The sequence below is a fragment of the Metabacillus sp. GQ13 genome, from assembly GCF_059758525.1.
Window position 1 is genome coordinate 1 of record NZ_JCAXET010000002.1, and the last position, 57,671, is coordinate 57,671.

A 57,671-nucleotide genomic window follows, 5' to 3' on the forward strand; every position below is an offset into this window, starting at 1 on the left:
TTCTTCAAATGCTTTTTTATTTTAATGCTCTTTTCTAAAAGTTTGTTGTTCTAGTACTAATAAAAAACAGCTTTGGGATTTTTATGATGGAAAATGAGGCTATCTCCATAAGGATATCAGAGTAATTTAGCGTAAAGAGCACGAAGAAATCCTTAAAAAGTGAACATTAGTACTTTGTACGGAAAACAACAATCTTTGCGAAAACAGCCTAATAAAAATCTAGAAATGCTGTCTTCATCTAAACTTTAAAACGAGATATCATCGATTGCAATTCTTCAGCTAATTTAGATAATGAATTTGATGCATAAGAAATTTCTTCAATAGAAGCTAATTGTTCTTCTGTAGAAGCAGCAACATTTTCTGTGCTATCTAGTGTTTCCTTTGATCCCTCTGCAATACCATCGATTGAGTGTTTAACCAAATCAAAATCTGTTGTAAGCTGTCCTGTGGTTGTTGCTACTTCTTGAATTTGTGATGTTACCTGCTCGATCGAATCCAATATTTCATTAAACTTAAGCACAGTTTCTTGGGATATAGTGATTCCTGATGACACATTTTCTCTTACACTTTGAATATTGTTTACTGTTTCATTTGACTCGTTTTGTATTGTAGAAACCAGGCGTTGAATATGGTTGGCAGATTTATTTGTTTCATCAGCTAATTTTCTAACTTCTTCTGCTACCACGGCAAAACCCTTTCCATGCTCCCCTGCTCTTGCAGCTTCAATAGCAGCATTTAAGGCTAGTAGATTCGTTTGGTCAGAAATTTCTGTAATAATTGATGAAACTTCTCTTATTTCTGTTGCACTTGAAACTAAAGAAAGAATTCCTTTATCAGCTAAATCAACGGATTTATTAATAAACTGCATTTGTTCTAACATCTCTTCTACTGAGCTCGCACCTTTCTCTGCTTGACCTTTCATTGTACTGGAAAATTTCACTACATTGTTTGTATTTGTAGAAACGACTATCAAACTACGAAGTGATTCATTTACAGAGTTTAAGCTGTTAACAGTCAAGTTGTTTTGGAGACTATTAGCAGAAGATATAGATTGGATCGATTCTGAAACTTGTTTAGATGTTACTTTGGATTGTTCGGTACTAGCGGAAAGTTCTTCAGATGACGCAGCTACTTGTTCAGATGAACTTCCGATTTGAATCATGATTTCTCTTAGGGATTCTACAAATGAATTAAAAGAATGTGCAAGTTGTCCAAACTCATTCTTACCTTTTATTTCAACTCTTTTTGTTAAATCGGCTTCTCCAGTTGCAATTTTCTCAAGTTGCCCATTTATTACGCGCAATGGATTAAGAATTGATTTTAAAAGTAGGATACCTAAAATCACACCAACGATTGATGAGATAACTGAAGTCAATAACAGAAAGAATTGACTCCGACTAGCTTGACTTTCATTGCTCGTATTCAATTCATTTACTTCTTTATTTAAATCAGCAACTAATTTATCAATAGAAGGGTCTAGCACTTCTTTTCTTAACGTTCTCTCTTCTCCAAAATGTATATTCTTTGCTCCTTGTGGATCAGATTCATAGGTTTCGATAACTAGTTGATTCATTGCCCAGAAATCATTGAAATTCTTATCCAAGGAATCTATTGATAAATTGTAACTCTCATCGTTTACGAATCCTTTTATATCTTTTATCGTTTTAGTAATTTCTGTTGCCTTCTCTCTCATTCCATTGGCGAATTCAGTATCTCCAGTAATAATATAAGCACGCTCATCATTGGATAGTCCTGCTAAACGAAATTGTATATTCAGAACTTGTTTTTGAATTTCCATTTTCCCCATCAATTTATTGTTTTGGTTTGTTGTTGAATTTATAATATATACAGACGAACTCCCTATACCAACAATTGATATGACTAAGATTGATATGATTAATAATAATTTTGTTTTTATTTTCATTCTTTTCTACTCCTTTTGTTTGTATTGCTCGGTTGTAATGGATTTCAACAGATTATTTATTGTTATATGTATATATCGGTTTAAAATAGGCTCTTTTCAATAGGCTCTTTTCTAAAAGTTTGTTGCTCTAGTATCTATAAAAATCAGCTTTTTTGATTTTTATAATGTAAATTGATGTTATCTCCAGAGGAATGACAGTGTAATTAAACGAAAGGAGCACGAAGATATACTAGAAATGTGTATATTTGTCCTTTGTACGGAAGGAAATTATAACAGTATTTAAATAGGGAATTAGAATTCTGTAGGATAAAAAATATACGGTAAATATCATTATGAAACAATTTTATTTGTATTACTTAAAACAATATAAACTATAATGAAGTAAGGAGATTAATTTTATATTAAGGGGGTTAGGGAATGCGCGAAGTTGTCATAACGTCAGCTGTTAGGTCTCCCATCGGAGTTTTTGGTGGCGCTTTCAAAGAGCTGTTACCAACTCAATTGATGGTTCCGGTCTTAGAAGAGGTTGTGAAGAGAAGTAAATTGGAAAAACATGAAGTAGAAGAAATCATTCTCGGCCACTGTATTCAGCGTACAGATGAACCGAATACTGCTCGTGTGTCAGCATTAAAAGCTAAGTTCCCAGATAAAACAATAGGGTATACGATTCAGAGACAATGTGCATCAGGGTTACAAGCGATTATTTCTGCTGCTATGCAAATTCAATTGGGTCACTCTACTGTCATGGTTGCAGGCGGGGTAGAAGCGATGAGCTCAAGTCCATATTTCCTTAAACAACATCGTTGGGGTTCACGTCTTCAGCATGGACAGATTACAGACAGTGTATGGGAAATCTTAGAGGATCCGATTCATCACATCATGATGGGTGAGACGGCTGAGAATGTTGCGAAGAAGTGGGGGATTTCCCGTGGAGAACAGGATGAATTGGCATTATCAAGTCAAAATCGAGCATTGGATGCGATAGAAACGGGATGCTTTACCGAGGAAATTGTCCCGATTACCTTGAAAGCTAGAAAAGGGGAAGTAACTGTTTCAGATGATGAAGGTCCAAGGAAGGTCACAAAGGAAAAGCTTGAATCATTACCTGCGATTTTTCAAGAAAATGGTACGGTTACAGCTGGTAATTCATCTTCACTTAATGACGGGGCAGCTGCGCTAGTGTTAATGTCTAAAGATGAAGCTGAAAAAAGGGGACTCCCCATTTTGGCGAAGATTTCACACTATACAGTCGTTGGTGTTGATCCGTTGGTGATGGGGATTGGTCCGGTTCCTGCGATTCAAAAAGGCTTGGATTTGTTAAATTGGACTGTTGATGATTTGGATGTTATCGAAATAAATGAAGCTTTTGCTGCACAGTATTTAGCAGTAGAAAAGCAGTTGCATTTAAACAGAAATAAAGTAAACGTGAATGGAAGTGGAATCAGTCTTGGCCATCCAATTGGCTGTACAGGTTCTAGAATAGTTGTTAGTCTACTGCATGAGATGAAACGAAGAGACGCGAAAAAAGGTCTTGCCTCACTATGTGTTGGTGGAGGTATGGGAGTAGCGTTATTTGTTGAACGGGTGTAATTAGTTTATGGCTGGCAGACTATGTCAGCTTTTATCTGTTTTTTGAACCTTCGTAAAAAATAGGAGGATCATAGATGAAGAGAATAGAAAGCTAAATAAATAGAGAATGCCTTGGAAAGATAAATAAGTTGCTATAATCGGTCCAAGACTCGCACCAGATAGGAGGATGAACGTATATAACGAAATCGCAATCGATCTTTTAGTAGTAGCTTCATTTCCGATAAATGTAATAAGTGTGGGGATAAATACAGCAATCGCTGAAACAAACAGTGTAGATAGCATTGTGACGAAAATTATCTGTTTCGTAAATAGCATAAGCAGAAGGGAAAGGACTATAATGAACAGACATGTAAGTAGTATTTGTTTGGTGGAATATTTTTTTAACCAAATGCTATTAAAAAGGGACAAAGGTGTCCCAATCAGTGCTATACATCTACTATAGAATAGTGCTTCTTCTTGACCTGTATAATACTTTGCTAATCCGTCATAAAAGGAAACAAATGACATTAAGGTAATAAAAGCTATCGATAACCCTAGTAAAACAGGGAGGGGTAATAGCTTTCCAGGAGAGGTGGTGGCGTTTGTCATTTTATTGGTAGCTTTAAGGCGCTCTTTAGGGAGAATAAATAATGTACAAAAAGCTATTCCCATGTAAAGGCAAGCAAATAAATAAAATACTTCTCTCCAACCAAAAACAACAACAATGGTGGAACTAATAAGTTGCCCGATAATCCCAGACATCAAAAATCCAGTGTTAATGATTGAAATAACCAGCATTCTCCTTTTGGGTTCAAATACATCAAAACAATAGGCATAGGCAACTGGTGCGAAACTGCCTAAAACAAAACCTTGGCAGCATCTTAGTAGATAAAAGCTAGATAAAGAGAAGGAGAAGGAAAGGAAAATCGTTAAGAGACTAGAAGCAATCATACCATAGAACAAGACCATTCTCTTCGGAGAAAATGTCGCAATGAAACCAAAGGATAACAGTCCAATCGCATAACAACTTGTAAATAGCGTACTTGAAAAAACAACCTCCTCATATGTAATCATTAACCCTTCTGCAACAACTGAATAAATTGGAATGAATAAGTAAATATTGCTCACGACACTTACTGCTGCAATCCACATAAATACTTCAATTGCACGATTTTTCATGTGCTAGCTCCTCTCAGATAGTCTGCAACCTCAAAATGAGTATGTTGGTCATTTTGGAGAGTAAATCTGAGATTCGCGAGATTTATAGCCAATTTTAGCGTTAAACTTCGTTTTTCCATCCCTATCCATCTCCTTCATACAAAAGTTGGCATGCCTGATAAATGGAATTTACCTAGAAAGTAAAGTAAAATATAGAGAGATACGTAGAAGGAAAACAGACCAATTACTACCACACTATTTTAGTTGTGGTTTTTCTTTTTCTTATGATTGTCGGGGCTAAACAAGGCGGCTTGCGCTTTTCGATCGGCTCGAGGCATAATCCAATCCATCCAGAAGGTTAAAGGGCAACCTTCTAGCCGGCTCGTCTTATGCTTGTCGCCGATAAGCGGGCGCCTTCCGCTTTTCGAATATAATACGTTAGTGGGGTATTAAACGTGAGTATACAATTTATTTTAGGTCGCTCAGGGAGCGGTAAAACAGAGACGATATTAAATGAAATAAGGGAAAACCTTTTTGAAGATCCGATTGGTCGACCCATCATCTATCTCGTACCAGATCAAATGACATTTGGGGCTGAGTATGAATTAATTAAAACGCCAAATTTAGGTGGGATGATTCGCGCTCAAACCTTTAGCTTTAGTCGTTTAGCCTGGAGAATTCTACAAGAAACAGGTGGTATGACACGCCATCATCTTTCAAGCACAGGCATCCAGATGATGTTAAGGAAAATTGTTGAACAGTATAAGCAAGAATTCAAAGTATTTACGAAGGCAAGTGACAAGAATGGCTTTATTCAACAGCTGGAGGCAATGCTCACTGAATTTAAACGGTACTGTTTATCACCACAGGAGCTTGAGGAATATTTAGTTAATACACATACTGAACTTGATAAAAAAACATTAACAGATAAGCTACATGACATGGCATTGCTGTATAAACAATTAGAAATTCAGCTTAGTCATAAATATATAGATTCAGAGGATTATTTACATTTACTTGCAGAAAAGACGTTTGAATCAGAGTATTTACGATCAGCAGATATTTACATTGATGGTTTCCATAGCTTTACACCACAAGAATATGAGGTTGTTGCTGCATTGATGAATCAGGCTGCAAATGTGAAAATAGCTCTTACCACTGATAAGCAATATGAAGACTACTTACCCCATGAACTAAATTTGTTTCAAATGACAGGCAAAACGTACAATAAACTACTGAAAATTGCGACCGAGGAAGGGATGGAAGTAGATCAACCGCTTTTATTAAATGAGCAGCATCGATTTTCTGGAAATCCCTCTTTACAACATTTAGAAACATTTTATGATACACGACCAACTAGTGTTTATGCAGATCATACGAGCTTAACGATCTTTCAAGCGGCGAATCGACGATCGGAAATCGAAGGGATTGCTAGACAAATCCATTCGCTTATTAGAAATGAAAACTATCGGTATCGTGATTTAGCTTTACTGTTAAGGAATTCAAATGATTATAAAGATGTAATTGAACAAGTATTTCGTGACTATGACATTCCTTTTTTCATTGATCAGAAACGATCTATGCTTAATCATCCATTAGTTGAACTCATTCGTTCTACTCTAGAAATTATCAATGGTCATTGGCGCTATGAGGCGGTTTTTCGTGCGGTGAAAACAGAACTGCTATATCCAGATGAACTGGAAAGAGTGGATATGCGTGAGGAAATGGATCTACTTGAAAATTATGTGCTTTCTTATGGTATACAAGGTACAAGGTGGACAAAAGATCAAAGATGGCGCTATCGTCGTTTTTATTCTCTTGATGATGAGTTCGTAGTAACGGACGAAGAAAAAGCAATGGAGGAAAAACTTAATCAGCTTCGTGATCATATTGTAAAACCAATTTTAGCATTACAAAAAAGGCTTAAGCGTAGTAAAACAGGACGAGCATTAGCCGAAGCTTTATATCTTTATTTAGAAGAATTACAGATTCCTGAAAAAATGGAAAGCATGCGGAAAGATGCTGAATCAAAAGGTCTTCTCTTAGAAGCGAGAGAACATGATCAAGTTTGGCAGGCTGTCATTAGTCTATTAGATGAATTTGTCGAAATGCTCTCAGAAGAAAAAGTGTCGGTCAATCTCTTTACTGAGATGCTTGAAACAGGGCTTGAGTCAATGAAGTTTTCATTGGTTCCACCAGCAATTGATCAAGTGTTAATTGCTGACATAGAAAAATCGAGATTTTTCAACGTGAAGTGTTCGTTTATTGTCGGGGTGAATGATGGCGTCATTCCAGCAAGACCGAAAGAAGAGGGGATTTTAACAGAGGATGAACGGGAGGCCTTGCATTTTCAAGGAATAAATCTTGCGCCAAGTGCAAGACAGCAGCTCCTAGATGAAAACTTCATTATTTATATGGGATTATCTAGTGCTTCTGAAAAGCTATATTTATCCTATCCAATGGCTGATGAAGAAGGAAAGGCTCTTCTGCCCTCTGTGATAGTGAAACGGTTGGAGGAGATGTTTCCAGCTATAAATAAGCAACGACTAATAAACGAACCTGAACAGCTATCATTAGAAGAGCAGCTCTCTTTTATTGTTAATAAGAATGTGACGCTGTCATATCTCACTGCCCAGCTTCAATCATGGAAGCGTGGTTACCCAATTCACCCGATTTGGTGGGATACCTATAACCACTTTATATCGTCGGAAAATAAGCTATTAACAAAACGAGTGATAAGTAGCTTATTGTATCAAAACAAGCCAAAACAGCTTGAAACATCAGTTAGTCGTGAGTTATATGGCGAGCATATCCAAGGCAGTGTATCTAGAATGGAGCAATTTAACAGTTGTGCATTCTCACACTTTGCCACACATGGCTTAAAGCTTAGAGAAAGACAATTTTTTAAGCTAGAAGCACCAGATATTGGACAAATGTTTCACTCTGCGCTTAAGATGATTTCCGATCAATTACAGCATTTGCACCTTGATTGGAGGGAGCTGACAAAGGATCAATGTGAACGGTTTTCAAATGATGCTGTTGAAAAGCTCGCACCAAGATTGCAAAAGGAAATTTTACTAAGCTCGAATCGTTTTCATTATATAAAACGAAAACTGCAAAAAATTCTTGCAAGAGCCTCAGTCATTTTAAGTGAGCATGCAAAGGCAAGCGGCTTCGCACCTATTGGCTTAGAGCTAGCATTTGGTAAGGGGGGAGAACTTCCTCCTATACGCTTCACACTGCCAAATGGCTGTACGATGGAGGTAGCTGGAAGAATTGACAGAGTAGATAAAGCTACAGGCTCAAATGGAGTCCTACTTCGTATTATTGACTATAAATCTAGTGATAAAAACGTGCAATTAACTGAAGTATATTATGGTTTAGCTCTACAAATGCTTACGTATTTAGATGTGATCATTTCTAATTCGAGTAAGTGGCTTGGGGTCAAAGCAACACCAGCTGGGGTCCTTTATTTTCATGTTCATGACCCAATGATTCAAGCCAATACTTTGTTACCAGAGGAAAAGCTTGATGATGAAATATTTAAGAAATTTAAAATGAAGGGTCTATTACTTGGAGACGAAGAAGCCGTCCGTTTAATGGATGATAGTCTTGATGTGGGAAGTACATCAAATATTGTAGCAGCAGGTTTGAAAAAGGGAGGTGGTTTCCGTTCAAACTCAAGTATAGCAAGTGAAAGTGAGTTTGAATTATTAAGAAATCATGTCCGCACAACGTTTGAAAAAATCGGAACGAATATTACTGACGGAATGATTGATATTAGTCCCTATAAACTAAAAGACAAGAAACCGTGTACGTTCTGTGCATATAAATCAGTTTGTCAATTTGATGAGTCTTTAGAAGACAACACATTTCGTGTATTAAAAGGTGAAAAAAATGAGGACGTGTTAAAAAGAATGAGAGAGGAGGTAGATTCGAATGAATGATAGCTTAAAAAAACCTGAAAATAGCCAATGGACGGATGATCAATGGAAGGCGATTGTATCAAGTGGACAGGATATTCTAGTCGCTGCGGCAGCTGGTTCTGGGAAAACGGCTGTATTAGTTGAACGAATCATTCGTAAAATCCTGTCCAAAGAAAATCCGGTTGATGTCGATGCTCTTCTTATTGTGACCTTTACAAATGCCTCCGCTGCTGAAATGAGAAGTCGGGTCGGTGAAGCACTAGAAAAGGCATTAAAAGAAAATCCATCGTCACTTCATTTGCGTAGGCAATTAACATTGCTAAATAAAGCATCAATCTCAACGTTGCACTCATTTTGTTTACAGGTTGTAAGGAAATATTATTATTTGATTAATATCGATCCAAGCTTTCGTATTGCTGATCAAACAGAGGGTCAATTACTAATAGATGAAGTACTTGATGATTTATTTGAAGAGGAATATAGTCTTGAAAATAACGAGGCCTTTTTCGATCTTGTTGATCGATATACATCTGATCGAAATGATATTGAGCTTCAAACGTTAATTCGGGAACTTTATTTCTTTTCTAGATCTCACCCGACACCAAACATTTGGCTTGATCAACTTACTAACATGTATGATATCGGAGAGGCAGAAATTGACTCTTTGCCCTTTGTTCAATACTTAATGCAAGATATTGAAATGCAGTTATTGGGCGCTAAAGATCAGCTAGACCAAGCGATGGAACTAACAAAACATCCAGCAGGTCCAGCACCTCGTGCCGAAAATTTAATAGATGATAGTAGCCAGGTTACCGAGCTTTTAAAATTAAAACATTCATGGGAACAGCTTAGTGAACAAATTAAAACATTTAAACTATCAAGAGCGAAAATTGTCAAAGGTGACCAATATGACAAATCGTTGACAGATCAAGTTACATCGTTAAGGAACGCCGCGAAAAAACAAATAGAGAAGCTTCGTGATGAATTATTTACACGAACTCTTCAGCATTATGTTGAGGACTTTGCCCACTTGAAGCCTGTTGTCACAAAATTAGTTAGGCTAGTAAAACAATTTGCTGATCGATTTGATGGGTTAAAAAAAGAAAAAGGTATTGTGGATTTTGCTGATTTAGAGCATTATTGCCTACAAATTTTACAAACAACTGAAAATAAGCCAAGTGAGGCCTCACTGTTTTATAAACAACAGTTTGAGGAAGTCCTTGTCGACGAATACCAAGATACAAACCTTGTTCAGGAATCCATACTCAAGTTAGTAACAAAGGATGAGGAAGCAACCGGAAATTTATTTATGGTCGGGGATGTAAAACAATCAATTTATCGTTTCCGTTTAGCCGAACCGTTTTTATTTCTAAGCAAGTACAAGCGGTTTACTCAAGAGGCAAATCAGACTGGAATGCGAATTGACTTATCGAAGAACTTTCGAAGCCGTTCAGAAATAGTAGATGGAACAAACTATCTATTCAAACAAATCATGGGGGAACAGGTTGGGGAAATCATTTATGACCATGAGGCGGAGTTAAAGCTAGGGGCGACTTACCCTGAAAGTAAAGTGATGAATACAGAACTTTTACTAATCGATCGTGATGGCAGTGATCCTGAGTCGGAAGTGGATGAAGAAATTGGAGTGTTTGATGAGCAAGAGCTAGAAACAGTACAACTTGAGGCAAGGTTAATGGCTAAGAAAATTAAATCACTTATTGATGAGCAATTCCCAATATATGATCGAAATCTTGGCGATACACGTCCTATCACTTTCCGCGATATCGTCATTCTTTTGCGTTCAATGCCTTGGGCACCACAAATAATCGAAGAATTTAAACAAGCGGGATTACCGGTTTATGCGAATTTATCAAATGGTTATTTTGAAGCAACAGAAGTGGCTATTATGTTATCGGCTTTGAAAGTAATCGATAATCCCTACCAAGATATTCCATTAGCATCCGTCCTCCGTTCACCTATCGTTGGTTTGGATGCGAATGAATTAGCACTTATTCGTACGTATGATAAAAAAGGGACCTATTACGATGCAGTAAAGGCATTTCTCGCGAATGGGTCACTAGCAAATCAGCAGGACCTATATACAAAATTGCATTCATTCATTGAACTCATGCAAGGATGGCGCGATCAAGCGAGACAAGGATCAGTTTCGGAATTGATCTGGCAATTATACCGTGATACAAAGTTTTTTGACTTTGTAGGTGGAATGCCAGGCGGTAAGCAGCGCCAAGCAAATTTACGAGCGTTATATGATCGCGCTCGTCAATACGAAGCAACCTCATTTAGAGGGTTATTCCGTTTTCTACGCTTTATCGAAAGAATGCAAGATCGCGGGGATGATCTTGGAGCAGCTCGTGCACTTGGTGAACAAGAAGATGTTGTTCGATTAATGACGATTCATAGTAGTAAGGGTCTAGAGTTCCCGATTGTTTTTGTAGCAGGGCTTTCAAAGAAGTTTAATATGATGGATCTGAATAAAAAGTACTTACTTGATAAGGAATTAGGATTTGGTACGAAGCTAATTAATCCTAAAATACGTGTTAGCTACCCAACATTACCCTATATCGCATTAAAAAAGAAAATGAGAATGGAACTTCTTGCCGAAGAAATGCGTGTACTCTATGTTGCTCTAACTAGAGCAAAAGAGAAGCTTTATTTAGTTGGTACCTTAAAGGATCCTAATAAAAAACTTGCTGACTGGAGAAATTTTTTGTCACATTCAGACTGGCTATTACCAGATTTTGAGCGAGCAAAGGCGAGTAGCTATATAGATTGGATCGGCCCTGCATTAATTCGTCATCAAGACGTTGAGGTACTTAATGAAGGGCAACATTGTTTAACTGATGATATCGCGATACATCCTTCAAAATGGACTGTGGAAATAATCAAAGGTGAAGAATTAGTTGAACCATTTAAAGTAGAAAAAGAATTGAATTTAGACTTGTTATCGTCGATTACAAATGGAGAAACAGTTGCGGTTGAAAGTGAACAGCGTCAAGTTGTAGATGATCAACTATCATGGGAATATCGGTACGTGGCAGCTACTAAAAATCGCTCAAAGCAGTCGGTATCTGAACTGAAAAGACAGCGAGAGGTTCAGGATGAATACAGTGATATTCAGTATATTAAGCAACAGGAACAACAAACCTTTTTATACAATCGACCAAATTTCATGCAAAACAAATCAGTTACGGCTGCTGAAAGAGGAACAGCGATGCATACAGTGATGCAGCATATGGAGCTTCGATCTCCAATAATGAAAACTGATGTCACTGGGAAGGTAGCCGAATTAGTTAGCAAAGAAATTTTAACAGCAGAGTTAGCTAATGTGATTAACGTTGAACAAGTGATCGAATTTTTCTCGTCACCAATAGGTGAGAGACTTCTTAAAGCGAAAAAAGTATATCGAGAGGTACCGTTTAGTTATGCACTTCAAGAAGGGGAACTCTATAACGACAACGGACGTGAACCTGTTTTAGTACAGGGGGTAATTGATTGCTTATTTGAAGATGATGAAGGGATTGTCTTGTTGGATTATAAAACAGATGCTATCAAAGGTATGTTCTCTAAAGGGATTGAAGAGGGAGAACAGGTATTAAAGGATCGCTATCGTGTTCAAATTGAATTATATACAAAAGCAATTGAAGACATTATTCATCGACCACTAAACGAAAAGTATCTATTTTTCTTTGATGGAGGATATCTTATTGAGATGTAAGCTTGACCAAGAGGTCTCAGGTGGGCTGAAAATTAGTGGGAACACTCAGATAAGATAAAAAGCTTAGCTGAAAGGAAGTAAAATACATGCGAATATTGCATACCGCAGATTGGCACCTTGGTAGGTCATTAGAAGGACGAAGCCGCTTAGCAGAGCAAGCAGATTTTATCGATGAACTTGTTCAGATTGTGGAAGATGAACAAGTTGACATTATTTTAATGGCAGGTGATGCGTTTGATACGGTTAATCCACCCGCAGCAGCAGAGAAGTTGTTTTATGATGGAATTTCGAGATTATCTGATTTTGGGAAACGTCCGATTATCGTCATCGCCGGGAATCATGATAATCCAGACCGGCTATCAGCAGCATCACCATTAGCTGGTAACCATTCGATTCATTTGATTGGTTACCCAATGTCAGAGGTACTAAAAGTGGATGTTCCAAGAGCACAGCAACAAATGGTTGTTGCGGCTCTTGCTTACCCATCAGAAGCTAGGCTCGAACAAGTCCTTTCAGAAACGCATGATGAAGTTCTTTTACGAAATAAGTATGATGAAAAGATCAGAGATATTTTTTCAATTATGAGCAAGCAGTTTCAATCAGATACAGTAAACATGGCGATGAGCCATATCCATGTTGCCGGTGGAAGCTCAACAGACTCTGAACGGCCAATTGAAGTAGGTGGCGCCTATACGGTTGCGGCAACAAGCATGCCAGAAACTGCTCAGTACGTAGCATTGGGGCATTTACATCGCCCGCAAACGATAAAACGAGCTAGTACATTAACGAGATATTCAGGTTCACCATTAGCATACAGTTTTTCAGAAATTGGCTATTCGAAGTCAGTAACAATCTTAGATGCTAAGCCAAATCAGCCAGTTATCATGAAAGAGATTCCTTTATCATCAGGAAAGCCACTTGTAAGGTGGAAAGCAACAGAGGGGATTAGTCAGGTACACACTTGGTTAGAGGAAGGCCGAGATGCAACAGCTTGGATTGACTTAGAAATTCATTTAACCTCAACTCTATCAATTGAAGAAATTCATCGACTACGAAAATGGCATCCAGGTTTTATTCATATTCGACCGGTATTTCAACAAGAACTTGAGGTTGCCGCATCAAGACAAACCAATATGCCAATAGATCAATTATTCACCCAATTTTATGAAAAGCAAACTGGTGGAGCTAAGCCTGAACAAGAACTAGTGAAGCTTTTCCTAGAGCTAGTCCAACAGGATGATGATCTTGAGGGGAGTGATGAGGAATGAAACCAATCCAATTAACAGTAGCTGGTTTGCATAGTTTTAGAGAAAAACAGACGATTGATTTTGATTCATTATGTGATGGTGGGATATTTGGGATTTTCGGGCCAACTGGTAGTGGGAAATCATCAATCTTAGATGCAATGACACTAGCTTTATATGGAAAAGTGGAACGTGCGATGAATAACACGCATGGGATATTAAACCATGCTGAAGATCAACTTACCGTGTCTTTCACATTTGAGCTAGAGAATGCTTCTGTTAAGAAAAGATACACCGTTGAACGTGTCTTTAAACGAACAGATGAGGTTAGAGTGAAAACCTCTATCTGTCGTTTAATAGAAGTCGGTGAAGAAACGATTGTACTTGCTGATAAAGCAGTCGATGTGAACGATAAAGTATATGGTCTATTAGGATTAACGATCGATGATTTTACTCGTGCGGTCGTTCTTCCACAAGGTAAATTTGCTGAGTTTCTTTCATTAAAGGGAGCTGAACGGAGACAAATGCTCCAACGCCTATTTCATCTTGAACAATATGGCGATCAGTTAATGAAAAAGTTAAAAAGAAAGCTAACGACAACAAAGATAAACCGGAATGAACTAGAAGCGGAAAAAACAGGCTTGGGTAACGCATCATCTGAAGCCGTAACTGATGCGAAAGAGCGTCTTAAGGAAGCTGAAGTGCTTTTAAAGAAGCGAAATAAAGAATTAGAGGATGTTACGAAAGAGCACGAGGCAAAGCAGGAGATTTGGCAATTACAACAGCAGAAAGCCGAATTTGAAAAGCAAAAAACCCTCATCGAAGCTGAGAAAAATACGATTGGAGCTATTCAAGGTCAGTTGAAAAGGGCAGAGGAAGCAGAATTCTTACGTCCATATGCAGAGTCGTTTCAATCTCTCAAACAGGAAGTCAAAGAAGCAGAAATCAACCTTGTCTCCTCAAAAAAACTGTATCTCGAAATGAAGGAACAGTATGAAAAAACTAGTCATGCGTATGAAGAAATTCGGAAAACAAAAGCAGAACAAGAGCCGATTTTAGTAACGAAACGGGAGAGGCTTTTTCAGCTGCAAAAAGTAGAAAATGATGTAAAGAATGAACAAAAGCAAGTAAACGAGCTTAAACAAAAAAATCAGCAGCTTCAGGAACAACGTAAAACGGGCACTGAATTATTGTCGAAGGCACAAGCATTGGTTGAAAAGGCGCTAACAAAACAACAACAATTAAAGGATGAGCAAAAAACAAAAACAGTTTCAGCAAAGGATCGAGAGCATATACGTTCTGCTTTAGAAGCTAAGCATAAAGTTACTCAGTGTCACAATCTTTTAGCAGAAACGATCGAGTTAGTTAGCAAAAAGGAAAAAAAGATTAATCAAGAAAAACAGCAGCTTACGATGTTAACTGAAGAGTTAACAACTCGAGAAAAACAAATTCAAGAGCAATTTATTCACGTAAATCAACTCTACGCGATTACTTCAGAGCGTGAAAGAGAACATGCAAATTACATCCAATATATAAAGCATGAGCTGGATGAATTACTTGCAAAGGAAGAAAAGGCGAAGAGTGATAAACTAGCTCAAGAGCTTGTTTTGCAATTGAGTGATGGAAAGCCATGTCCAGTATGTGGGTCATGTAGCCACCCAAGTCCAATTCATCCTGATGATGAGAGGGAAACTGAAAGTAGCAAACAATCGGATCAAGTGAAAATAGAACTCGAACGATTGCAAAGCTTAAATCAGGAAAGTCATTCGATAAAAATCAAGTTAGAAGCGACTTCACAACAAGTAGTATCAGATTTTCCTTTTCTAAGAGACATGAAACAAATAGAAGAAATACAAATAGATGAAATCATTACAAACAAAAAAGAGATACCCACGCAACTTGGGTACAAGAAGTTTCACACTGAATTTAAGGGAATTGCTCAAGAGTATCTACAAGTAAAAGAGCGTCTTGAAAAACAGAGTAAACAAATGCGCGAGCTTCAGCAGGAAATGACTCGACGGAAGGACTTTATCACTTCAGCGACTATAGATACAGATGAATGGGTAAACAAGCAAATTACGTATAAACAAAAATACGAACAAGAGCATGAGGACTATTCTAGACGTTTCGAAACAATTCCACTAGAAGAGGTTGAGCGAATACAAAAAGATTTAGTCGAAAAAGACGAAGCTTTTGAAGCATTAAGTGAACGGATTCATAAAAGCGTAGCATTTATAGAGGAACAAGAAGGAATGGTCAAAGAGCAGGAAAATAAAAATCAACAACTAAACGAAAGAGAAATAGAATTACATGTTGCTATTAAGAATAGTGAAAAACAGATTGTTGAAAAACAAGAAAGGCTAAAAGAAGTTGATGCAGATATTCAAATTAGTCAGTTAATTAATGTGACTGAAACACAATTAAAGCAGCTAACTGAAACTGAAAACGAATTGTATCAATTATGGCAGCAAAGGTCTAACAAACTTCATCAATTGCAAAGCCAGCTAGCAGCAGATGAAAAAACATTCAATCAAACAAGTCGAAAGCTTGAAGATACAGCAAAAGATTGGTATTCAGCCTGTGAACATACTGCTTTCAAGACAATAGAAGAAACACTTGCTTCTCTTTTAGCAGGGGCAAGAAAACAACAAATGAAGGAAGAAATAGAACGTTATACGGATAAATTAAAGCAAGTTCATATAGACCTACAACGTATTGATGAAAAGCTCTCCGGTAAAAAGCTAGGAGTTGAAGAATGGAATCAAATCCAACAAATAAAAGCCGAGATAAAAGACCAAGTTGAAGAAGCTGTAGGGAGTAAAGGTGCTGCCGATAATGCCTTACAAATACTTCTAGAAAAACATGGTCGTTTTATGGAAATTGAAAATCAATCAAAAGTACTCGATGACATGCTGTCAAAACTTGAAAAGCTACAATCTGTATTCAAGGGGAATAGTTTTGTTGAATATGTAGCTGAAGAGCAACTTGAACAAGTAAGTCGAGATGCGTCGGAACGACTTAGCTTTTTAACTCGTGGCAGGTATGCGATTGAAGTAGATTCTCAAGGTGGATTTATTATGAGAGATGATGCAAATGGTGGGGTCAGAAGACCAGTATCATCACTATCCGGAGGAGAAACATTTCTTACTTCTCTTGCATTGGCTTTATCTTTATCAACCCAAATCCAACTGCGAGGAGAATTTCCATTGCAATTCTTCTTCCTTGATGAAGGATTTGGAACTCTGGATGTTGAACTGCTTGATACGGTGATAACTGCACTAGAAAAGCTTCAAGCACAGGACCTATCAGTGGGTGTGATCAGCCATGTTCAAGAACTTCGCGCAAGATTGCCACGAAAACTAATCGTCGTATCCGCAGAGCCCTCGGGTAAAGGGACGACGGTTTACTTGGAATCAATATAGGCAATGTTTCGACTTCACTGAGAATAAGTGTTTAGCAAATAAGGGGACCTAGCAGTTATTGCATTGTCAACTAGGTAGGGATAAGAATAATCGCACGTGACATAGGTAGTTGCGAAATATGTGGAAGACATGAGGTTAAGGGACTACCATCGGAAACTCTCTCCGTTGAACAATGATGAATGGATATCAAACTAAGCAGCATTCGAGTAAAATGGTTAAAACAAGTATGTCAAAGGAGAGAAGGCGTAAACGCTATTTGGTGTTATTATAACAAACTGAACTTAAAACGATGCATATGAGATGACTTGCATAAACATAAAAAAGAGACTATCAATTTGATAGTCCTTTTTAAACCCTAGTTACATGGGGTTATTTTTTCATGAACTTTAATTTTAGGTGAGGCTACAAGGACATAGATCAAGTGAACCAGAAAGAAAGTTGTAGAAAAAATTAGGAAATCCACAAAAAAATTTAATTCATCATTATTTTCAACTATTTTTCATGTTGAAAACTCAATTTAACATTGCTAACTATCCTCAGGACGTTCTTAATTAGGATCTTTTCTAAAAGTTTGTTGCTCTAGTACGTATAAAAATCGGCTTTTGGATTTTTATGATCTAAATTGAAGTGATCTCTAGAGGTATATCAGAGTCATTTAACGAAAAGAGCACGAAGATATGCAGAATTCGTAAAGATTTACTTATTACGAAAAACAACAATCTTTGCGAAATCAGCCCTTAATTATTTGCAACCATATTTTGATCTGTTACATCGGGATCAATCATATTTGTAGCATTAATACCATTATTTACAATATGGAAATCACCTGTATTGCCGCCTCCAGAACCAGAGGCGGTTTTTGACTGACTTTTTGGAGATAGATAAAAAGAATCTCCGAAATTGACAACTCCGCCACCTACGCTATTAATCTTTATTGGGCCTACAATTGCTGGCATATGAAAACATCCTTTTCGATTTCGTGGGTACTTTACCATATGCATATGTTTGAAGGATTGTTCTTTTTCATAGGCTCTTTTCTAAAAGATTGTTGCTCTAGTACCAATAAAAATTGGCATTTGGATTTTTATGATGTAAATTGAATCTATCTCCAAAGGGATAGTAGAGTAATTTAGCGAAAAGAGCACGAAGATATCGTAAAACGTGTACATCAGTACTTTGTACGGAAAACAACAATCTTTGCGAAAACAGCCTTTCATACGATCAGAAGTTATCGCTTTTCTTGTTTCCTTCAGCTCATTGCGGAGTGCTTTAGTTCATTCGTCACTGAATGGGTTCTATGCGCTACTTTAATTTTTTAACTGTCGAATATGCTTCATCCGCGATTCACAAATAATATCTTTAGTAGATCCAATTTGAAATACAGCAGAGCTTGATAACGCAGTTATATTGATTGTCTGCACGTTTATACTTGGTTTTTTATGGAAAAAATTAGTGGCTAGTTGTTCATATAAAATTGGTTGTGGAATATCTTCTTCAAAGATTGGGTACTGAGAAAGACTTCCTTCCTTTCCATAGTAAACCTCATGCTCTCTTTGAACAGCCAACACTTTAACAGAGGGAGTTATTTGATTCGAATCACCAATTGTAAAGATAGAGCTCAGACCAATTGAGTTAGTATAGACTGTTTTGACTTTAGAGAATCGACTAATCATTGTGGAGCCAACGGTACAAATGCACCAATAATAAGAGATTCCGGTGGGGTATCAAATACAGATGAGAGTGTAATCGTATTTGCATCACCAATTAAAAAAACAGAAGAGCTTGAAACACCAACAATCTTGATTGCTCCAACCTGCAAATCATGATTAATAACTGTAAAATTCATAAGGTATCACTCCTTATTCTCCCTGAAAAATCACTTGGGACCCTTGGGTAAATGATTTAAAAAGTGCTTTATTGAGTTTTCAACATCTTTCTTAACCAGTAAGAGGATCTCCTGTTTTTTATCTAATAAGGAATCATGCTCAGACAATGATTGGCCAGACAGGTAATATTGAATACGACTATCGATTTGTTTACGAATATCCTCAATAATATGTCTTCGATGTGGTTCATCTAGCTGTAAATTATAATGTTTTTCGGCCTGTTCAATGTAAGTATGACATTCATCATTTAAAAATTGATTAACCTCATCACGACACTGCTGAAATAGTTGCTCTCTCAGCTCTTGTTGAGCGCCGTTTACATTCATTCCTCTTTGTTGAACATCGAAGTTATCAACTTGCCCAGGTTCAGTTGGGTTTAATCCAATATTTAATACGCCATCAAGATGTTCGACCTTTAATTGATCAAACTTATATTCAATTCTTTCAATATTTGTATGTGGCTGATTTTTTATTTGTTCAACATCCGAACCAAGGCTCTTGATCGTTTCGGTTAACTGATTGATCCTTTGATCTTGATTTTGGATATATTGATGAAGCTGCTGAAGGTAGTTCATTAAATCACGATTGTACACACTACTTCACCCACCTTATTTCCTCAAACAAAGTTAATAATATTATCTATATGCAGGGAGTGAATAATGGGTGAATACCTATACTTAATAGGTGGAGCTTTACACAGTGGACCCAATTGTCGGTGGTGCCAAGGGAACAACTGGACCGACTGGATCAATACCGGTTTCAACTCCAGTAGGAGTCTCTGTTAGAATTTGTGGAGCTTCTTCTGTAAAGGAGCCTGTATTATAGAGATTTGAAAGCGGCTTAATGATTCCTGCGCTTCCAATTTGCAAGACTGAAGAATTACTTACAGCACCGACACGTAAATAATTAATACAAATAGACTGATTTATATAGAAATTCACCGTAACCCTCCTTATAAATTTCCAGCTATTGGTTGATCAATGACATCATTATCATACGTATTTGTAACAGAATGCTGATTGTAAATGTTAAGACCATCACCAGTGTTGAAGGATCCAGCACCAGCAAATGTTTTAACCTCACTATAAGGTGAAATCGTAATCACATCGCCGATATGAACGATACTACTAGTTCCAACACTATTTACCTTAAATGCACCTACAATTGCTGGCATTTTGAACATCCCTTTTATTTTGAATTATTTGACAAACGATTCACGCATAGTGATTCATTTGGTTTATACACTTTATGATATAAAAGAGAAAATGTGTGATATGCGCGGAAAAATCAGTTATTAGTAAGTAGAGTGAAGGGTATTTGTGAGGAAGAAGACCTGTAAAGATAAAGTTAGAAAATTGCTAGACTTAAATAAAATCCAAACTATTTTTCACCTTGCTTTTAGCTTCTACCACGTAATATAAAACTAATCGGTAACTTAGTCTTCCCTTGTAAGTACATTTTTATCACAAAGATATTTAATCTCCTGAAATAACAAAGTGTCGAGTTCTTGACTACGTTCAATTGTCTCAATCGAATTTAGACCGAATTGCAAAGCTGTTTGAATTAAATCTTTTCTTTTTAGCTCAATATCATTAATAATCATTTTTTCTACTCCATTTCTTCACTTTATTTTTATAAATGGGTACGTACAAGATGTGAAATCCCATCTATTAAAAGGACAAGCTTATTATACAACGGAATAAATAAAAAAAATCATATTCGCTAAAATAACATAAAAAGATACAAGATTCTACAGAATTTCTATAGTTTTTAGTAGGAATTAACTAATAAAAAACTGAATTTTCAAAGTCAATTAAAGTCCATGAAAATGATTAGTTAGCTAAGTGATTACCTAAATAAACATAAACAAACAAAGTGGTAAAAGGTAAGGTGTAATAGTAAGAGGTAGTAAATATGCAGATTTTGAATGATTTCTATACTAGTAAAAGGAAAATAGACTTTCAAGGAAAAGAAACATCAATTTTATTTTAAAGGATATATGTAAGTCCATATCGAATAGTAGATGTTGGATACATAAACAAATTGAGTGACAAAATACTGAAAGTTCATGATGTATTCGTTCAATTCATTCATATTAGGGTATACAATAAGTATGTCATTCGGTAGGAGAGTTTTCATTTTAAAAGATAAGAAGGAATAACATTTTTATTCCGAAGCGTCTTATTTGTCCTAGTCTGAACAAGGAGCTTCCACTTTTTCTGCATAACCATTTACTTATTCTGGAGGGAATTTATGAAATTTGTAACAGCAATTATACACAATGAACAGTTTATCGGCCTTGTTCAAGGCGAAAAAATTATTGATTTACGAAAAGCAGAACAGGATATATTTGAATTATCTTCATTTCCTAACTCATTATTAGAATGTATTAAGTTAGGTGGAAAATTTATCCAAAATGTAAAACAAATTGTTGATAAAATAAATATTGAAGAGGGCTCGGAAAGCTATTTATATCCAATGGGAGATGTTAAGATACTTGCTCCTTTTCCGAGACCTACTAAAAATATATTTTGTGTTGGTAAAAACTATCATGAACATGTTTTAGAAATGGGAAGTGAAGCAGATGTCCCGAAACATGTCATGCTCTTTTCGAAGGCACCAACAGCTGTCATAGGACATGAAGACGAAGTTGATCCTCATATCCATCTGACACAGGAATTAGATTATGAAGGTGAACTTGCAGTTGTAATTGGTAAAAAGGGCAAGCAAATAGAGGAAGAAGATGCATTGGATTATGTGTTTGGATACACGATTTTGAATGATATTACAGCTAGAAATCTTCAAAGCCAACATAAACAATTCTTACTTGGTAAAAGTTTAGATACATCTTGCCCGATGGGTCCTTATATTGTTCATAAGTCTGCATTTGATAACCTTTATAATTTAGCGATAAAAACGAGTGTAAATGATGAAGTTAGACAAAATGGAAACACAAAGGATATGATTTTTAAGATTGAACACATTATCTCGACAATCTCTCAGGGAACAACCCTAGAACCAGGGGACATTATTGCAACTGGAACTCCTTCAGGCGTTGGTAAAGGATTTAATCCACCAAAGTACTTACAGTCTGGTGATGTGATAGAAATTGAGATTGATGAGTTAGGCGTACTGAGGAATTCGATAAAAGTACTTTAATAAGGTTAGAGAATAATTGTTCTTCATCAAATAGACACAAGATCTTTTATCATTGGGTCACATTCATTAATTTTTTTTGTGAATCATGCTAAAATAAGCATTGTTCAATCATAAAAGAATGAAGGAGGAAAAAAATGACACATGCACATATTGCGACATGGGTAGTAGCAATAATCCTATTCTTCGTAGCTTATTCATTACTAAAATCGTCAGGAAAAGAAAAACCAGCGAAAATAGTTCAAATGGTCCTAAGATTGTTTTATGTATTAATTATTGTGACAGGTATTATCATCGCATCAGGTCTCTCTAACTTTAGCGGTGAGTATATCGGAAAAATCATTCTAGGAATTCTAACAATCGGAATGATGGAAATGGTTTTATCAAAGGTGAAAAAAGGAAAGCCTGCCATGGTGGCTTGGATATTGTTCCTAATCATTCTTGTTTTGACAATTTTATTAGGTATGCGTTTGCCATTAGGTATATGGAGTTTCGGCTAAAAAATATGAAAGTGCTTGCTCATTAATGGGCAGGCACTTTTTGTTAAGCCGCTCAAGAATTGAAGGTATAGGATACCTTTAATTCTTGAGCGGCTTATGTACCCTAGACTATTTTTTCATATCGTTATCGTTAATACATCGCACTTATTAGGCTTCGTTCACCATGGCTTGTCGTCAATTCAAATCGATCTGTAGAATGAACGCCTCTCTCAAAATGGTGTTGAATTGCACAGATACAATCTTCATTATCCATTTGGTAGAAGGATACCCCTTTTTTCTGGACTCGATTCTCTAAAAATAGAAGTTGGTTGTACGAATAGATACAATCAAATGGTGAAAATGTTAATGAATTGAGCTGTTTAATTAAGCTGATAAATGTTTTATCGGGTAATTCTTTAAGCATTTGATCGAGTGCAAATGGAAGGCTCTTTCTAATACGAACAGTATCCCCGCAATTGATGAGGTGCAATCCAAAGTCTGTTTTCACCTTCCCAAATCCAATCCACTTTCCTGACTTCCAGCCCTGTGAACTAAGAACTTCTAGTTGTTGTTCTTTTATGTCTTCTAATAAATGAAACTCATCGTTCATATCATCATATATGATGTACTGATCATTTGTTATCTCAATCAAACCAATTAAGTAGGAACGCTTTTGATTTAATAATAAGTCAGTTCGTTTGTAAGAGCACATTGATTTAAGCCTCCAGTAAGTATGTACCATCAGTTGAAAATCTTGAATAAAAAGAAGTTGTATCATCGTTTTAGACAAAAAAATTAAAGTTTATGCACAATCAATTAATATTGGACAATTCAACATTTAAATTAGGTGGGCATAAAATAAAATCTGCTGGAAGGATTAGGACGTGAGATAACAGAGAAAGAATCTACTTAGGGAGTGGTACTTTATGTGTGGAATTACCGGTTGGATTCATTTTAAGAAGAATCTAAGCACTGAAGTCGATACGGTTAAAAGGATGACAGAAACATTAGCTAAACGTGGACCTGATGATACAAACCTTTGGGGTGGAAATCACGTTTTATTTGGTCATAAACGATTAATTGTCGTTGACCCGGAATGTGGTATTCAACCGATGTCGCGTATAAAAAATGGAAATGAATACACCGTTTGCTATAATGGGGAACTTTATAATACGGAGGATATAAGAAAAGAGCTTTTAACAAAAGGATACACATTTAAGGGACATTCAGATACTGAGGTACTGCTACAAGCCTATATTGAGTGGGAGGAAGATTGTGTTTATCACTTTAATGGGATTTTTGCCTTTGCTATTTGGGATTCAGCTAAAGAAAAGCTTTTTATAGCAAGAGACCGACTAGGTGTTAAACCTTTATTTTATAAAGAAGAGAACGGCTCACTACTATTTGGTTCCGAGCTTAAAGCCATTTTAGCTCATCCATCAGTATCTGCAGTCTTAGATAAAACAGGCTTGTCAGAGATATTTGGCGTTGGACCTTCACGTACTCCAGGATTGGGTGTCTTTAAAGGGATTGACGAACTACGTCCAGCACATGCGTTAACTTATACAACGGATGGATTAAAAAAGTGGCGCTACTGGAATGTTGAAAGTAAACCACATGAGGATACATTGGCAGAAACAGCTGAAAAGGTTCGCTATTTATTTTCAGATGCAGTAAAGAGGCAGCTTGTTTCAGATGTGCCTTTATGTACCTTTCTATCAGGAGGTTTAGACTCCAGTGCAATTACAGCGATAGCTGCTGACCATTATAAGAGCGAAGGTAAGGGTAGATTACACACGTACTCAATTGATTATGAAGATAACGATAAGTTTTTTAAAGCTGATGAGTTTCAGCCAAATTCAGACGGCCCCTGGATTGATAAAATGACTGAGACATTTAATACCGTTCACCATAGAAGTGTTATATCTCAGCAGAAATTAGTAGACTACTTAATTGAAGCAACATCTGTACGTGATTTACCTGGAATGGCTGACGTTGATTCTTCCCTATTATGGTTTTGTCGTGAAATTAAAAATGATTTTGTTGTTGGGTTGTCTGGTGAATGTGCGGATGAAATTTTTGGGGGCTATCCATGGTTTCATCGTAAAGAAGATCTACAAAGTTCTGCTTTTCCTTGGATGCGTTCGACAGATGAAAGAAATAAATTATTAAAACCTGAATGGCAGGAGAAATTAAAATTACATGATTATGTTCAAAATCGTTATCAAGATACGGTCAATGAAACGCCACTCCTTGAAGGTGAATCACAACTTGAAGCACAAAGAAGGCAACTCTTTTATTTAAATATCCAGTGGTTTATGGCGAATTTATTAGATCGCAAGGATCGGATGAGTATGGGAGCTAGCTTAGAGGTTCGTGTACCGTTTGCAGATCATCGATTAGTTGAATATGCATGGAATATTCCTTGGAATGTAAAGATGCATGATGGACGTGAAAAAGGTATCTTACGAAAAGCATTAGAAGGCATTTTGCCTAATGAGGTGCTATATCGTAAAAAAAGTCCATACCCGAAAACACATAACCCTGAGTATACTAGACTAGTGAAAAATTGGCTTCAGTCACTTGTTAACAACAAAGATTCGATTTTACATGTGCTATTAAATAAAAAAGAACTAGATGAAATTATTAAAACCGAGGGAAGAGCATTCAAAGTACCATGGTTTGGCCAACTTATGTCTGGACCACAACTACTTGCTCACTTAGCACAAATTCATATCTGGTTTGAGAATTACCATATTAATATAGACGAAAGATAATCAAAATTACTAAATAGTTAGAGAACTAAAAAGGGTCTGACCCCTCCAACAACACCAGTAGATAGAGTCTTTACCTAAGTAAAGGTCCTATCTTCTGAAATTGAGGGGTCTGACCCTTTGGTTTTTAGTTGCTGTCTAGCTCCAACGCCTAGCACCCCAAGGAAAAAGAAAAATCCCTTTCTCTAGGGTTTAGTATTTTCCTAGGTATCTTATTTGCTGCCCTAGGCTGATCAATGCGCTCGCCCTTTTTTGTTAAAGATCTACTTGTAATTCAGCCCTTGGCTTTTGAGCAAAGCGTTTCGTCATCCATGCTCGTGATCTCCAACGAGATAGCATAATAATACCTCTAAGCCATTCATCGCAAATAAAGGCAATCCAAACACCTATAAGCCCTAAATCAAAGTGAATACCTAAAATATAGGCAACAGGTACACTGACAAACCACATTGAGAAGATTCCCATATAAGTTGGGAATCGGATATCACCAGCTGCTCTAAGTGAACCAATAATGACCATGTTAAATGATCGACCTGGTTCAAGCAAAATGGTAAGTAGGACGAGAATCCCACCAACCTCTAATATCCGATCGTTACTTGTGAAGATTCCTAGCAAACTATCAGAAAAAACACTGAAAATGATTGCCATTGTTGTTGATATGAGAATAGCAGAATAAAGGCTTTTTAAACAGCGTTTATATGCTGCTTCATAATCTCTCGCTCCAATTAAATAGCCAATTAATATCTGAGTACCTTGGCTGACAGCTAAACTAAACAACATCATAAACATCATTAGATTTTGTGTATAGATTTTTGTCGTTAGTGCTTCGGTTCCGATTATTGTTATAAAGAAGGTAATAACCATTTGTGATGTATTGTAAGAAAGCTGTTCACCGGCGGTTGGTACACCAATGTGTAAAAGGTTTTTCAAGTGATGTATTGGTAACTTGAAAAGCTTTTTTAAATTTAGAGTAAAATGAACACGTTGTTTTAATATATAGAGAATAACAATAAGTCCTATGATACGTGAGGCAACAGTTGAAATCGCTACTCCTTGAACACCTAATACTGGTATACCAAATGGACCAAATATGAAGAGGTAGTTCCCAAGTATATTAATCAGATTCATTCCAATGGTAAGGTACATCGTATCCTTTGTATAACCGTAGCTTTTCAGAATAGCACTAGCAGTCATAATTAATGCTTGTATAAAAGAAAATCCACCTACAAATTTCAAGTAAAATGAAGCTTCATCTAAGAGTTCATCAGGAAGGTTCATTAATTTAAGGATACTATCACTAGCAATAACAATGGCAACACTAATGATGAGACTTATAATTAGGTTTGCAGATAAAGACACGGATGATATTTCTTTAGCATCCTTATAGTTATTCGCACCTAAATATTGAGCAACAAGGATCGTTGTTCCTGTCGCAATAAATCCAAACATGACGATTAAAAGAAATAATATTTGATTAGATACCCCAACAGCAGCTACAGAATTATCGGAGTATTGGCTTAGCATAAGTGTGTCGGCATTACCCATCAACATATGGAGCATTACTTCAATAAATATTGGCCATGTTAGAGCAAATAATGTCATTTTACGATCTTTTCCTTCCAATGACATTTTTATCAACTCCTTCATAAAAACGTTATTAATCCTTAACTAGTTTACAGAGGATAGCGTATAATAGAAAGAGAGTATGACGATCATTTTTGGAGAAATACGACTAGAAGGAAGATGTGGAATGTCCTATATTGAAATGAAAGTGCCTCCATTTCCAACCTTTATAAAAGGTGGAAATGCTATATTTGAAAAAGGGAGAAAACACTTTAGAAGAGTATTTACTGTGTTTGATTTGATTTACGTTAAATCTGGAGAATTACATATGACTGAGGATGACCTAGCGTATACAATTGGGGAAGGGCAATACATTATATTGGTACCGGGATTTGAACACTTCGGTCATAAAGGATGCCAAGTGAAAACAGAATATTATTGGCTGCATTTTTTGATTCACAATCATTATGATTTAGTTGAAGAAGGCATTGAGAATTGGGCAGATATTCAAGAATCAGAAGGAGATCTTGTTACCCCATCTTCCTATCGTTTATGTCTTCCTTGTTTCGGTGAAATAGAGAATGTAAAGTTTGTAGAGAATATCTTTACCAATCTAATGAGTATAAGTCATCAAACGCCAGATTATCATTTAAGGCAACAAATGTACTTCCAAGAGTTTATCCTCCATTTGCAAAAGGAAGCCTGTAAAATACCGAGTGCTGCAGAACAAGTTGTTGAAGATACGGTGAAATATGTCCAAGATCACTTCAGGGAAGAAATTAAAATGGAGCATATAGCAAATGCACTTCACTTTCATCCAGACTATATTACGCGGTGTATGCAAAAAATCATTGGCGTCACACCACATATGTATTTAAATCAATTTCGCATGAATCAAGCGAAAAAAAGGCTGGCAACAACAGATGACAAAATAGCAAATATATCCCATGAGGTTGGGATTATGGATTCCACATACTTTTCAAAGCTATTTAAGAGACTAGAGGGTTTGAGCCCCCTAGAATACAGAAAAATAATCCATAGAAAAAGAGGGTGAATACTAGAACAGTGAACTATTTTGTTTGTCCTCAACCAATAGAAAAGTAAAACTGAAGGCATCTAATTGGACTAACAATGAATTTGCATGAGCTGAAAACTCCTCGCTTTTCCAAAGATCAACAATGACTTTATCCTGTAAATCTAACGGAATAGGAAGACTCTGTGCTTTATTGTTGTTGTTGATAACGATGATAAGCTGTGATTTATCATTCCTTTTTAAAAATGTAACATGGTTTGTCTCGTTGTTCGCTTCAAGAATGGTTATATCACCACCATTTCCGATAATCGGATAGTCTTTACGGAGCTTGATTAGTCTTTTCGTATGTTCAAGGAGATCACGATTCTGTCGTTCTTTGTCCCAAATCATACATTTACGGCAACCAGGATCTTGATCACCAGTTAAGGCTATCTCATCTCCATAATAAATACAGGGCGTTCCTATAAAACTTAATTGAAATGCCAATAGTAATTTAACTTTTTCCTCATCAAAATTAGCAATGGTCATAATTCTTGGAGTGTCATGACTTCCTAATAGGTTGAATAAGACGCTATTAACATTTTTAGGGTACCTTTGTAAATATCCTTGGAGCATTTGACTAAATTCAATAGCTTTTATCTCTCCCTTAGCAAAAAAACGGAGTGCACAATCGGTAAATGGATAGTTCATGACCGAATCAAACTGATCTCCCCGTAACCATGGCATGGAATCATGCCAAATTTCACCAAGGATAAATAAGTCGGGTTTTACTTTTTTCATCTCATGTCTAAATTCTCTCCAAAATTGATGATCAATTTCATTTGCGACATCTAGACGCCAGCCATCTATATCAAATTCCTGAATCCAATAGCGACCTACCTTAAGTAAGTATTCCTTCACATCCTCATTTTCCGTATTAAGCTTCGGCATATTTTCAACAAATGCAAATGTATGATAGTTCGGTATTGGATTCGTTACTAGCGGGAATTCCCTAGTGTGAAACCAATCTTTATAGAGTGAATCCTCACCATGTGTTAATACATCCTGAAATGGTTGGAAATGAAATCCGCTATGGTTAAACACAGCATCAAGCATTACCTTTATTCCATGCTTATGGCATAGTTTTACTAAGCGTTTAAAGGTTTCTTTATCACCGAATTGGGGGTCAATCTCCAAGTAATCAATGGTGTCATATTTATGATTTGAAGGTGCTTTGAATATCGGAGTAAAGTAAATTCCTGATATCCCTAGTTCGATAAGGTAATCGAAGTGGTCAATAATACCTTGGAAGTCTCCACCATAAAAATTTGTTGAAGTCGGTTCTTCATGTTCCCATGGAAGCGTTCCTTGTGGATTTAATGAATCATCGCCATTTGCAAATCGTTCAGGAAATACCTGATACCAAACTGTATCTTTAACCCAATTTGGTGCTCGAAATATATCAATATGATTTAAGAAAGGAAAACAAAAATAAGCAGATATATCATTTGGAGAATTCTCAAAGAACCCTTTTTCTGTATAAACACAGCTTTTATCATCCGATGTTAGCTTAAATCCATAGCGAAGTCTCTTAAAGGGTGGTTTGATTTCAATAAACCAATAATCAAATAGATTGTCTGAAAAGAGTATGCTCATTTTCAATGTATTGTTATTCCAGTTTGCATCGCTCCAATCGTAAGGATCACCAAAGATGCATTCAACCTCATTAAGATCATTTTTTTTCGTTCGTAATTGGATATGTAATGTGTTTTCATCGAAAGAATAGGCATATTGATCTTGTGGACGATGATAGATTGCTTCTAATAACAATGTGTATCACTCCTTATTTACTAAATGTACATGCAATCGATTGCATCTTTTAAGTGAAAAAATTTGTATGTTTAGATCAAGACTATTTAAAAAGTAGATATTTGTCAAATAAAGTTATTTTTATAATTTTTAAAAAATCACTTGAATGTTGAAGTGTTTTTATCTTACAATGGTGAGTGTAGGGAGTGCAATCGCTTTCATTAAGTGGGTGGGAAAATAGGTTAGAAGATTATCATTCTATTATTCCCTTTACTGATTAATTAGCTGAGCAATTCTCGACAAAAAACGCAAACGTTTGCACAAATTGGGAGGGTCAATATTATGAAGAAGATTTTATCTTACTGTATGATTATGCTACTTCTGTTAGGGGTTTTAGCAGCGTGTGGACCTGATTCTACAGATGAAACAGGTAACAAAGAGAAAAAAACTGACACAGAGACCGATGCAGTAACAGAAGACACTATGCCAGAGAAACCAGAAAAGTTAATCGTCTGGGAAGATACTGACAGAGGGGTAGCATTAGAACCTGCAATTGAATCGTTTGAAAAGGAATATGGAATTGAAATTGAATATAAAGAAGTTGGAATGGCAGATGAGATGCGTGATCAACTACGACTTGATGGACCAGCTGGTACAGGTCCAGATGTAGTTACATTCCCTCATGATCAAATCGGTCAAGTTGTGATTGAAGGGCTTATCACTGATATCAAAGTAGATGATACGGTATTAGATACATTTACAGAGACATCAGTATCTGCACAGCAGTATGATGGTAAATTGTATGGATTACCGAAAGCAACTGAAACACCAATATTACTGTTTAACAAGGCACACATGGAAAAAGCGCCAGAAACAATGGATGAATTATATACATTCTCAAAGGAATTTACAAAGGATGGCCAATTCGGCTTTCTATCTTTATGGGATAATTATTATTTTGCTCATAGTGTTATCGGTGGAATGGGTGGATATGTATTTAAAGAAGAAAATGGAGCATTAAATCCTGATGATGTTGGTTTAAATAATGAAGGTGCAGTTGAGGGGGCTGAATATATTCAAAAGTGGTATTCAGAGCAGTTATTCCCAAAAGGAATCATAGGTGAAAATGGCGGTTCGACGATGGATGGTTTATTCAACGAAGGAAAAGTCGCTGCTGTAATGAATGGACCATGGGCGGTACAAGGTATGAATGATGCTGGTATTGAGATTGGTGCTGCAGCACTCCCGACATTACCAAATGGTGAGCACTTCAAAACATTCGTAGGTGTAAAAGGTTGGCATGTAACAGCCTTCTCAAAAAATGTTGAATGGTCGACAAAATTCATTGAACACATCACGAATGCAGAAAATGCAAATATTAGATTTGAGTTAACAAATGAAGTTCCACCAGTAAAAGAATTAATTGAAGACCCTATTATAAAAGAAAATGAAGTGGCAGCCGCAGTTGCAGAGCAATCCGAGTATGCTGTACCTACTCCTAATATTCCAGAAATGGCCGAAGTTTGGAAACCAATGGCTGATAACTTACAAACAATTGTAACAGGTAAAGCCGAACCAAAAGAGGCTTTAGATAGTTCAGTTAATGCAATAAATCAAAACATAGAAGCGAATCATAAATAAGATATTCATTGTTCAATTGATTCTTGTGAGCTATGAGGAGTGATTCTACTTGAGTCACTCTCAAGCTTTAATAATCGCTGAAAATATGTTTAAAGCTAGTTTATGACGATCGTTGGAAGGAGATTCAAATGGAAGATATTAGAGCAGCGTCCAAACATCGTAATAGAGCAATCTTGCTTTCTATCATTCCTGGTTGTGGCCAGTTTTATAATAAACAACTATTGAAAGGTAGTATTTTTTTCATTTTAGCCGTTGCTTTTTTATATGTGTTTTGGGATTTATTGGATATGGGGATATGGGGAATCATCACATTAGGCACAGAGACACCTCGTGATCATTCTATCTTTTTATTAGTCTATGGAATCATCGCATTAATTGTGCTGACCTTTGGGATTGCATTTTATATTTATAACTTAAGGGATGCTTATAACAATGGCAAGAAACGTGACTTACGTATTCCATTAAACTCTGTTAGAGAACAGTATAAACATTTAATTGATGATGGGTTTCCTTATTTAATGATTTCTCCAGGGTTTTTACTACTAACCTTCGTTGTGATTTTACCAATTATTTTTGTGTTCCTCTTAGCTTTTACAAATTATGATTTATATCATTCTCCTCCTGCAAAGCTAGTCGACTGGGTATGGTTTGAAAATTTTACTGATATCGCCAGCATAGATATTTGGCGTAAAACATTTTTCGCCGTTTTAGCATGGACAATTGTATGGACATTTGGGGCAACAACTCTTCAAGTTGCTTTAGGTGTATTTCTAGCAGTATTAGTAAACCAAAAGGATTTAAAAGGAAAGGCTATTATTCGTACTGTTTTTATTTTGCCATGGGCTGTTCCAGCATTTGTGTCAATTCTTGTATTTGCAGGGATGTTTAACGAATCCTTTGGAACTATTAATACGGACTTACTAGCTTTCTTCGGTATTGATCATATACCTTGGATGACTGATCCCTTATGGACTCGACTTGCTTTAATTTTCATCCAAACATGGCTTGGATTTCCGTTTATTTTTGCAATGACAACAGGTGTATTACAATCAATACCAAATGAATTATATGAGGCTGCTAAAGTGGATGGGGCAACCATCTGGCAACAATTTCGAAAAATAACATTGCCGCTAGTCTTGTTCTCAACGGCTCCAATCATCATTACTCAATACACATTCAATTTTAATAATTTCAATGTCATCTTTTTATTCAATGGAGGTGGTCCTGCAGTTCCAGACCAAAATGCTGGAGGGACAGATATATTAATTTCCTGGATTTATAGTTTAACAATGACATCAGCTCAATACTCAAAGGCTGCCGCAATCACAATGCTACTTTCAATTATTGTTATTTCGGTCGCAATTTGGCAATTTAGAAGAACAAAATCATTCCAAGAAGAGGATATGATGTAATGATGAATATAAAAAGTGGAAAATACTTTCGTTTAGGCTTATCGTATTTTGTGATTTCAATCATCTTTGTCATTATTCTATATCCAATTATTTGGATCATAGGATCTTCCTTCAATCCAGGGCAGAGCTTGTCAGGGTCATCGATTATTCCTGATAATGCAACACTATCGCACTATCAATTTTTATTTGATACAGAGAAAAGTGATTATCTGTTCTGGTATTTGAATTCGTTAAAGGTAAGTATTTTAACAATGGCATTGACTGTTATTTTAGTAAGCTTAACAGCATACACCTTTTCAAGATATCGTTTTATTGGCAGGAAAAATGGTTTAATGACCTTTTTGGTTTTGCAAATGGTACCAAATTTTGCTGCACTAATTGCCATTTTTGTCCTGGCTTTATTAACAGGTTTATTAGATTCTCACTTAGGACTTATCCTGATTTATGTAGGTGGACAAATTCCGATGAATACCTATTTAATGAAAGGATATCTAGACACAATACCGAAGGAACTTGATGAATCAGCGAGAATGGATGGTGCTGGACATTTAAGAGTGTTTTTTCAAATAGTTATGCCACTTGCTAAGCCAATTATAGCTGTGGTTGCATTATTCTCTTTTATCGCTCCTTTTGCTGATTTTATCATAGCAAACATTCTTCTTCGATCAGAAAAGAATTTTACCCTTGCTGTAGGGTTGTATAAATTAGTTGATGATCAATTTGGTGCTGAGTTCACTAAATTTGCAGCAGGTTCTGTTTTAATCGCGATACCAATCGCCATTTTATTCCTATGTTTTCAAAAGTATTTTGTTTCTGGATTGACGGCAGGAGGTACAAAAGGATAACCTTATAGGCGGAACGATAAATGAATAGGGGGAGCGGCGATGTATAAACAAATAAGCTTGTTTTTACTAATCCCGTTTCTTCTTTTTTACGCCTTACCTGTAAGTGCCGATGAAAAAGAAGAAAATACATGGCAAAATGAATTGGTATATTATATTGTAGTTGACCGTTTTCACAATGGAAACCCAAATAATGATGGAGCAGATTTTAATCCAAAAGATCCTTTAGCTTACCATGGTGGTGACATTGAAGGAATAATCAAGAAGCTGGATTATCTTCAAGAGATGGGTTTCACTACAGTTACACTATCATCAATTTTTCAAGCTGAGGATTATGCAGGAAAACAGATTGAGGATAATAGGAAAGTAGAAGAGCATTTTGGGAATCTCGATGATGTCAAACGGTTAGTTAAAGAGGCACATAAACGTGATATGAAGATAATGTTAGAATTTATCGCTAACCATGTAGGGCCTAATCATTCTTGGCTTCAGGATGAAACAAAACAAGCCTGGTTTCATGAAAAGGGATTAATAAATGATATACAAAAAGAAGAAAATAAATTAGTCGGTTGGTACGATGGCTTACCTGATTTAGCTACAGAGAATTTAGAAACAAGGGATTACATAATTGATACCGCAAAGTGGTGGGTAAGTGAGACCAATATTGACGGATTTTATATTGATCATGCAGACACGGTTGATGTAGAATTTTGGCAGTTATTTCAAAGTGAGATAAAGAAGCAGAAGGAAGACTTTTATCTTATTGGTTCGTTGTTAGATAACCGTGTTGAAACCATCACGTCATATCAAAATGCAGGCTTTGCATCTTTATTAAATGAACAATTTTATAAGGAAGCATCAGACGTATTTAAAAGTGTGGATCGTCCGATTACTTCAATCACTAAAGTAGTAGAAGAATCGACAGGTACATTAAGTCCATTTCTTGATAGCGATGATACTGTTCGTTTTACTAGGAAGGCAATAGAAAATCAACAGCATCCAGGACTACGATTAAAGATGGCATTTTCATATATGTACATGGTACCTGGAGCACCTGTTGTTTATTATGGAACTGAGATTGCTTTAGACGGAGGAGCACCACCTGAAAATAGAGCCTTAACAAACTTTCAATCCGATGAAGAATTGATTGATGCGATAGCGAAATTGGCAAAAGTCAGAAAGAGCCTTCCGGCGATCACAAAAGGTGATTATCAGGTCTTGTATGAAAAAGATGGAATGGTTATCTTTAAGCGAACATTCGAAGATGAAACAGCCATTGTGGCAATAAATAATACTTCAGTAACCCAAAAAATTAACATAGCGGAGAATAAAATTGCTGAAAACAAAGAGCTAAGAGGACTCTTAATAGGGGATTCCTTTGAAGAAGAAAATGGCGAATATGAATTTATCCTTGATCGTGAAACAGCAGAAGTATATGAAATAAAAGAAAAAGTAGGATTGAATCTTCCACTAATTAGTGTATTTATTCTTGTTCCAAGTTTGTTTATTTTATTTTTAATAGCTGCAAAAAGGCGCGGAAAGAAAAGGGAAGAATAGTGGGAATAAATCTATAGTAGTATTCGAAAAAGGCGGGATAGCTATCTCAGCCTTTTTTGTGTTTAAAAGGGTTGTGATCTGCCTATTATGGGTTGTACCACAAAATTGCACTGCTCTGAATGGATTGAACCGGTAAAATCGAAGAATTGAACCACTGTGCGAATTAATTGCACCGCTTGGAAAGATAATTGAACTACTTACACGAAGAATTGTGCCACTATGCTAATTAATTGAACCACTCAGCCTGGAAAGAACCAGTAACAAAAAGAATTCAACCGTTTTTCAAATCAAAAAAATGCCGGGACTGAACTGCACCAGTAGTAGTATCTAACATTTGGGGTGCAATTCAGACAATATTGGCATTTTTTCTAAAGCAATATATTCATCTACTTTTAACCATTGACAATTTTCCCGCCGTTTACATGAATCATCTGACCTGACATATAAGAAGAATCTTCACTTGCTAAGTAAACATACGCAGGTGCTAATTCTTCAGGTTGTCCAGGTCGTTTTAAAGGAGTATCTGCTCCAAAGGATGCAACTTGTTCAGCAGTGAACGTAGACGGAATCAGCGGAGTCCAGATAGGCCCAGGTGCCACTGCATTAACGCGGATGCCTTTACCTGCTAGTGAAAGGGCTAAGGATCGAGTAAATGTTGTAATGGCCCCTTTCGTTGCAGAATAGTCTATGAGTTGTTCATTACCAGCATAAGCGGTAACAGATGATGTATTCACGATCGTGCTGCCTTCTTTAAAATGAGGTAATACAGCTTTTGTTAAATGAAACATTGAAAAAATATTAGTCTTAAACGTTCTCTCAAGTTGATCAGTTGTTATATCTTCAATCCCTTTTTGCGGATGTTGCTCGGCAGCGTTGTTTACTAATATATCTACTTGTCCAAACGTATCAATTGTTTCCGAAACAATTTGTTGGCAAATGGATTCATCACCGATATCTCCAGCGATGAGATGACATTTTTGTCCCTCTGCCTCTACATGTTTTTTTGTTTCTTCGGCATCTTTTTGCTCATCTAAATATGAAATAACGATATCTGCTCCTTCTTTTGCGAAGAATAAAGCAACTGCTCGTCCAATTCCACTATCCCCACCAGTTATGATTGCAACCTTGTTTTTTAGTTTGCCACTTCCAGTGTAAGAATTGTCGTCAAATTTAGGTGATGGATTCATTAGATCTTCATGTCCTGGCTGTACATCTTGGTGTTGTGGTGGCAATGTTTGTTTTTTGTTACTCAATTTGATTACCTCCTTGGTAGTTTTCTTTTACTAAGCGCTTAGAGATCAGCTCTGAAAACGAACTTTGATAGTTGAAAAGATCTCTATGTAGCATTACGATGCGCCAACTTTACTCACTTCCGTCATGTAGTATGTCCAAATCATGATAAAGTATCTCTATGGTGGTTTTGATATTCCCGATTACATTAATTGTTAAACTCAAAAAATCCCCATAGCTAGAAGCTACAGGGATGCTATCTTTTAATTTTTTACAAAACATTAAAATATCTAGCTTCGGGATGTGCAACTACGATTGCCGTAACAGATGCTTCTGGTTCCATCATGAAGCCCTCTGTTAATTGAATCCCAATATCTTCGGGTTTTAGTAACTTAAATAACTTTGCTTGGTCCTCAAGGTCTGGACAGGCTGGGTAGCCAAATGAAAATCTTTGACCTTGATACTTGGCAGAAAAGCGGTGATCCATTGTGAAATCAGGTGCATCTGGGAAGCCCCATCGATCACGAATCAGTTGGTGAGTTCGTTCGGCTAAACCTTCAGCAAGCTCCAATGCAAGTGCTTGAACTGCATGGCTCTTTAAATAGTCGCCTTGTTCTTTAAATCCCATTGCTAAGTCACGAATTTGACTTCCTGCTGTAACGGCAAACATTGCAACATAATCATATTCCTTATCCTGTTTCGGTCTTACAAAATCTGAAATACAGCGATATGGTACCTTTTCTTGCCTTGGAAAATCAAAAGTCTCTATAATCGAATTTGTATTTTCTGGATCTAGAATATGCAGTTTATTACCTTCGCTATAGGATGGGTAGAATTGATAAGCCACTGCAGGTTTAAACCATTTCTTTTTGGAACCTTCCTCTAACAGTTCTTGAATTAATTCAACTAATTCCAGTGCTTTAGGATCATTCTGTTTCACTAATTCTTTTATTTTCCCTTTTAAGCCAAGGTGATGACCAATTAACATTTGCATATTAATGTATGGAATAATTTGTTTTAGATCCATATCCTTAATCAGATGGCGTTTCGTATCAACAGGAGTGAATATTGGTGCTTCACTCAGGTTACCACGTTTCGCTAATAGTTCTGTAACTGCATGGCTTTGCGCTACTTTAGGTTTCGCTTCCTCGGTAACGGCTGCTTCTTTTTCAGCAAAGAGTTCAGGAGTCGTCCGCAACTGGTTTATTAACGATAATCCATCCATCGCATCCTTTGCATAAACAACAGGACCAGCGTATTGAGGAGATATTTTCATTCTAGTGAATTTTCTAGAAAGGGCGGCTCCACCAACTATAATTGGGACTTGGCAATCAGATTGTTGTAAATCTTGAGCTGTTATAACCATTTGTTGAGCCGATTTCACTAATAGACCAGATAACCCGATTAAGTCAGGATTTTCATCTTTGACAGCTTGAATCAGTGTTTGAGGTGTTACTTTAATACCTAGGTCAATTACCTTGTAACCATTATTGCTAAGAATGATATCAACAAGGTTTTTCCCAATATCATGAACATCGCCTTTTACTGTTGCTAATAATATTTTTCCTTTTCCGCTATCTTCTTTCTTATCCATAAATTGTTCTAGAAAGGAAACGGACGCTTTCATGACTTCGGCACTTTGTAGAACCTCTGCAACAATTAATTGATTATCATTAAAAAGAACGCCAACTTCTGCCATTCCTGCCATAAGTGGTCCATTTATGATAGCAAGTGGTTCAGGATACTTTTTAAGAGCTAATTCTAAGTCTGGAATAAGACCTTCTTTTGTTCCCTCAATAATGTATTGAGCAAGTCGCTCCTCAAGTGGAAGGGATTGCACTGGTTTTTTATCAACCTTCTTCTTTCCACGATAGAAGTTGGTAAAAGTTGCCAATGACTCGTCTGTTGTTTTAAATAATAGCTCTTCTGCTTGCTGGATTTCGGCTTTTGGAATAGAAGCAAAACGCTCCAATTTTTCTGTGTTGACAATAGCATAATCAAGTCCTGCTTGTGTACAATGATATAAATAAACAGCATTTAATACTTCACGGCCTACAGGTGGAAGACCAAAGGAAACATTACTGACCCCGAGAATAGTTAAGCATTCTGGCAGATGTTCCTTAATTAATTGAATACCTCGAACTGTTTCGTTTGCCGAACCTATATACTGTGCATCACCTGTACCTACAGGGAAAACAAGTGGATCAAATATTAAATCACTAGCCTTAAGTCCATGTTTTTTGACGAGAAGATCATGAGATCGCTTTGCTACTTCGAGTTTCTTTTCAGCTGTTAAAGCCATACCGATTTCATCAATTGTTCCGACAACTAATGCACCACCATATTTTTTAACAAGTGGTACGATGGCATCAAAGCGTTCTTCTCCATCCTCTAGGTTAATAGAGTTAATGATGGCCTTACCTTGGGAGTGCTTTAACGCCTGTTCAATCACTTTTTCGTCAGTTGAGTCGATGACTAATGGAGCCTTTACCTTTTTGACAACCTCTGGAATGAATGCTTCCATATCTTCAAGTTCTTCTCTGTCAGGATCTGCTAAACATATATCAATAACATGTGCACCATTTTTGACCTGTGCTCTTGCAATCTCAGAGGCTTCTTCAAATTTTCGTTCGGCAATGAGTCGTTTGAATTTACGGGAACCAATAACGTTCGTACGTTCACCGACAAACAAAGGTCGCATGCCATCATCATAAAGAAGAGCGTCTATTCCAGAGACAGTATGACCGTTTGAAACGTCTTCAATGATTCTAGGTGTAATAGTTGATACAGCTTCAGTAAGTGCTTTAATGTGTTCTGGAGTTGTTCCACAGCATCCTCCGACGATATTAAGCCAGCCTTGTTCTGCGAAGCCTACAAGCTTTTTCGTAAGCGATTCAGGTGATTCATGGTAGTTTCCTTCTTCATCAGGAAGACCTGCATTTGGATAACAACTTACGGCAGTATTAGCTAGTCCTGAAAGTGTACGAATATGATCTGTCATAAATTCAGGTCCTGTAGCACAATTTAGACCAACCGAAATTGGTTTCATATGTTCTAAGGAAACAAAAAACGCTTCAATGTCTTGGCCTGCTAATGTCGTTCCCATGGGTTCAATTGTTCCAGAAACCATTAGAGGTAGTTCTTTTTTTGTGTTCTTAAAAGCATTCTGTATACCAATGAATCCAGCTTTTACATTTAACATATCTTGACTTGTTTCCAATAGTAGTAAATCAGCACCACCAATTATTAATCCTCTAGCTTGTTCTTCATAGTTGGCTATTAAAGTATCAAATGTCGTTCCACCTGTTACCGATAATGTTTTAGTTGTTGGTCCCATTGCCCCGACGACAAATCTAGGTTTGTCTTGGGTAGAGAATTTATCAACTGCCTTTTTTGCAAGTTTAGCCGATTCGATATTGAGCTCTAATGCTAAAGATCCGAGATCATATTCATCCAATACAAGGCTGGTAGCGCCAAATGTGTTAGTTGAAATCATATCTGAACCTGCTGCTAAATATGATTCGTGTATTGTTTCAATTATTTTCGGGGCTGTTAAGGTTAAATATTCATTACAGCCTTCGTATTCTTCACCACCAAATTCGGCAGGGGAAGGATCTGCAGCTTGAATCATTGTACCCATTGCACCGTCAAGTACGAGTATTCGTTTTTTTAGTTCATTTTCTATCCTAGACATGAGTAATCTTCCTTTCAGCAAGTTGTTTTTCCTTCTCATGGATGTAATTGGTTAACTCCACTGTCAGGTCATATTGTAAAAATGGGGTAATTAAATAAATGCCATTAAATAAGTCGAAAGCTGTATCAATAAGTTCCTTAGCAATTGCAAGACCTTCCAGCCTTGCCTTTTCCTTATCTGTGCCTGCTTTTGCCATTATTTCGCGAATGGAGTCAGAAAGCTTAATACCAGGAATTTCATTATGAATAAATTCAGCATTCCGGCTTGAAGTTAGCGGCATGATCCCGATGTAGATAGGTGACTTAACATTGCGAGTCGCTTCATAAACATCGACAATTTGTTGACTTGAATAGAGAGGCTGAGAGATAAAATAATCAGCTCCACAAGCGATTTTTTTCTCAAGCCTCACAACAGCTTTGTCTAAATGGCGAACATTCGGATTAAAGGCTGCTGCAACTGAGAAATTTGTTTTCTCCCCTAATGGTTTACCAGAATAAGAGACACCTTCGTTGAATTGTTTGATTAAACTGATTAAATCAAACGAAGAAACATCATAAACTGAAGTAGCACCAGGAAAATCACCGATTTTAGATGGGTCGCCTGTTATTGCTAATACATCAGAAAGTCCTAACGTATGTAGGCCCATCAAATGAGATTGTAAACCGATTAAATTCCGGTCACGGCAAGTTATATGAATTAATGCACGTGTTCCTGTTCGCTCCCTAGCAAGCATGCCAGCTGCAAGGTTGCTTATTCGAGGGGAAGCGAGTGAATTATCTGCAAGTGTTAGTGCATCGATACCAGCATGGTGAAGGGCCTCTGCACCTTGAAGGAATTTACTCATTCCAAGTTTCTTCGGTGGATCTAGCTCAACAATAACTGAACGTTTCTCAGCGACAATATCCTGTAAGGGAGGAAGTAAATAAGTTTTATCTTCTGAAATGCTTATTTTTTCATGTTTAGGTACTTTAACATGCTTCTCCGTAACAGGTGGTAAGTGTCCCACTGCCTCAGCGATTGATTGAATATGTTGTGGTGTTGTTCCACAACAACCACCTATTAATCTAGCACCTTGCTCTCTGAATTTTAGCGCGCTCTCCTTGAAATAGCCTTGATCAGATTCGTAGACAAGACGACCTTCATTTAAAGCAGGTAAACTGCTGTTAGGGAATACCGACAAATATGAGTTTTCTAGGAGCGGTACTTCCTCAAGTGATTGGATCATATGATATGGACCTAAATGACAGTTTAAACCAATGACATTTGCTCCAAGGTCTTCAAGTTCTAAAAATGCTTGTGACAAAGGTGTACCATCCTGTAAAACACCTGCTTCATGAAGTGATACATTTGTAATGATTGGCTTATTCGTTTCTTTTCTAGCAATTTGTAGAACAGTTTTTAATTCTTCTAAATCATAATAGGTTTCGAGTAGAATTCCATCGACATCTTCATTTAGTAAAACAAAAAGCTGTTCTCTGAAATTTCGTTTTAGTTCATCTAATGTGTGGGCACTTTTCTTAAAAGAGCGTACACCACCGATTGTACCGAATACATACGTTGATGATGAGGCAGCTCGTTTAGCAATTTCAACAGCTTTTCTATTAATTTGTCTAATTTCATCCTCTAATCCATAGCGAGTTAGTTTAATATCATTCGCTCCGTAAGTATTTGTCTGAATAACGTTCGCACCAGCCTGAATGTAGGATTGATGGACACGTAATACATCATCTGGCTTTGATACATTCAGTTCTTCAAAGCAACGATCAACACCATGAGAATAAAGCATTGTTCCGATTGCGCCGTCTCCGATTAGGATCTTAGTTTTTAAGTCTTCCAAAAAGTTCATAGTAAAGCCCCCGTCCTTGGTTAATTGAGTAGGAGAAAAAAGTGAATCTATAAAAAAAAAGCCTTCATAAGCAGAAGGCTAAAATGATTCAAAGCTTCCCCTTATCTTTCAAGCATCTTACATGCTTAGCTGGAATTAGCACCTTGGCACTCGGAAGATCTAGGTAGAAAAGATGATATCGGTACCAGATCTAAACTCGTGTAAACCGGTTGCTGAAGCTTCATCGGGCCAGTCCCTCAGCTTCTCTTGATAAGATATGAAATTAGTTAATTACTTTAACGTATAGAAATGTATTATAACTAATTTATCTAATATTTCGAAAAATATCAATAGTAAAATGTAATGTTGACTAAAATTGTATGAATAATTAAAAATAAGAAAAGGATAAAACATGTTGGCAAGAAAAAGCGATAGATAGAAAAAGGTAATCCCTGACAGAATGACTGTAGGGATTACCTAATGTTCTAAAAATTTGCGAACGTAATCATGATAAAAAAGCATAATTAAATCCACTTTAGTTTAACGGTAATTAATAAATTGTACCTCAATCGGTAAATCAGCTTCTCTAATTGCAGCGATTACTTGTTGGAGATCGTCTTTGTTTTTACCGGTTACACGGATTTGGTCATCTTGAATCTGTGTTTTAACTTTTAAACCATTATTTTTAATGATGTTGTTTATTTTTTTTGCATTTTCTTTATCAATCCCTGAAACTAGTTCAGCTCGTTGGCGAACAGTTCCACCTGAAGCATTCTCAAGCTTTTTGTAGGAAATATTTTTTATTGGTACATTTCGTTTAACTAACTTTGAAATCAGTACATCCTTTAATTGCTCAAGCTTGTAATCATCATCAGAAACCAAAACGAGTTCTTCCTTATCTAGAGATATGTTGCTTTTACTGCCTTTAAAGTCGTACCTAGTGGCAACTTCTTTCATTGCAATGCTAATTGCGTTTGTTACTTCAGGGAATTCAATTTTAGATACAATATCAAATGAACTTTCTTTCGCCATAATAATCCTCCATTACGTATATAATATAGTTAAATTATAGTAAAATAAAACAGTCATCACAACTTTTATATGTTAAAAGGGACTTTGAACAGTAAAAATAGCCGGAACTCGTCCCCATAAAGGCAAAGTGGTAAGGATTTACGTACTGGTTGTTTTCGCAAAGATTGTGGTTATTCGTATAATTAGCCAAACTTTTAGAAGAGAACCTACTTAATTGATGAAGGGACAGATATAAAATGATACCAGGTACATTTGAAATACTAACAATAGATGAGAAGGTCGAGTATGGATACTTCTTAACTGATGGTGAAGAACGTGTGTTATTACATAAAACAGAGGTAATAGGTGAGATTGAAGTAGGCGATGAGATTGAAGTCTTTTTCGGAGTTGATTCACAAGATCGTTTATATGCAACAATGAAAAAACCATTGATTACTGAGGGCTCATACGAATGGCTTGATGTAGTAGACATCGTTGAGGATATGGGAGCATTCGTATACATTGGCTTAAGTAAGGATGCACTTGTTGCAGAGGATCATCTTCCGTTTTTAAGAGAGGTTTGGCCTAAAGTAGGAGACAAACTTTACTGTACATTAAAGGTCACAGGAAATGGCAAATTTTTTGCCCGACTTGCAACAGAGGATATTGTTGAACCATTTATTAAAGAAGCAGACCGTTCTGTATTCAATAAACAAGTTACTGGGACTGTTTATCGGATGATTGTTGCGGGATCATATATTTTAACAGAGGATGGGTATAAAGGATTTATTCATTCATCTCAACGTATCGTCGAACCCCGTTTAGGTGAGACCGTTACAGGTAGAGTGATTGATGTAAAGGAAGACGGAACAGTTAATGTCTCTTTACTGCCACGTAAACACGAGGCTTTGAGTGGTGATGCGGAACGAATTTATGCTTATATGCAAGAGCGAGACGGGGCAATGCCTTATACAGACAAAAGTGATCCAGATGACATCTATGAACGTTTTAATTTAAGTAAAGCTGCATTTAAGCGTGCATTAGGTCACCTTATGAAAAATGAGAGAGTATATCAAAAAGAGGGATGGACGTATTTTAAAGAGCAATAAAATGAATAATTAGCAAAAAAGCTTTCATTTCGTCAGAGGAATGAAAGCTTTTTTACGTTTGTAAGATAATAATTTTCAGAATATTCTTTTCTGTTAAAAAAATAATAACTTTAATAGTTAAGTATTAATAATAGTAGAAATATGCCGATAGAAGTCTATGTATTATTTTAATATAGATTATTGGAGGTTTTTAAATGTGCATAAAGAAACTCACTGCCGTGGTATTTCTTTGTTTTATCCTTATGATAAACGGCTGTTCGCAACAAGAGGTTGCTAGTAAAGTCGATGAAAAGGTGAAAATTGGTATTATGCTTTCAGATGTAGGTTTAGGAGATCAATCTTTTAGTGATTTAGCTTTTAGTGGACTTGTTAAAGCTAGGAACGAATTAGGTATTATTTTTGACTATCGTGAATTAAAGGAAACTGAGACTTATGAAGCGGGCTTAACTGAACTAGTAGAAGAAGACTGTGATGTCATAGTTGGCCTCGGTTTTATGGTACAGGCTGATCTAGAAAAAGTAGCAAAAAAGTATCCAAAACAACAATTCATTATCATTGATTCTGTAGCTGATTTCGACAATATAAGTTCTATCACCTTTAAAGAAGATCAAGGAAGCTTTTTAGCTGGCGTTGTAGCATCTTTAACGACTGAAACAAATAAGCTAGGGTTTATTGGTGGAGATGATGTCCCATTAATTAATAAATTTGAAGATGGTTTTATTAACGGTGCAAAAGCGATAGAACCATCTATCACTGTTAATGTAAAGTATGCTGGAGACTTTGGTAATGATCAACTAGGTGCGGAAATCGCCCGTGAGATGATTGATAAGGATTCTGATGTGTTATTTGCAGCAGCTGGTCTAACGGGTGTGGGAGTTTTGAAACAAGCTCAAGCAAGTAAAGTAAATGCGATAGGTGTTGATAGTGACCAATATTTTTATGCAGAAAAGGCAGTTATTACCTCGATGCTAAAAAATGTTGATGTTGCAATGTACCAAGTGGCTGAACAACTTGTGAAAGAAGGTAAAGTTAAGAAGGGCCATATTGAATTAGGTTTAGAAGAGAATGGCATTGACTTAGCACCTTTGAGAGTGAACATATATACAAAAGAACAGGAAGAAATCATAGAAGATTGGAAGAAACAGCTTTCCATTGACAGATAAGGAGGAACGATATGACTATTAAGAAAAAATTACTTTTAAATTCTGTTAGTGTATTATTAGTAGCTATTTTAATGATTGCATTTATTATTTATAATATGCTATCCATTCAATCATCGAATGCTGACCAAGTACCAACACTTTTGAATATCCAAACGCTCCAAGGAGAATTAAATACATCGAAACAAGGGTTGAGTAATTATTCAGTTAACCCGACAGATGCACAAAAGCAAGAGATATTGATGAGTATATCTCGTAGTGATCAACTTATTGCAGCATTGTCTAAGAGTCTAGCTGATACAAAAAGAAAAGAGATTTTAAATGAACTAATGACTAAATATGATACATGGAAACTAGAAACAAATACAGCAATGGACGGTAAAGTACAAGCTGAAGCGAAACGTCAATCCATTCGAGTAGATGGGATGGAGAATGATTTATATCTTCTAAATGAATATGCAAATGAACAATACCAATATTTACAGGAAAACTTAGACAAAAAGATTTCCTTTATTATTATTTCAGCTATTATTGGTTCACTTATATTAGTTGTACTTTCCACTTTCATTGCAGTAAGAATGACCAATTCTATTACACGTCCATTGGACAAATTATCTAAAAATGCTGAAAAAATTGCTACCGGTAACTTAGTTGTTGAACAGATAAATTATAAAGGGAAGGATGAGCTGGGTGCTTTAAATGGCTCCTTCACGAGAATGGTCGATCAATTAAAAGGCTTATTATTTTCGATAGAAAAGGTGAGCAAAGATGTTGGAAATTCTGCTAAAATTCTTGAGGGTGAAAATAAAGGTTTGACTAGTATTAGTAATCAGGTGGCTATATCGACTAATGAGATGGCAATTGGTACACAGTCTATATCCGGCGACTTACAAGATACTGTAACGTTAATTGAACAGATGGAACTTGAGTTTAGTCATAATGTAAGTCAATCTGATCAATCTGTTTCTTTTGGACATGAAGCTGTTACAGCAATAAACACTGGACAAGATGCTATTGAAATACAACGTAATCTAATAACAGAGAATTCGAAAACAAGTCAAACCATCCAGTCTGCAACAAAAACGTTTATAGAATATACGAGTGAAATAGAAGTGATGGCGAAAACCGTTTCTGGAATTGCAGCACAGACAAACTTATTAGCCTTAAATGCAGCGATTGAAGCAGCTCGTGCAGGTGAAGCTGGTAAAGGATTTGCTGTTGTTGCTGATGAGGTACGTAAGCTAGCGGAGGAGTCAGCAAAATCAACTAAACATATTTTCGATATGGTTACTATGATTAAAACAGGAATTTCTCATATTAATAAGTCAGTTGATAAAGGTGTAGCAATTGCTGGGCAACAACAGAAATCAATGGAAATCACCACAACAGCCTTTGTAAACATCGGAGAAAAGGTTGATGAAATGATGAAGGGACTTACATCATTATCAGAGGGGATCCTGCATTCAAAACAATTTGGTGAACGTGTTTTGCATAGTGTAGAAAGTATTAGTGCAGTAGTTGAAGAGACGGCTGCAGGTAATGAGGAAATCTCTGCATCAACAACGGAACAATTAGCAGCTTTCGAGAAAATTGTTGACGAGGTTGTAATGATGGGGAAATTAACAGTTGAATTAAATCAGACATTAGAATCTTTTAAATTTGAGGAAGAAACAGAGTGAATTCTTATCTTAAAAGGATCTAAATACTTAGTGTTGTTATAACGGAGGATTAGAAAAAAAGGCCTATATGGCCTTTTTAGAAGTATGCTTTTATAGATGATCTGACTTATTAGAATATTGATCTCTACCCTTTTTACGGTTTTTTTCACGCATCATATTTTTTTCGTGTTGCTTGGCGTTGTTATCTTTTGCTTTTTTATCATTATCGCTAGTGTGTGGCATTAAGATGATGCTCCTTTCAAAAGAAGTATCTTTACTATGCCCTCATTACCGATAACTATGTAAATTATAGCTCGTCATTTAAGAAGAAGATCGCAATTGTCCCAGGACCAGCGTGTGCTCCAACTACAGCTCCGACATAATTAATATAAACCTCTTTTGGTGAGAATTCTTCGGCAATCATTGTTTTCATTTCATTCGCTGCCGCCTCATCATCTCCATGACTAATAGCGACCGTTTGATTTTGAAAATTAACTCCACGTTCCTTCATAATCTCAATAATTCTCCGGAAAACTTTTTTGCGACCACGAATTTTTTCAAGTGGAATCAGTTTCCCGTCCTCGACATGTAGTAAGGGTTTAATATTTAACAAACCACCAACAAATGCAGAGGCCTTGCTAATTCTACCGCCACGAGCTAAGTAATCTAAATTATCAACTGTAAAAATATGTTCCATTTTTAAACAATAACCTTTTACAGCTTCTTCAATTTCAATTAAAGGCATACCGCTTTTTGATAATTCGAATGCGTATTTCACAGCAAGACCATGCCCAAGAGAGGCACATTTTGTATCTATTATCGACAACTCAAAATTCGGATATTCCTCAATTATCTCATTGCGGATCATCATGGCTGTTTGATATGTTCCGGATAGTTCAGAAGAAAAGGCGACATAAAGACTAGGAATATTCTTGTTAGCTAGCTCTGTAAATGTTTCTTTTAGGTCAAGTGGGGACACTTGTGATGTTTTTACAATGACACCCTTACGCATTTCATCATATATTTGTTTTGGATGTATGTCCTTTTGATCACGAAGAAGCTTACCATTCATCTCAACGCTAAGCGGGAGAAATGAAATTGAATGCTCTTCAAAATATTCTATTGGTAAATCACAAGCACTATCAGCTATGATATGTACATTCATCAAAACACCTCATTTTTAAAGTTTTAGGGTTTTAAAAGCGTGTTAATTTACGTTTGAGTCAAATTAGACTCTTTCATATAGGTTGTTTTCGCAACAATGTTGTCCTTTAAATATTCTCTAATAATGGTATTACTAATTCTTCATATGTAACAGGTAAGTGGAACAAATCTTAGGAAGAATTGAATTAATGTAAAGAAAGCATTCATTTTTGTCCTTGTTTCAGTTTCTAGCTCCAGCGCCTAGCCCCTCGAGGGAAAAAGAGATTCACTTTTTCCTAAGTCATAAGCCACTAATAAATTTAAGGAAATAGCACCTTCATTTTATTAGCGTCTTATGCTTGTCGGGGCTGTTCAAGGCGCTTATGCTTTTCTAATAAGTTTATCATGATACCGTTAAATTACAATCTTTGTATTCATTTCTAGTAAAAATGGGAAGAACAATGAATAGGGTACTTAGAAAGGATGGGAGGTTTTTTTATATGTTGAAATCTGAAGGATTAAAAGTCATTGTCGTGATTGTTGGTGCATTATTAAATGCAATTGGTTTAAATTTGTTTTTAATCCCTGCAAATGTATATGCTAGTGGCTTTACTGGTATTTCGCAGCTTCTTTCCAGTGTGATCGAAGATCATACACCTTTTTATGTTTCAACGGGTATTTTATTATTTTTATTAAATATTCCGGTTGCTATTTTAGGTTGGAAAATGGTGGGGAAATCATTTACTTTGTATAGTTTTTTTAGTGTAGCGATTACTACTTTCTTTTTAGGTATCGTACCTTTGGTTTCTCTTTCAGAGGATATTTTATTAAATGCTGTGTTTGGTGGTGTGATTTCTGCGGTAGGAGTTGGCATCACACTAAAGTACGGTGCATCAACTGGTGGCTTAGATATCATAGCCATGATTCTCTCGCGGATGAAGGATAAACCTGTAGGAACTTATTTCTTTATCTTGAATGCATTCATTATTATTACCGCAGGTCTCTTATACGGCTGGGAAAAGGCCTTATATACACTTGTAACCCTTTACGCAACGACAAGGGTTATTGACGCCATCCATACTAGACATGTAAAGCTAACTGCTATGGTTGTAACGAATAAAGGTGAAGAGTTAAAAAAGGCGATTCATGGGAAGTTAGTACGAGGGATTACAACCTTACCAGCTAGAGGTGGTTTTACAAATGAATCGAAAGATATGCTGATTATTGTTATTACACGGTATGAAATGTATGATTTAGAAAGAGTCATAAAAGAAGTTGACCCAAATGCCTTTACAAATATAATTGAAACGACTGGGATTTTCGGCTTTTTTAGAAAAGAGTGATGAGGTGCTTAGATGGGAAGATTTATATTCCTGTTTTTCTTTATTCTACTGTTTAGTTCTGGTTGTTCAGGTGATCATGAAAAGTCAGGAAAAACAGATTTGAAAAAAGGAGATGAAAAGGATATGGGAAATGAACTGTTAGTACTTGAGGTTGATTTAAATAGCCTGGAGGATCAATATCAGTTCATCATCAATTTGACAAATAAGTCAAATGAAGAGAAGAAGCTTGAATTTTCATCTAGTCAAAAGTATGAAATCATTGTGACTGATGAAAATCAAACTGAAATGTATCGGTATTCTGAAGGGAAAATGTTTACCCAGGCAATGGATCATGTATTAATAAAAGCGAATGATACAATTCAATGGGAAGAAACATTGGAAATGAACAAAAAAGAACTAAAAAAAGGGTTTTACGAGGTGCAAGTGTCTGTATTGTCTACTGATTCAAATAATTTGGTAAGTTCGAAGCCATTTGAGATTGTTGAATAAAAAAGATGCGGACTCTTAAAAGAGCCCGCATCTACAAAAGCGGAATATCCAGCTCCAGAAGTCCGATTTTGAAAAAGTCGGATACCCAGTGCCTAGTAAACCTCAACTATACGTTGTAGAAATGACTCTTGCGCTTTTGCCATGTAAGATAACTCATGATTGAATGGAATCAATTGTATCCTGGAAATCATGTAGTTGAGCTCGTTCTGCATCAGTACTATTCATAAAAGCAGAAGTTAAGTCATTTTTTGCTTTTATAATTGCTTCACTCTTATCCCCTTCGTTAGAACCTTTTGCAACAGAACTTGCGAAAGCCACTGACTCACGAGCTTGACGAAACAATCGATTACTCATAATATCCCTCCAAGTGAGGTATCTGTTTGTCGTTCTTTACGATCTTCTGCTTCTGATAAAGTTGTATGGTAAGGGAACCTCTCATCGTGTTTGGTAACTGTATCTTTGCCTTGTTGAACAAAACGTTTAGATTTGTTACTTTTACCCATCGAAAAAGCCCCCTTAAGATACATTTTTTTGCACCCGCTATAATCATGACGCGTCATTACGTCTGTCTTATTGTATGCAAAAGGGTAAATTATATAAATGCCAAATTGTATCTTAATTAATGGCGTTTTTATAGGGATAATACGTCTTTTAAGTAAAGAGCGACGCCATCCTCTTCATTTGTTTTAGTTGCCTTGTTTGCAACAGTTTTTACTTTATCAATAGCATTGCCCATTGCAACACCATGTCCTGCATATTCGAGCATTTCTAGATCATTGTCTTCATCACCAAAGGCAATAATCTGAGTAGGAGGTATTTGATAATACTCTGCAATTCTTTTAAGACCAACAGCTTTATTCACTCCAGCCTTAATAATTTCAATGACATGCCAAGGAGCAGCCCATCTTCTATGATCAACAACTTCAGCATGTACATCTGATAAATAACCTCTAATTTTATCTACATGTTCTACAGGAGCGTGAATTAGAATGCTTGTCACATCATCGCCTAAATTTTTGCGTAAGTCGCCTATTTTCACTTCTGGATTTCCCATACTAAAAACATCTAATAGTTTTTGGTCATGATAATGAAAATAAACATCATCAATAATTTCTGCTAACATATTATGAATGTTATGTTTCTCAGCTACATCGATAATTTCTTTTACAATTTTGAGGTCTAAAGTAGTATGATATGTTCCCCATTGATCATTTTTAGGGTGATGAACATATGCTCCATTAAAATTAACAATGGGTGTAGTAAGTTGTAATTCTTCATAGTATATGGAACTAGAACGGAAAGGTCTTCCCGTAGCAATACAAACGATATGCCCAGCAGCTTTTGCCTTTTGAATCATCTCTTTGGAATAATCGGAAATTGTTTTATTGTCTGTTAAAAGGGTCCCATCTAAGTCCAAGGCAATCAAGAAAGGTTTTGTATTTGTATCCATAAAATCTCCTTTTCATGGTAATCATTAGTTTGTAATGAGAAGTAATGCCCTTATAGTGTATCTTTTTTCCAAGTTTCCTGTCTACATGTTACAATGGTGCCGTGGCATAATCGTTTGATCGGAGCGTGTTTTACTTGGTTATTGTTGAAAAATTAAATGTTAAAAACATTCCACTCTTACATATTGTAGATAATGATCTACAGAATAAAAAAACCCCATTTGTGATTTTTGTTCATGGATTTACGAGTGAAAAGGAAGTGAATTTGCATTATGCATATAAACTTGCTGAAAAAGGGATAAGAGTTGTTTTACCTGAAGCTCTTTATCATGGAGAAAGAAGTGAACAGTTAGGAACAAAAGAATTAAGTTTCAGCTTTTGGAAAATAGTACTAAATGAAATAAGTGAAATAAATTTAATTAAAGAGCATTTTGAAGCGAATGCTATAATTGATAGCAACCGAATTGGTCTAGCAGGAACTTCAATGGGTGGAATTACCACATTAGGTGCATTAACACAGTATGATTGGATAAAAGCAGCTGTTAGTCTTATGGGAAGTCCTTGCTACACAGCATACTTAAGAGCACAACTGGATGCATTTCATAAAAATGGAGTGGAAATCCCACTAACAACAGAAGAAGTTAATGAACAACTGATGCAATTAGAACCATTTGATTTGAGTTTGCATAAGGACAGACTGCAAAAAAGGCCACTTTTATTTTGGCATGGAGAAAGAGATGATGTCGTCCCATTTGCTCCTACCTATCAATTTTATAAAGATATTATGCCAGAGTATGAAAGAGAACCAGAAAAGCTCCAATTTATTGCTGATCCAATAGCTGGTCATAAGGTTTCACGTGAGGGTACCCATGCCCTAGTAAATTGGTTCGCTCGTCATTTATAAGATACAAAGGAGCAAAAACCTTTATTTATATAAGGAACTTTACTATACTCATGGTAGATAGAATGATGACGTAAAAGTGAGAGGAGTGATTTAAATGGATGAAGCTTTAAAAGAAAATTTATATGGTGCGCTTGAAACGGTTGTTGATCCAGAGCTAGGTGTTGATATCGTAAATCTTGGTCTAGTATATGACGTAGATATGGATGATAAGGGACAAACGGATGTTTCGATGACATTAACTTCAATGGGGTGCCCGATGGCTGGAACGATCGTTGAGCAAGTGAAAGAGGCACTTTACGATATTCCAGAAGTGAAAAACGTTGAAGTTAATATCGTTTGGAGTCCGCCATGGACTAAAGATAAAATGTCTAGATATGCGAAAATTGCCTTAGGTATTCAATAAAAAACGTAAATAAATACGCACAAAAAAGCTTGAGATTTCTCAAGCTTTTTTGTTTTGAAATAAAAGGGCAGTAGCCTTCCGCTTTTCAAAGTGTCCAGATCCAGGCTCCTTAAGCTTTTTCTAAAAAAATTTGCTTTCTTCTTTCTAAACCTTCACAATGATAAGGATAGGGTACAGGATCTGTACGTTAGAGAAAATGAATATGTAGGTGATTAACATTATTGAAATAAAGTCATCCCCGATTAGTGATGGGGAATTCAACCGTGGAGTATTTGCAAAAGTTGATATAAAAAAAGGTCAGCTCATTCATGAAGCGCCTGTTATTGCATATCCAAATAGTGAACATGTCCACATTGAAAAAACATCACTTGATGATTATGCATTTGAGTATGGAATAAATCATACAGCAATCTTACTAGGTTATGGAATGTTATTTAACCATTCCTACAAACCAAACGCCACTTACGATATAAACTTTGATAACCATACGTTTGATTTTTATGCCTACACGGACATAAAGGCAGGAGATGAAATTTTAATTAACTATAATGGTGAAGTCGATGACAACGAGCCACTATGGTTTAATAAAGATTAAGGCTCTTATCTAAAGGCTCTTTTCTAAAAGTTTGTTGCTCTAGTACGAATAAAAATCGGCTTTTGGATTTTTATTATCTAAATTGAAGCGATCTTCAGTGGGATATCAGAGTCATTTAACGAAAAGAGCACGAAGATAGGCTGAATACGTAAAGATTTACTTTTTACGAAAAACAACAATCTTTGCGAAAACAGCCTTTCTAAAAGTTGTTGCTCTCAGGCTTGAAGACAGAATAAATACGAATAGAACGGCTGCTTGTTACTACATTCTACAAACTTTGTGAAATTAGTATTTAATCAAGACAAAGTAGGAAATAGTGAGTATAACTCCGAGGGATAACTTTGTTGATCATGTAGCCTTTTATATGAATAGCCTCTTGGTTCTTTGATTGATTAGTCCTTTCCCTTGTAGAAAGGGACATTCAAGTGCCAAGAGGCTTTTTATAATGGTTTTAAGCATTTTTTTTTTACACTCTTCACTTTTATATAGTTCTATTACTCATAAACACCTCTAAACCATAGTTAATCATTCCTCTTATGAAATGGGATAAAAAATAAGATTTAATCCTACTGTTATCCAAATAAAGACAACATAAACAATTATAGTAGTATGAGCTGTAACTTTTAACATTTTCTATAGACTTTATGCATTCTAATGCATATAAATAAATTCAGAGGAATTGATCTCTTGGGTAGTTAACTTGAAAATATATCAACTATTTTTTTTGAGATTTTTTTTATTCCTTTTTTCTCTAAGTGGTGATAAGAGCTTATAATTATTAGCTCCACCTGAATGGTATGTAGATGAGGAATTTTATATTTTGGTGGCCAATTGTTCCTATAAATCACTTTGAAACCTGATTTTTTTGAAAAATGTAAAAAAATATTATTTATACACTTGATTTTATTTTTATACATATTTATAATTGAGAAATAATTTAGAATACGAACTTAACAGAAGAAGGTGATTTGGTGAAGGTCGGAATTATCGGTGCCACTGGATATGGTGGAGTCGAATTATATCGTATATTATCTAATCATCCTCATGTAGATGAATGTATTTTATATTCATCTTCTGAAGCAGGTATCCCATATATCAATTCGCTACCGCATTTAACTGAATTAAGTAATCATATATTAAAGAGTATTGATGTCGAAGAAATAAAAAACAACATAGCTGTCTTGTTTCTTGCGACTCCTCCAGGGGTTTCCAAGAGCTTATCACCACAATTTATTAATTCAAATGTAAAAATAATTGATTTATCTGGTGATTTAAGACTAAAGGATAAAAATGATTATGAGACATGGTACAAACGACCATGCGTAGATGAACAGGTTCTCGCAGAGGCTGTATATGGTCTTCCTGAGTTAAACAAAGAAGAAATCGTTACGGCTAAGCTAATTGCCAATCCAGGGTGCTTCCCAACAGCAACGATTTTAGGGCTAGCACCGGTTGTAGAAAAGAAAGTAGTGAACGAACAATCGATTATTGTGGATGCCAAAACAGGCGTTTCAGGTGCAGGTAGACAATTATCACAAACAACACACTACTCGGAAACAAATGAAAATGTGAAAATATATAAAGTGCATGAACATCAGCATATCCCTGAGATTGAACAAGCGCTGCACCAATTAAATGAAGCGGTTAGCTATATATCATTCAACTCACATTTATTGCCAATCACACGTGGGATTATGGCCACAATTTATGCTAATTTAACTGATACGTATACAACAGAACAATTACTAGATTTATATAAAGAGTTTTATGCTAAATCACCATTTGTACGAATTCGCAAATTAGATCAATTTCCATCTACTAAAGAAGTTTATGGTTCCAACTTCTGTGATATCGGACTTAAAGTTGACGAACGGACTGGAAGAGTCACCATTGTATCGGTTATTGATAATTTAATGAAGGGTGCTGCTGGTCAAGCGGTTCAAAACTTTAATATAATGAACGGATTTGATGAAACAACTGGTTTATTATTTTCACCTATTTTTCCATAAGGTACATTTTGCTCTATGAGAGTTCGAAGACAGGGTACAGAAAACAAAGAAAATACAAAAACTAGATTACTAGTAAAAATACTCACCCACAAAGACAACTAGGGAGGAAAAAAGCAGTGCTACAAACAAAGGATACCTCTGCTATAACAAAAATTGAAGATGGTTCTATCGTTTCACCAAAGGGATTTTTAACTGATGGTGTTCACGCAGGTTTAAGATATTCTAAAAATGACTTAGGTGTTATTTATAGCGAAGTACCAGCAAATTGTGCTGCTGTATATACCCAAAGTCATTTCCAAGCAGCACCACTAAAGGTTACTCAGGAAAGTATTGCAAAAGAAGGACTGTTACAAGCAATCATTGTCAACAGTGCAAATGCAAATGCTTGTACAGGTGAGCAAGGTTTTCAAGATGCGTATGAAATGAGAGAAAGAAGTGCAAAACTGCTTAAAATCGAAAATCATTTTGTAGCGGTTGCCTCAACTGGTGTGATTGGGGAGTTTTTAGAAATGGAAAAAATTCGTAATGGCATAGATCAATTAAAGCCAAAGACTTCCAAAGATGCAGCAATCGAATTCCAACAAGCAATCTTAACGACAGACTTAGTGATGAAAACATCATGTTATGAGGTTGTAATTGATGGAAGGAAGGTAACAATTGGCGGTGCTGCAAAAGGATCAGGTATGATCCATCCGAATATGGCAACAATGCTTGCCTTTGTAACAACTGATGCAAATATTGATTCTGAATCCTTACAATCAGCTTTAAAGGGTATTACAGATAAAACATATAATCAAATAACGGTTGATGGTGACACGTCAACAAATGATATGGTTTTAGTGTTGGCCAATGGTCAAGCGGAAAACGAACAATTAAATGAGAATCATCCACAATGGAATGATTTTATATCGGCATTTCAAATGGTTAGTGAGGAGCTTGCAAAACAAATTGCTAAAGATGGCGAGGGAGCAACTAAACTAATCGAAGTAGAAGTAACTGGAGCTAAAACGAAGCAAGAAGCCAATATTGTTGCGAAAAAGATTGTTGGCTCTAGTTTAGTAAAAACGGCTGTTTATGGAGCTGATGCAAACTGGGGAAGAATAATTTGTGCAGTTGGTTATAGTGAAGCAGCAGTAGAACCAGATAAAATTGACATTTATTTAGAGGACCTTTGCTTGTTTACAAACAATAGACCTCAAACCTTTTCAGAAGAAATAGCTAGTGAATATTTAAAAAAGGACCAAGTGAAAATTTTAGTAAATCTTGGTGATGGCAAAGCATCTGGAAAAGCATGGGGCTGCGATTTAACCTATGATTATGTGAAAATAAATGCGAGTTATAGAACATAAGGAGATCGATATGTCAAAAATAGTCGTTTTGAAATGTGGCGGAAGCACAGTACACCAATTGTCAGCATCATTTTTTCAAAGTTTAAAAGACTTGATTGAACATGATTGGAAAATTATGGTTGTACATGGTGGTGGTCCCGATATAACCAACATGCTAACGGCCTTAAATATTGAGACGGAATTTTTCAAAGGACAGCGTAAGACAACAGAAGCAGTGTTGGAAGTAGCTGAAATGGTATTGGCAGGGAAGATTAATAAGCATCTAACAAACCTCTTGCAACAAAAGGGTCTTAAGTCAATTGGGGTTTCAGGTAGTGATGGTAACCTATTAGAAGCTAACTATTTAGATAAGGTTAATCTTGGATTGGTTGGCAAGGTGACATCAGTTGATACATCTATCGTGTCATTACTAATGGAAAATGGATATATTCCTGTAGTTGCACCACTTGCACGTACGGTATCACATGAAACACTTAATGTTAATGCTGATTTAGCTGCAGCTGCAATTGCAAACGCGGTAGGAGCTGAGAAATTACTATTCGTGACAGATGTACCGGGTATTCTAAATGAAAATAAACAAGTAATTGAAAGAATTACTCCAAATGAAATTCATTCATATATAGCTAGTGAAGTTATTACTGGTGGCATGATCCCGAAAGTACAATCAGCAATGGCAACACTTTCAGATACATGCAAAGAAGTGATGATTGTAAGTGGACAGCAAGCGTTTATCGAGAATAATAGCTTCAAAGGAACAAAAATAGTGAGAGAAGAGGAGGTTATGTCTTCATGAGTAATTTATTTCCTACTTATTCTAGATGGGATGTTACGGTTAAAGAAGCAAAAGGCTCATGGATTACAGATGAAAATGATATAAAATATTTAGATTTTGTTTCAGGAATTGCAGTTTGTAATTTAGGTCATGCAAATGAAGATGTTATGCAAGCCGTACAAGATCAGCTAACAAAATATTGGCATGTATCGAATATGTTTCATCAACCGATTCAAGAGGATGTTGCAAAGCTTTTAGTGGATAATAGTGAAGGAGAGGCCGTTTTCTTTTGCAACAGTGGTGCAGAAGCAAATGAGGCAGCAATTAAACTAGCACGCAAGCATACTGGAAAAACGAAAATTGTAACATTCCTTCAATCATTTCATGGAAGAACATTTGCAACTATGTCAGCAACTGGA

The 57,671-nt window shown here is 36.2% G+C and carries 46 protein-coding genes and 1 riboswitch (1 of these 47 running past the window's edge); of the genes, 25 read left to right on the plus strand and 21 right to left on the minus strand.

Going from position 1 to position 57,671, the window contains the following annotated elements; genetic code table 11:
- Positions 1–238 precede the first annotated feature (238 nt).
- Complete coding sequence (locus tag AC6CHR_RS02340; RefSeq protein WP_498246871.1) at positions 239–1,924, minus strand: methyl-accepting chemotaxis protein; 1,686 nt, start codon at positions 1,922–1,924, stop codon at positions 239–241.
- Positions 1,925–2,341: 417 nt separating this feature from the next.
- On the opposite strand from AC6CHR_RS02340, the gene AC6CHR_RS02345 reads away from it, so the two are divergent.
- Positions 2,342–3,514, plus strand: coding sequence for a thiolase family protein (locus AC6CHR_RS02345; protein ID WP_498246872.1), 1,173 nt, complete (start codon positions 2,342–2,344; stop codon positions 3,512–3,514).
- Between the two features lie 24 nt (positions 3,515–3,538).
- On the opposite strand, the gene AC6CHR_RS02350 is transcribed toward AC6CHR_RS02345, so the two are convergent.
- Positions 3,539–4,672 (minus strand): MFS transporter, encoded by a 1,134-nt coding sequence (locus tag AC6CHR_RS02350; RefSeq protein ID WP_498246873.1) that lies wholly within the window; start codon positions 4,670–4,672, stop codon positions 3,539–3,541.
- A gap of 434 nt (positions 4,673–5,106) precedes the next feature.
- Here AC6CHR_RS02350 and addB point away from each other — a divergent pair, with 434 nt between their 5' ends.
- The 4 genes from addB to AC6CHR_RS02370 all read left to right on the plus strand — a co-directional run bounded on the left by addB (position 5,107) and on the right by AC6CHR_RS02370 (position 16,979).
- Positions 5,107–8,598 (plus strand): helicase-exonuclease AddAB subunit AddB, encoded by a 3,492-nt coding sequence (gene addB, locus AC6CHR_RS02355; RefSeq protein WP_498246874.1) that lies wholly within the window; start codon positions 5,107–5,109, stop codon positions 8,596–8,598.
- A complete protein-coding gene (gene addA / locus AC6CHR_RS02360; RefSeq protein ID WP_498246875.1) occupies positions 8,591–12,313 on the plus strand; it encodes a helicase-exonuclease AddAB subunit AddA in 3,723 nt (1,240 codons plus the stop codon). The genes addB and addA overlap by 8 nt, the downstream gene beginning before the upstream one ends.
- Before the next feature lie 86 nt (positions 12,314–12,399).
- On the plus strand, positions 12,400–13,581 hold the full coding sequence (locus tag AC6CHR_RS02365; RefSeq protein ID WP_498246876.1) for an exonuclease SbcCD subunit D: 1,182 nt from the start codon (positions 12,400–12,402) through the stop codon (positions 13,579–13,581).
- The gene (locus AC6CHR_RS02370; RefSeq protein ID WP_498246877.1) at positions 13,578–16,979 is read left to right on the plus strand and encodes an SbcC/MukB-like Walker B domain-containing protein; all 3,402 of its coding nucleotides are present in this window, start codon (positions 13,578–13,580) and stop codon (positions 16,977–16,979) included. The genes AC6CHR_RS02365 and AC6CHR_RS02370 overlap by 4 nt, the downstream gene beginning before the upstream one ends.
- A 737-nt stretch (positions 16,980–17,716) precedes the next feature.
- On the opposite strand, the gene AC6CHR_RS02375 is transcribed toward AC6CHR_RS02370, so the two are convergent.
- From AC6CHR_RS02375 to AC6CHR_RS02405, 7 genes are all read right to left on the minus strand, one after another.
- Positions 17,717–17,935 carry a spore germination protein gene (locus tag AC6CHR_RS02375; RefSeq protein WP_498246878.1) on the minus strand — a complete coding sequence of 73 codons (219 nt, stop codon included), beginning with the start codon at positions 17,933–17,935 and terminating at the stop codon, positions 17,717–17,719.
- A gap of 351 nt (positions 17,936–18,286) precedes the next feature.
- On the minus strand, positions 18,287–18,652 hold the full coding sequence (locus tag AC6CHR_RS02380; protein WP_498246879.1) for a spore germination protein GerPE: 366 nt from the start codon (positions 18,650–18,652) through the stop codon (positions 18,287–18,289).
- Positions 18,649–18,825 (minus strand): spore germination protein GerPD, encoded by a 177-nt coding sequence (locus AC6CHR_RS02385; protein ID WP_498246880.1) that lies wholly within the window; start codon positions 18,823–18,825, stop codon positions 18,649–18,651. The genes AC6CHR_RS02380 and AC6CHR_RS02385 overlap by 4 nt, the downstream gene beginning before the upstream one ends.
- A 30-nt stretch (positions 18,826–18,855) precedes the next feature.
- Complete coding sequence (gene gerPC / locus AC6CHR_RS02390) at positions 18,856–19,458, minus strand: spore germination protein GerPC (RefSeq protein ID WP_498246882.1); 603 nt, start codon at positions 19,456–19,458, stop codon at positions 18,856–18,858.
- A gap of 99 nt (positions 19,459–19,557) precedes the next feature.
- Complete coding sequence (locus AC6CHR_RS02395) at positions 19,558–19,806, minus strand: spore germination protein GerPB (protein ID WP_498246883.1); 249 nt, start codon at positions 19,804–19,806, stop codon at positions 19,558–19,560.
- An 11-nt stretch (positions 19,807–19,817) separates the two neighbouring features.
- The gene (locus tag AC6CHR_RS02400) at positions 19,818–20,039 is read right to left on the minus strand and encodes a spore germination protein (RefSeq protein WP_498246884.1); all 222 of its coding nucleotides are present in this window, start codon (positions 20,037–20,039) and stop codon (positions 19,818–19,820) included.
- Between the two features lie 261 nt (positions 20,040–20,300).
- The gene (locus AC6CHR_RS02405) at positions 20,301–20,468 is read right to left on the minus strand and encodes an aspartyl-phosphate phosphatase Spo0E family protein (protein WP_498246885.1); all 168 of its coding nucleotides are present in this window, start codon (positions 20,466–20,468) and stop codon (positions 20,301–20,303) included.
- A 650-nt stretch (positions 20,469–21,118) separates the two neighbouring features.
- On the opposite strand from AC6CHR_RS02405, the gene AC6CHR_RS02410 reads away from it, so the two are divergent.
- On the plus strand, positions 21,119–22,024 hold the full coding sequence (locus AC6CHR_RS02410) for a fumarylacetoacetate hydrolase family protein (RefSeq protein WP_498246886.1): 906 nt from the start codon (positions 21,119–21,121) through the stop codon (positions 22,022–22,024).
- Between the two features lie 134 nt (positions 22,025–22,158).
- The gene (locus AC6CHR_RS02415; RefSeq protein WP_498246887.1) at positions 22,159–22,521 is read left to right on the plus strand and encodes a YisL family protein; all 363 of its coding nucleotides are present in this window, start codon (positions 22,159–22,161) and stop codon (positions 22,519–22,521) included.
- A gap of 130 nt (positions 22,522–22,651) precedes the next feature.
- Here AC6CHR_RS02415 and AC6CHR_RS02420 read toward each other — a convergent pair whose 3' ends face one another.
- Positions 22,652–23,212, minus strand: coding sequence for a DUF2777 family protein (locus AC6CHR_RS02420; protein ID WP_498246888.1), 561 nt, complete (start codon positions 23,210–23,212; stop codon positions 22,652–22,654).
- 214 nt (positions 23,213–23,426) lie between these two features.
- On the opposite strand from AC6CHR_RS02420, the gene asnB reads away from it, so the two are divergent.
- Positions 23,427–25,277 (plus strand): asparagine synthase (glutamine-hydrolyzing), encoded by a 1,851-nt coding sequence (gene asnB, locus AC6CHR_RS02425; RefSeq protein WP_498246889.1) that lies wholly within the window; start codon positions 23,427–23,429, stop codon positions 25,275–25,277.
- A 252-nt stretch (positions 25,278–25,529) separates the two neighbouring features.
- Here the strand turns inward: asnB and AC6CHR_RS02430 are convergent, their stop codons facing one another.
- Entirely contained in the window at positions 25,530–26,903 is a 1,374-nt protein-coding gene (locus AC6CHR_RS02430; RefSeq protein WP_498246890.1) for an MATE family efflux transporter, read from the minus strand.
- 76 nt (positions 26,904–26,979) lie between these two features.
- Here AC6CHR_RS02430 and AC6CHR_RS02435 point away from each other — a divergent pair, with 76 nt between their 5' ends.
- Entirely contained in the window at positions 26,980–27,891 is a 912-nt protein-coding gene (locus AC6CHR_RS02435) for a helix-turn-helix transcriptional regulator (protein ID WP_498246891.1), read from the plus strand.
- 3 nt (positions 27,892–27,894) lie between these two features.
- On the opposite strand, the gene AC6CHR_RS02440 is transcribed toward AC6CHR_RS02435, so the two are convergent.
- Positions 27,895–29,679, minus strand: coding sequence for an alpha-glycosidase (locus tag AC6CHR_RS02440; RefSeq protein WP_498246892.1), 1,785 nt, complete (start codon positions 29,677–29,679; stop codon positions 27,895–27,897).
- Positions 29,680–30,000: 321 nt separating this feature from the next.
- Between AC6CHR_RS02440 and AC6CHR_RS02445 the strand changes: the two genes are divergently transcribed.
- The 4 genes from AC6CHR_RS02445 (at position 30,001) to AC6CHR_RS02460 (ending at position 35,110) form a co-directional block, all read left to right on the plus strand.
- Positions 30,001–31,299, plus strand: coding sequence for an extracellular solute-binding protein (locus tag AC6CHR_RS02445; protein ID WP_498246893.1), 1,299 nt, complete (start codon positions 30,001–30,003; stop codon positions 31,297–31,299).
- Between the two features lie 128 nt (positions 31,300–31,427).
- Complete coding sequence (locus tag AC6CHR_RS02450) at positions 31,428–32,711, plus strand: carbohydrate ABC transporter permease (RefSeq protein ID WP_498246894.1); 1,284 nt, start codon at positions 31,428–31,430, stop codon at positions 32,709–32,711.
- Positions 32,712–32,713: 2 nt separating this feature from the next.
- Entirely contained in the window at positions 32,714–33,556 is an 843-nt protein-coding gene (locus AC6CHR_RS02455; RefSeq protein ID WP_498247180.1) for a sugar ABC transporter permease, read from the plus strand.
- Between the two features lie 39 nt (positions 33,557–33,595).
- Positions 33,596–35,110: an alpha-amylase family glycosyl hydrolase gene (locus AC6CHR_RS02460; protein ID WP_498246895.1), complete on the plus strand. Its 1,515-nt coding sequence runs from the start codon at positions 33,596–33,598 to the stop codon at positions 35,108–35,110.
- A gap of 392 nt (positions 35,111–35,502) precedes the next feature.
- On the opposite strand, the gene AC6CHR_RS02465 is transcribed toward AC6CHR_RS02460, so the two are convergent.
- The 4 genes from AC6CHR_RS02465 to AC6CHR_RS02480 all read right to left on the minus strand — a co-directional run bounded on the left by AC6CHR_RS02465 (position 35,503) and on the right by AC6CHR_RS02480 (position 42,891).
- On the minus strand, positions 35,503–36,369 hold the full coding sequence (locus AC6CHR_RS02465; protein ID WP_498247181.1) for an SDR family oxidoreductase: 867 nt from the start codon (positions 36,367–36,369) through the stop codon (positions 35,503–35,505).
- A gap of 242 nt (positions 36,370–36,611) precedes the next feature.
- Positions 36,612–40,034: a methionine synthase gene (gene metH / locus AC6CHR_RS02470; protein WP_498246896.1), complete on the minus strand. Its 3,423-nt coding sequence runs from the start codon at positions 40,032–40,034 to the stop codon at positions 36,612–36,614.
- On the minus strand, positions 40,027–41,880 hold the full coding sequence (locus AC6CHR_RS02475; RefSeq protein WP_498246897.1) for a bifunctional homocysteine S-methyltransferase/methylenetetrahydrofolate reductase: 1,854 nt from the start codon (positions 41,878–41,880) through the stop codon (positions 40,027–40,029). Before AC6CHR_RS02475 ends, metH begins: the two co-directional genes overlap by 8 nt.
- Before the next feature lie 98 nt (positions 41,881–41,978).
- Positions 41,979–42,136: riboswitch (SAM riboswitch) on the minus strand.
- Between the two features lie 263 nt (positions 42,137–42,399).
- Positions 42,400–42,891 (minus strand): YajQ family cyclic di-GMP-binding protein, encoded by a 492-nt coding sequence (locus AC6CHR_RS02480; protein ID WP_498246898.1) that lies wholly within the window; start codon positions 42,889–42,891, stop codon positions 42,400–42,402.
- A gap of 236 nt (positions 42,892–43,127) precedes the next feature.
- Here AC6CHR_RS02480 and AC6CHR_RS02485 point away from each other — a divergent pair, with 236 nt between their 5' ends.
- The 3 genes from AC6CHR_RS02485 to AC6CHR_RS02495 all read left to right on the plus strand — a co-directional run bounded on the left by AC6CHR_RS02485 (position 43,128) and on the right by AC6CHR_RS02495 (position 46,818).
- The gene (locus AC6CHR_RS02485; RefSeq protein WP_498246899.1) at positions 43,128–43,979 is read left to right on the plus strand and encodes a CvfB family protein; all 852 of its coding nucleotides are present in this window, start codon (positions 43,128–43,130) and stop codon (positions 43,977–43,979) included.
- Positions 43,980–44,179: 200 nt separating this feature from the next.
- Entirely contained in the window at positions 44,180–45,142 is a 963-nt protein-coding gene (locus tag AC6CHR_RS02490; RefSeq protein ID WP_498247182.1) for a BMP family lipoprotein, read from the plus strand.
- 11 nt (positions 45,143–45,153) lie between these two features.
- Positions 45,154–46,818 carry a methyl-accepting chemotaxis protein gene (locus AC6CHR_RS02495; RefSeq protein WP_498246900.1) on the plus strand — a complete coding sequence of 555 codons (1,665 nt, stop codon included), beginning with the start codon at positions 45,154–45,156 and terminating at the stop codon, positions 46,816–46,818.
- A gap of 90 nt (positions 46,819–46,908) precedes the next feature.
- Here AC6CHR_RS02495 and AC6CHR_RS02500 read toward each other — a convergent pair whose 3' ends face one another.
- Both AC6CHR_RS02500 and AC6CHR_RS02505 read right to left on the minus strand, forming a co-directional pair.
- The gene (locus tag AC6CHR_RS02500) at positions 46,909–47,040 is read right to left on the minus strand and encodes a DUF3941 domain-containing protein (protein ID WP_498246901.1); all 132 of its coding nucleotides are present in this window, start codon (positions 47,038–47,040) and stop codon (positions 46,909–46,911) included.
- Between the two features lie 64 nt (positions 47,041–47,104).
- Complete coding sequence (locus AC6CHR_RS02505; RefSeq protein WP_498246902.1) at positions 47,105–47,962, minus strand: DegV family protein; 858 nt, start codon at positions 47,960–47,962, stop codon at positions 47,105–47,107.
- 478 nt (positions 47,963–48,440) lie between these two features.
- On the opposite strand from AC6CHR_RS02505, the gene AC6CHR_RS02510 reads away from it, so the two are divergent.
- A complete protein-coding gene (locus AC6CHR_RS02510) occupies positions 48,441–49,283 on the plus strand; it encodes a YitT family protein (RefSeq protein WP_498246903.1) in 843 nt (280 codons plus the stop codon).
- 12 nt (positions 49,284–49,295) lie between these two features.
- Entirely contained in the window at positions 49,296–49,772 is a 477-nt protein-coding gene (locus AC6CHR_RS02515) for a BsuPI-related putative proteinase inhibitor (protein ID WP_498246904.1), read from the plus strand.
- Between the two features lie 153 nt (positions 49,773–49,925).
- Here AC6CHR_RS02515 and AC6CHR_RS02520 read toward each other — a convergent pair whose 3' ends face one another.
- The 3 genes from AC6CHR_RS02520 to AC6CHR_RS02530 form a co-directional block, all read right to left on the minus strand.
- Entirely contained in the window at positions 49,926–50,126 is a 201-nt protein-coding gene (locus AC6CHR_RS02520; protein ID WP_498246905.1) for a DUF3813 domain-containing protein, read from the minus strand.
- Positions 50,123–50,275, minus strand: coding sequence for a hypothetical protein (locus AC6CHR_RS02525; protein WP_498246906.1), 153 nt, complete (start codon positions 50,273–50,275; stop codon positions 50,123–50,125). Before AC6CHR_RS02525 ends, AC6CHR_RS02520 begins: the two co-directional genes overlap by 4 nt.
- A gap of 128 nt (positions 50,276–50,403) precedes the next feature.
- On the minus strand, positions 50,404–51,222 hold the full coding sequence (locus AC6CHR_RS02530; RefSeq protein ID WP_498246907.1) for a Cof-type HAD-IIB family hydrolase: 819 nt from the start codon (positions 51,220–51,222) through the stop codon (positions 50,404–50,406).
- Between the two features lie 134 nt (positions 51,223–51,356).
- On the opposite strand from AC6CHR_RS02530, the gene AC6CHR_RS02535 reads away from it, so the two are divergent.
- From AC6CHR_RS02535 to argD, 7 genes are all read left to right on the plus strand, one after another.
- Positions 51,357–52,124 (plus strand): prolyl oligopeptidase family serine peptidase, encoded by a 768-nt coding sequence (locus AC6CHR_RS02535; protein ID WP_498246908.1) that lies wholly within the window; start codon positions 51,357–51,359, stop codon positions 52,122–52,124.
- Positions 52,125–52,218: 94 nt separating this feature from the next.
- Positions 52,219–52,527, plus strand: coding sequence for a metal-sulfur cluster assembly factor (locus AC6CHR_RS02540; RefSeq protein ID WP_498246909.1), 309 nt, complete (start codon positions 52,219–52,221; stop codon positions 52,525–52,527).
- Positions 52,528–52,744: 217 nt separating this feature from the next.
- On the plus strand, positions 52,745–53,122 hold the full coding sequence (locus AC6CHR_RS02545; protein WP_498247183.1) for an SET domain-containing protein: 378 nt from the start codon (positions 52,745–52,747) through the stop codon (positions 53,120–53,122).
- A 971-nt stretch (positions 53,123–54,093) separates the two neighbouring features.
- Positions 54,094–55,131 (plus strand): N-acetyl-gamma-glutamyl-phosphate reductase, encoded by a 1,038-nt coding sequence (gene argC, locus AC6CHR_RS02550; RefSeq protein WP_498246910.1) that lies wholly within the window; start codon positions 54,094–54,096, stop codon positions 55,129–55,131.
- A 116-nt stretch (positions 55,132–55,247) separates the two neighbouring features.
- The gene (gene argJ, locus AC6CHR_RS02555) at positions 55,248–56,480 is read left to right on the plus strand and encodes a bifunctional ornithine acetyltransferase/N-acetylglutamate synthase (RefSeq protein WP_498246912.1); all 1,233 of its coding nucleotides are present in this window, start codon (positions 55,248–55,250) and stop codon (positions 56,478–56,480) included.
- A 10-nt stretch (positions 56,481–56,490) separates the two neighbouring features.
- Positions 56,491–57,273 (plus strand): acetylglutamate kinase, encoded by a 783-nt coding sequence (gene argB / locus AC6CHR_RS02560; RefSeq protein WP_498246913.1) that lies wholly within the window; start codon positions 56,491–56,493, stop codon positions 57,271–57,273.
- Positions 57,270–57,671 carry the start of an acetylornithine transaminase gene (gene argD, locus AC6CHR_RS02565; RefSeq protein WP_498246914.1) on the plus strand. Its footprint extends 759 nt past the window's final position, so the window shows 402 of its 1,161 coding nt (coding positions 1–402); the start codon lies at positions 57,270–57,272; its stop codon lies off the right edge, out of view. The genes argB and argD overlap by 4 nt, the downstream gene beginning before the upstream one ends.

Excerpts from the sequence above, each read along its gene's own strand:
- AC6CHR_RS02430 (WP_498246890.1), bottom strand. The coding sequence starts at position 26,903 with ATGTCATTGGAAGGAAAAGATCGTAAAATGACATTATTTGCTCTAACA.
- AC6CHR_RS02415 (WP_498246887.1), top strand. The coding sequence starts at position 22,159 with ATGACACATGCACATATTGCGACATGGGTAGTAGCAATAATCCTATTC.
- AC6CHR_RS02400 (WP_498246884.1), bottom strand. The coding sequence starts at position 20,039 with ATGCCAGCAATTGTAGGTGCATTTAAGGTAAATAGTGTTGGAACTAGT.
- AC6CHR_RS02370 (WP_498246877.1), top strand. The coding sequence starts at position 13,578 with ATGAAACCAATCCAATTAACAGTAGCTGGTTTGCATAGTTTTAGAGAA.
- AC6CHR_RS02340 (WP_498246871.1), bottom strand. The coding sequence starts at position 1,924 with ATGAAAATAAAAACAAAATTATTATTAATCATATCAATCTTAGTCATA.
- AC6CHR_RS02365 (WP_498246876.1), top strand. The coding sequence starts at position 12,400 with ATGCGAATATTGCATACCGCAGATTGGCACCTTGGTAGGTCATTAGAA.
- AC6CHR_RS02495 (WP_498246900.1), top strand. The coding sequence starts at position 45,154 with ATGACTATTAAGAAAAAATTACTTTTAAATTCTGTTAGTGTATTATTA.
- AC6CHR_RS02435 (WP_498246891.1), top strand. The coding sequence starts at position 26,980 with ATGACGATCATTTTTGGAGAAATACGACTAGAAGGAAGATGTGGAATG.
- AC6CHR_RS02520 (WP_498246905.1), bottom strand. The coding sequence starts at position 50,126 with ATGAGTAATCGATTGTTTCGTCAAGCTCGTGAGTCAGTGGCTTTCGCA.
- AC6CHR_RS02445 (WP_498246893.1), top strand. The coding sequence starts at position 30,001 with ATGAAGAAGATTTTATCTTACTGTATGATTATGCTACTTCTGTTAGGG.
- AC6CHR_RS02405 (WP_498246885.1), bottom strand. The coding sequence starts at position 20,468 with ATGATTATTAATGATATTGAGCTAAAAAGAAAAGATTTAATTCAAACA.
- AC6CHR_RS02515 (WP_498246904.1), top strand. The coding sequence starts at position 49,296 with ATGGGAAGATTTATATTCCTGTTTTTCTTTATTCTACTGTTTAGTTCT.
- argB (WP_498246913.1), top strand. The coding sequence starts at position 56,491 with ATGTCAAAAATAGTCGTTTTGAAATGTGGCGGAAGCACAGTACACCAA.
- AC6CHR_RS02455 (WP_498247180.1), top strand. The coding sequence starts at position 32,714 with ATGAATATAAAAAGTGGAAAATACTTTCGTTTAGGCTTATCGTATTTT.
- AC6CHR_RS02350 (WP_498246873.1), bottom strand. The coding sequence starts at position 4,672 with ATGAAAAATCGTGCAATTGAAGTATTTATGTGGATTGCAGCAGTAAGT.
- AC6CHR_RS02385 (WP_498246880.1), bottom strand. The coding sequence starts at position 18,825 with ATGAATTTTACAGTTATTAATCATGATTTGCAGGTTGGAGCAATCAAG.
- AC6CHR_RS02475 (WP_498246897.1), bottom strand. The coding sequence starts at position 41,880 with ATGAACTTTTTGGAAGACTTAAAAACTAAGATCCTAATCGGAGACGGC.
- AC6CHR_RS02420 (WP_498246888.1), bottom strand. The coding sequence starts at position 23,212 with ATGTGCTCTTACAAACGAACTGACTTATTATTAAATCAAAAGCGTTCC.
- AC6CHR_RS02410 (WP_498246886.1), top strand. The coding sequence starts at position 21,119 with ATGAAATTTGTAACAGCAATTATACACAATGAACAGTTTATCGGCCTT.
- AC6CHR_RS02345 (WP_498246872.1), top strand. The coding sequence starts at position 2,342 with ATGCGCGAAGTTGTCATAACGTCAGCTGTTAGGTCTCCCATCGGAGTT.
- AC6CHR_RS02380 (WP_498246879.1), bottom strand. The coding sequence starts at position 18,652 with ATGATTAGTCGATTCTCTAAAGTCAAAACAGTCTATACTAACTCAATT.
- AC6CHR_RS02485 (WP_498246899.1), top strand. The coding sequence starts at position 43,128 with ATGATACCAGGTACATTTGAAATACTAACAATAGATGAGAAGGTCGAG.
- AC6CHR_RS02480 (WP_498246898.1), bottom strand. The coding sequence starts at position 42,891 with ATGGCGAAAGAAAGTTCATTTGATATTGTATCTAAAATTGAATTCCCT.
- AC6CHR_RS02500 (WP_498246901.1), bottom strand. The coding sequence starts at position 47,040 with ATGCCACACACTAGCGATAATGATAAAAAAGCAAAAGATAACAACGCC.
- AC6CHR_RS02530 (WP_498246907.1), bottom strand. The coding sequence starts at position 51,222 with ATGGATACAAATACAAAACCTTTCTTGATTGCCTTGGACTTAGATGGG.
- addA (WP_498246875.1), top strand. The coding sequence starts at position 8,591 with ATGAATGATAGCTTAAAAAAACCTGAAAATAGCCAATGGACGGATGAT.
- AC6CHR_RS02505 (WP_498246902.1), bottom strand. The coding sequence starts at position 47,962 with ATGAATGTACATATCATAGCTGATAGTGCTTGTGATTTACCAATAGAA.
- AC6CHR_RS02375 (WP_498246878.1), bottom strand. The coding sequence starts at position 17,935 with ATGCCAGCAATTGTAGGCCCAATAAAGATTAATAGCGTAGGTGGCGGA.
- AC6CHR_RS02540 (WP_498246909.1), top strand. The coding sequence starts at position 52,219 with ATGGATGAAGCTTTAAAAGAAAATTTATATGGTGCGCTTGAAACGGTT.
- AC6CHR_RS02525 (WP_498246906.1), bottom strand. The coding sequence starts at position 50,275 with ATGGGTAAAAGTAACAAATCTAAACGTTTTGTTCAACAAGGCAAAGAT.
- asnB (WP_498246889.1), top strand. The coding sequence starts at position 23,427 with ATGTGTGGAATTACCGGTTGGATTCATTTTAAGAAGAATCTAAGCACT.
- AC6CHR_RS02460 (WP_498246895.1), top strand. The coding sequence starts at position 33,596 with ATGTATAAACAAATAAGCTTGTTTTTACTAATCCCGTTTCTTCTTTTT.
- AC6CHR_RS02450 (WP_498246894.1), top strand. The coding sequence starts at position 31,428 with ATGGAAGATATTAGAGCAGCGTCCAAACATCGTAATAGAGCAATCTTG.
- metH (WP_498246896.1), bottom strand. The coding sequence starts at position 40,034 with ATGTCTAGGATAGAAAATGAACTAAAAAAACGAATACTCGTACTTGAC.
- AC6CHR_RS02510 (WP_498246903.1), top strand. The coding sequence starts at position 48,441 with ATGTTGAAATCTGAAGGATTAAAAGTCATTGTCGTGATTGTTGGTGCA.